Source organism: Microbacterium meiriae (assembly GCF_025143875.1).
Lineage (GTDB): Bacteria > Actinomycetota > Actinomycetes > Actinomycetales > Microbacteriaceae > Microbacterium > Microbacterium meiriae.
The window spans coordinates 1-56,797 of the sequence record NZ_JAMBDU010000017.1 but is presented as its reverse complement, the minus strand read 5'-3'; the positions used below and the strand labels follow the sequence as shown (position 1 = coordinate 56,797).

Here is a 56,797-nt window from a genome sequence, read left to right as displayed (position 1 = left end):
CGTAGAGCGCGAGCACGTTCACCACCGCGTTGGCCGCCAGCACGCCGTCCACGTCGAAGGGCAGCACGGCGTCGAGGGCCGTGAACACCGCGATCTCAGGAAGGAAGAGCACACTGGACATCGCCCAGTCGCCCCCGCCGCCGTCCAGGATCGATCGGGCGACCAGAGCCACGATCAGCGAGTCCCCGTCGTCGAACATCAGCGTCGACCGGGGTGACGACGCCAGGTATCCGACGACGATCAGCGCGAGTCCCAGCGCGGCCGCCCACCCCGCCAGCTCCCGCCCCCGGACCCGCCGCATACGACCACTCTGACACGCGATCTCGAAGCTCGCGGAGCCGACAGGCGCCTCGGCCCGGTAAACTGGACGGACACCGCCCGCCTGCGCCGTACGGCCGACGAGCCCCGAGGAGCCGCGTATATGCTGATGCTCCTCGCAGTGTTCCTTCTCGGGTCGCTCTTGATGCCCGTTCTGGTGCGCTGGTTGGGAGCTCAGGCTTTCGCCGTCGCCGCCCTCGTCCCGGCCGCCGCGTTCGTGCATGCCCTCGTGCTCACGCCGCAGGTGCTCGACGGCCCGGTCCCGTTCGTCTCGGTGCCGTGGATCCCGCAGCTCGGGCTGAACCTGTCCATGAACATGGACGTCCTCGGGTGGGTGCTCACGCTCATCGTCACCGGCGTCGGCGCGCTCGTGCTGCTCTACTGCCGCTGGTACTTCCACGACGAGGCGGCCGGGATCGGGCAGTTCGCGGGCGTGCTCCTCGCCTTCGCCGGCGCGATGTACGGTCTCGTCCTCACCGACGACCTCGTGATGCTCGTGATGTTCTGGGAGGCCACGAGCATCCTCTCCTACCTCCTCATCGGCCACTACCGACGCCGCGCCGCCAGCCGACGTGCCGCGCTCCAGGCGCTCCTGGTGACCACGCTCGGCGGACTCGTCATGTTCGTCGGCGTCGTGCTCCTCGTCGTCGACGCGGGGACATCGAGCATCCGGGAGATCCTCGCGATCGCGCCGACCGGTCCGATCGTCGATGCGGCGATCGTCATGCTCCTGATCGGCGCCATCAGCAAATCGGCGCTCTTCCCCTTCCACTTCTGGCTCCCGGGCGCCATGGCGGCCCCGACGCCGGTCAGCGCCTACCTGCACGCCGCGGCCATGGTGAAGGCCGGCATCTACCTCATCGCCCGCTTCGCACCCATCTTCGCGTTCAGCCCGACGTGGCGGCCGATCGTGCTCACCCTCGGCATCCTCACGATGCTCCTCGGGGGCATCCAGGCGCTGCGGGAGACCGACCTCAAGCGTGTGCTCGCGTTCGGCACGGTGAGCCAGCTCGGTTTCTTCGCGGTCGTCGTCGGCTACGGCACGCAGGCGGCCGCCCTCGCCGGCATCGCGCTGGTGATCGGGCACGCGCTGTTCAAGTCGGCGCTGTTCCTCATCGTCGGCGTCATCGACCGCCAGCTCTCCACCCGTGACGTGACCGAACTCTCCGGCGTCGGCCGGCAGGCGCCGGTCATGGCCACGGCCGCGTTCATCGCCGTGGCCTCGATGGCCGGGGTGGCTCCGACCATCGGATTCGTGGCGAAGGAGTCGACGCTCACGGCGCTGCTGGATGATGCGCTGGGCGGCTCCGTGTGGGGTCTGGTCGCCCTGATCGGCGTCGCGCTCGGATCCATGCTCACCGCGGCATATGGTGTCCGCTTCCTCTGGGGCGCGTTCTGGACCAAGCGCGACGCCGACGGACAGCGGCAGCCCGACACGGTCTGGCCCGATCCGCCGGTCGGCTTCCTCTCGGCACCGATCATCCTCGCCGGGGTGACGCTCGCCGCGGGCATCGGCGCCCCGGCCCTCGACGTCGCCCTGCAGCCCTATGCGCTGACCGCCACCCCCGGACTCGACCACGAGGGCGCGGCCGTCGAGGGCCCGGGACACCTCGCGCTCTGGCACGGCCTCGAACCCGCTCTCGGCATCTCGATCCTGTCGATCCTGCTCGGCATCGGCCTCTTCCTCCTCACCCGCCGGACCGGGTGGGACCGTCGTCCGCGACTGCTGCCGTTCACGGCCGCCGACGCCTACTACGTGGTGATGCGCGGCATCGACCGGCTCTCGGTGCTGAGCACCACGCTCACCCAGCGGGGTTCGCTGCCCGTCTACGTGGGGACGATCTTCGTCGTCTTCGTCGCCGCCGAGGTCACCGCGCTGGTGGCGAGCGACATCGACCGCTATCAGCTCTCGCTCTGGCACACGCCGGCTCAGCTCGCCGTGGCCCCGATCATGGCCGTCGCCGGCGTCGTGGCCGTGCGGGCCCGCAAGCGCTACACCGGCGTCGTGCTCGCCTCCGTCACGGGCCTGGGCATGGTCGTCCTCTTCGCGACCAGCGGAGCACCGGACCTCGCGCTCACCCAGATCCTCGTCGAGACGGTGACCATGGTGACCTTCGCCCTGGTGCTGCGCCGCCTTCCTGCGCGGATGGGCGAGCACAACGCCTCCGTCAGCCGCCTCCCGCGCGCCCTGCTCGGGATCGGCGTCGGCCTGACCATGGCCTTCGTCGCCGTCGTCGCGACCCAGTCCCGCGTGGCCGACCCCATCTCGGCGATCTTCCCGGAGATCGCGTACGAGATCGGCCACGGCAAGAACGTCGTGAACGTGGCGCTGGTCGACCTCCGCGGTTGGGACACGATGGGCGAGCTGTCCGTGCTCGTGCTCGCCGCGACCGGTGTCGCCTCTCTCGTTTTCGTGACCCACCGCGCCGACCTGCTCGCCGCCACGAAGACCCTGCCCCGCTCGGTGCGGAAGTCGGCTCGGAGCCGGCCGCTGGTGGAGACCACGGACGGCGTGCGCTTCCAGACCGCGGAGAACCGCTCGGCACCGCGCGCCTGGCTCGTGGGCGGCCAGAAGATGAAGCCGGAGAACCGGTCGATCCTGCTCGAGGTGATCGTCCGGATCCTGTTCCACACGATCATCGTCGTGTCGATCTTCCTGCTCTTCGCCGGGCACAACCTCCCCGGCGGCGGCTTCGCGGGCGGGCTCGTCGCGGGCATGGCCCTCGTGATGCGCTACATCGCGGGAGGCCGCTGGGAGCTGGGCGCCGCCGCGCCGACCGATGCCGGAAGACTCCTCGGCGCGGGCCTCATCCTCGCCGTGGGCACCGCCGTCGTGCCGCTGTTCTTCGGCATGGCGCCGCTCACCAGCACCTTCTGGGAGTGGGAGATCTCCGGTATCGGACACATGGAGTTCGTCACCTCGACCATCTTCGACATCGGCGTCTACCTCGTCGTGATCGGACTCGTCCTCGACGTGCTCCGCAGCCTCGGCGCCGAGGTCGACCGGCAGGCGGCGCTCCGCCCCGGTGAGAGCACCGCCGTCGACTTCTCCTCGAGGACCGGGGGGAACGGCTGATGGACGTCTCGCTCGCCCTCATCGCGATCATGGCCGTGCTCTTCGCCTGCGGCGTCTACGCGATGCTGGAGCGCAGCCTCACCCGCGTCCTCATCGGCTTCCTCCTGCTCGGGAACGCCACGAACCTGCTCCTGCTCATCGTCATGGGCGTACCGGGGAACGCGCCGTTCTTCGGCACGGAGGGCGACCTGAGCGACCCGCTGCCCCAGGCGCTGACGCTCACCGCGATCGTCATCACGTTCGCCGTCTCGGCCTTCCTGCTGGCGCTCATCTACCGCTCCTGGCAGCTCGGTCAGGCGGACACGGTCGAGGACGACGAGGCCGACATCGCGCTGCGGGAGCGCACCGACGAAGACGAAGACCTCATGGACGACGAGTCCGAGACGGACGACGACGACGCCACGACCGACTTCGTGGGCGTGCAGACCGCGCCCATCACCGTCCTGCACATGCGCGACAACCCGGCGATCCACGATGACGCGCCGTACGACGCGCCGTACGTGCCCGAGCCGGAGCCGGAACCCGACGGCGCGGACGAGGCCGACGCGGACCGGGACGACGACACGACAGACGGGGAGGGCAGGCCATGACCACGCTCGTCCCCCTCCTCGTCGCCCTGCCGCTCCTCGGCGCCGCGATCACCCTCGTCTTCGGTCGCAACGCGCGCCTGCAGGTGTTCGTCACCGTCGCCACGCTCGCGGTCGTGTCCGTCATCGCGGCCGTGCTGCTCGTCGTCGTCGACGCAGGCTCCCCGCTCGCGGTCTCCGTGGGCGGGTGGCCGGTGCCCTTCGGCATCGTCCTCTACGTCGACCGCCTCGCCGCCCTGCTGGTGCTCGTCTCCAGCATCGTGCTGCTCGCGGTCCTCCTCTTCTCCATCGGCCAGGGTGTGGCCGACGGGGCGGACGAGACCCCGATCTCGATCTTCAACCCCTCGTACCTGATCCTCGCCGCCGGCATCTTCAACGCCTTCATCGCCGGCGACCTGTTCAACCTGTACGTCGGGTTCGAGATCCTCCTGGTCGCCTCGTACGTGCTCATCACCCTGGGCGGCACCGAGTCCCGTATCCGCACCGGGGCGGTCTACATCGTCGTCTCGCTCGTGTCGTCGATCCTGTTCCTCGCGTCGATCGCGATGATCTACGGTGCCCTCGGCACGGTGAACATGGCCCAGATCGCCGAGCGCATGTCGGAGCTCCCACAGGACACGCAGCTCGTCCTGCACCTCATGCTCGTGGTCGCCTTCGGGATCAAGGCCGCGATCTTCCCCGTGTCGTTCTGGCTGCCCGACTCCTACCCGACGGCCCCCGCGCCGGTCACCGCCGTGTTCGCCGGCCTGCTGACCAAGGTCGGCGTGTACGCGCTGATCCGGACCGAGACGCAGTTGTTCGCCTCGAACAGCATCGACACCCTGCTGCTCATCATCGCGCTGGCGACCATGGTCGTCGGTGTCCTCGGCGCCGTCGCGCAGGCCGAGCTCAAGCGGATCCTGTCGTTCACGCTCGTCAGCCACGTCGGCTACATGATCTTCGGTCTGGCGATCGCGACCCCGGCAGCCATCGGCGCGACCGTGTACTACATCGTCCACCACATCGTCGTGCAGACCACCCTGTTCCTCGCGGTGGGACTCATCGAACGTCGGGCGGGCAGCACGTCGATCCTGCGGGTCAAGGGCCTGCTGAAGATCGCCCCCGTCATCGCGCTGCTGTACTTCATCCCCGCCATCAACCTGGGCGGTCTGCCGCCGTTCTCCGGGTTCATCGGCAAGTTCGCCCTGTTCGAGGCCGCGGCCTCCGTGGGCACGCCGCTGATGATCGTGCTCATCTTCGGCGGCATCATCACCTCGCTGCTCACCCTGTATGCGCTCATGCGCGCCTGGAACCTCGCCTTCTGGCGCGAGGAGGAGGACTCGACCGAGACCGAGGGCCGCATCTCCTACCTCACCGGAGCCCCCGCCGCGGATGAGCAGCAGGAGCGCCGGCACATTCCGAGGATCATGACCATGGCCACCGCCGGCATGGTCACCGTCACACTGGCCCTGACGATCTTCGCCGGACCGCTGTACGCTCTGTGCGACCGTATCGGGGCGGGCCTGTTGCAGCCGGTCAACCTCGTACAGCTGGAAGACGAGGTGGAGGGATGAGGCCCGAGACCAAGCGCGTCTGGCGGGACATCGGCATGCAGCTGCCGTTCCTCGCCTGGCTGATCGTGCTGTGGATGCTGCTGTGGGCCCAGTTCACGGTGCTGTCCTTCCTCACGGGACTCGTGGTGGCGATCTTCGTGACGCGGGTGTTCCGCCTCCCCACGGTCGAGCTCTCGGGGCGCGTCAACCTCTGGTACGGGGCCCTGTTCGTCGTGCAGTTCCTGTTCGCGATCCTCCGCGGCGCGCTCTCCGTGACGGCGCAGGTGTTCGACTTCCGCCGCCAGCCGGGTACCGCCATCGTCGCGGTGCCCCTCCGCTACGCCGACGACCTCGTCATGACCCACGTCGCCGTCGTGTCGTCGCTCATCCCGGGCTCCCTCGTCGTCGAGGCCGACCGCGACCGCGGGATCCTCTATCTGCACGTGATCGGCGTGCGCAGCAAGGAGGACGTCGAGAAGCAGCGGCAGGGCGTCCTCGGCTGGGAGAAGCGGATCGTCCGGGCGCTCGGCAACCCGACCCAGTACCGTGCGCTCAAGGCCGACGAGCGCGCCGGCCGCATCGACCCCGCGACGATCGGCGGTGCCCGATGAACACCCTGCTCCTCATCATCCTCGCCGTGTTCGCCGTGGCTGCGATCCTCGCCGTGATTCGCATCGTCCGCGGCCCCTCGATCCTCGACCGCGCCGTCGCTGCCGACGTGCTGCTGACCGAGGTCATGTGCGTGCTCGGCGCCGAGATGGCCATCAACGGCCACACCCGCAATATCCCCGTGCTCCTCATCATCGCGGCGGTCGGCGTGTTCGGGTCGATCGCGGTCGCCCGGTTCGTCGCGAGAAGGGACAACACGACACCATGAACGTGTTCGGTCTGATGATCCCGGATGCCGTCGTCGATGTGGCGGTGCTCGTCCTCATCCTGCTCGGGGCGATCCTCTGCCTCTCCGCCTCCGTGGGGCTCCTGCACTTCCGCGATGTGCCGACGCGACTGCACGCCGCGACGAAGCCCCAGGTGCTCGGGCTGCTGCTGATCTGCGTCGCGATCGCTCTGTCGCAGCGGTCGATCGGCGGCGTGCTGTTCGGTCTCGTGCTCGTGGCGCCCGTGGTACTCATGCAGTTCGCGACCGCCCCCCTGTCCGCGCACATGGTCGGTCGCCAGGCCTACCGCAACGGCACGATCGAGCAGCGGGGGCTCGTCGTCGACGAGCTCGCCGAGTCGAAGCAGACCCCTCCCGCCGCTGGCTGACCGCCTCGCCGCCGACGTAGCCGGTTCCGCCCGCCGTCGGTTCACAACTCAGGAGATCCGCGGCGTCATCGGGCCGCGCGTGCGCTCAGGTCGGATGGGGGACGGATTCTCCTGAATTGTGAACGCCGTGCGCGGCCCCCACTTCTCCTCCACCGCCTCGCGATCCGGAGCGGCCACTCCACATCCGGTCTCATTCCCCGTCCCGCCGTGTCGCGCCGGGCATCCTCCGGGATGTGATCGCCCACTCCGGACCCCAGCGCGCAGCAGAGGTCTTCGACTCCACGGTGTTCAGTCGAGCGGATCTTCGCTCCGCGGGGCTGAGGGGGCGCGAGCTAACCGCCCTGGTGCGGAGCGGGCGGCTTCTGCGACTGCGCCGGGACCGATACGCCCGCCCGGATGTGGATCCTGTCGTCGCGGAGGCCGTGCGGATCGGAGGTCGCGTCACCTGCGTCTCCCTTCTCCAGATGCTCGGGGTGTTCGTGCTCGCGGCCCACGGTGTGCACGTGCAGGTCGAGCCCCATCGCTCGCGGTTGGGGCGTCGAGACGCGGAGGCTCACAGGGTGCACTGGGCAGAGGACGGTGCAGCGAGTACGCTGCACGTCACGTCCCTGGATGCGGCCGTACGGCATGCCGTCCGATGCCAGTCGCCTCGGGCGTCGGTGGCCACCCTGGACAGCCTCCTTCATCAGCGCCTCATCACGATGGACGAACTGCGCGCGATCTTCGCTCGGCTGCCGCCGCGGTTCGGCGCGGTGCTCGCCCTGGCCGACGCGTCATCCGAGTCGGGGCCGGAGACCTTCGTGCGGCTCCTCCTCCGGTCGCTCGGTGCCTCATTCGAGACACAGGTCCACATCCCCGGCGTGGGTCGAGTCGACTTCGTCGTCGATGGATGGCTGATCGTCGAGTGCGACAGCCGCGCTTTTCACGAGGGTTGGGCGAAGCAGCAACGGGATCGTGCGCGGGACATGGCGGCCGCTCGTCTCGGCTATGTCACGATCCGGCCGCTCGCCGCTGACATCTTCTCCGACCCCGCAGGCACGCGAGAGGCGCTGCGGGAGGTTATCGAGGCGCTCGGGCCCCGGCTCGTCGGCGCGCGCCGTTCACAACTCAGGAGAAAGGGCAGCCGCAGCCTGCCTCGGCCGCCGAACCGCCCCAACGCGCCGCGATCTCCTGAGTTATGAACGGTCGACCCGAGGGGCGCGGGCAGCGATTCGAAGGGTCAGGTGCGGGCGGCGAAGGCCTCGATCAGGCGGGCGGCGGGCTCCGAGTCGCTGATGAGGGTGCCGTGGCCGTGGTCGGGGATGACGGCGAGCTCCGCGCCGGGGATCGCGTCGAGGATGACCTGGCACCAGCTCATCGGCGCCAGCGGGTCGTCCTCCCCGCGCAGCACCAGCACCGGGCGCTGGATGCGCACGAAGGCCTTCTCGGGCTTGTGCACGATGGTCGCGCGCATCTTGCGGATCAGATGCGGGCCGCCGCGAAGGTACTCCCGGGCACCGCGCCAGATGACGAGCGGTCGTTCGCCCACGAGGTCCTGCAGCAGGTATCGCGCCTGGGCGCCCACGTTCCGGGCGGCCTTGTCGACGGTCGGACCCGCCAGCACGACTCCGGCGACGAGGGTGGGATGCCGGGCGGCGAGCTCCGCGGCGATCTGACTCCCCATCGAGTGCCCGATCACCACCACCGGATCCGCGTCGACGTGCCGGAGGTAGGCGGCCACCAGGTCGGCGTGCCGCTGCATGGTCAGGGTGCGTGTGGGCTCGGGCGCCTCACCGAAGCCGGGGAGGTCGAGCGCGATCACCCGCCCCTGCAGCCGCTGGGTGAGGTCGAGGTAGACGCTGCGCCCCATGCCGATGCCGTGCAGCAGGAGGTAGGTGGGCGGTCCGTCGCCGAAGGTCTCGGCGATCAGGGTCGCGCCTCCGTGCTCGAACTCCAGGAGGGTGGCCGGCGTCCCCTTCGGGGCGAGGTAGCTGGTGGGCACCTGTCCACGCTAGCCGAGCACCCTCCACGCTCCTCTCAGCCGGCGGGCGTGAGCGTCAGGGTGTCGACCGCTGCCGCCTTGACGGCCTTCGGTGTGAACGCCCACGACCGCTGCACCCCCGTCGACCAGTCCGTGGTCTGATCGACGTAGTGCTCGTGGAAGGCGTGCCCTGAGGCTCCGGTGAGGTGGATCCACGTCGAGTCGTCGAAGTCGGCGAGATCGACGACCATCCGCATGGAGGGCACGGTGGTTGTGGCGTACGAGACGCCGAGCTGCCACCCGGTCGCATCGACCACGGAGGCGCCGCCGCCGACCGGATACGGACCACGGTTGAAGAGGGCCTCGATCGGGGCGATGCCTGACGAGCCGAACGTGTCGCTCGTGAGGGTGAGGGCATGCAGATCGCCCCAGTTCCACCGCGCGACGTCCGTGCCCTGAAGCGCGGACAGCTCGTCGTACGCCTCTTCGGCCGACAGTGCGAGCATCTCGTCCCGGCCCTCGACATCGAGCTGGGGGTTGCTCCACAGCGGGTCCGCCGGGTTCTCCAGCATCGCTCCGACGACGGTGAACAGCCGGCCCTGACCGTCGATCGGCAGCGGCTGCTCGCGCTCGGCGAAGATGTTCTGCACGAGGTTCGACCAGAGCACGTTCGCGTACGCGGCGCCCGCCGACGAGGCGCTGTTCTGCGCGTCCCAGCCGCGGAGCAGCTCGACGGCCTGTTGCGGACCGGCTCCCTCGACCTCGATGTCCTTCATCGCGGCGACGAGCTGCGTGCCGATCCACATCTCGCCGTCCATCTGGATGTCCCGCATGTCGTCGGCCGTCAGGGGCCCGGCCGCGGCCCGGCGCTCGATGAGGTGGGCGATGCGGGCGGCGCGGTATCCCTGGTCCCAGTCTCGGGAGAGGAAGTGCTCGTAGTCGTCGGTCACGATGGCGTTGTTGGCCGTGACGATGTATCCGGAGCTGGGGTTGTACGACACCGGCAGCTCCTCGAACGGGATGTACCCGGTCCAGTCGTAGCTGCTGTCCCACCCGGGCTGCGGCATCCAGCCGTCGCCGGCACCGCGGATCGGGAGCCGGCCGGGGGTCTGGTAGCCGATGTTGCCGTCGACGTCGGCGTAGATGAGGTTCTGCGCCGGGACGTCGAACAGGGAGGCCGCGCGGCGGAAGTCCTCGAAGTCCTGGGCGGTCGACAGCGCGAAGATCGCCGTCGCGGTGGTGCCGGGGTCGAGCGCCGTCCACCGCAGGCTCACCGCGTACTCGGCGGCATCCGAGCCGGGAGCGGCCGGAACGGCGCCCTCCGCGGTGAGCCCTGGCGTCGGGTCGTCCGCGATGCCGGTGAAGTCATCCGTGAGGCCGGAGATGATCGGTCCGTGCACGGTGGAGCGGATGGTGAGCTCGATGTCGTCCCCGCCGGCGACCTCGATGGTCTCCGTGCTCTCCTCCAGCGGCACGAGCTCGCCGTCGCGCCAGTAGGAGTCGCCCTCGATGCGCTCGACGTACAGGTCGGTGACGTCGGTGGTGAGGTTCGTGAAGCCCCACGCCACGCGCTGGTTGTGTCCGATGACGATGCCCGGAAGCCCCGAGAAGGAGAACCCGCCGACGTCGAACGGGCAGTCCTCGTCCACCGTCGAGCACTTCAGCTGCACCTGGTACCAGACCGACGGGAGCGAGGCGCCGAGGTGCGGGTCGTTGGCCAGCAGCGGCATCCCGGATGCGGTGAGGTCGCCGGAGACGACCCAGGAGTTGGAGCCGATCCCCTCGCCGACGTCGCCGACGAGCACGCTCGCCGCCTCGATGACGGACGAGGTCTCCTCCCACTCCACTGTCGTGAGCGCCTGCTGTGCCTCGCCGTCGCCCTCGGGCACGGTGAAGGCGGCGGGCTCGGCGCCGGTCTCCAGCGGCGGGACCGTGGAGATGGTGGGCACGATCACGGGGTTCCGGTCGAACGGGTAGTCCGGATAGAGCGTGCCGAGCAGAGCCTCCACATCGACCTGCGGGTCCTCGGCGAGCTGCCCCGCGAGGAGTGCCCGCTCGGTCTCGTCCTCGACGTTGGTGCGGAGGTCCCAGGCCATCGCCTTCAGCCACGCCACCGAGTCCGCGGGTTCCCACGGCTCCGGCTCGTAGTCGGGGTTCTGCAGTCCGAGGACCGCGTACTCGAGGGAGAGCTCTGCGCCCGAGCGGGAGGACAGGTAGGCGTTGACGCCGTCCGCGTAGGCCTCGTAGTAGCCGCGGGTGACGTCGTCCATCGCCTCGACCTCGGCCTCGGCGGTCGTGCGCCAGCCCAGCGTGCGCAGGAACGCGTCGGTGCCGGCCTGGGAGGCGCCGAACAGCTCGGCGACTCGGCCGGAGGTGACGTGCCGGCGGAAGTCCATCTCGAAGAACCGGTCCTGCGCGTGCACGAAGCCTTCGGCGAAGAAGAGGTCGTCCGAGGAGTCGGCGGTGATCGTGGGCACCCCGCTGGCGTCGCGCTGCACGGTGACCTCCGCTTTCAGCCCCTCGAGCGTCGTCGAGCCGGAGGTCTGCGGGAAGGAGCGCTGGATCGTCCAGGTCACGAAGAACGCGCCCGCGACGGCCACCACCACGAGGGCGGCGACCACGAGGAACGCGATGCGTCCGATGCGAGCGCCGAGAGAGGGGCGCGGGGAAACGGCGGACGCCGTCGAATCGGTCATCATCGTCGAGAACTCTTTCGGGTAGCCAGGTGAGACTCAGTCCCACCGAGCCCCAGTGCGCGTTTCACGGGTACGCGCTCTCGCATCATAGCCGCCCCGCGCTCGCCGCGGGATGGTCCGCGGCGAGCGGGAGGGTCAGCCGATGAGGCTGGGCTGCAGATCGCGCAGCGTGCGGCGGTGCGTCATGCGGGTGACACCGATCATCGCCAGCAGCAGGGCCCCGACGAGCCAGGCGCCCAGCACAGCCAGGTCCCAGCCGGCTCTCGCGTAGTCCCCGCCGTACATGAGCTGGCGCATGGCATCGACGACGTAGCCGAGGGGCAGCACGTGGTGCAGCGCGGCGAGGGGAGCGGGCAGTGTCTGCCAGGGGAACGTCCCGCCCGCTGTGACGAGCTGGAGCACCATGAGCACGAGGCCGAGGAACTGCCCCACGGACCCGAGCCAGACGTTGAGGGCGAGGATGATCGCGGCGAACGTGGCCGAGGCGAACATCATCACCCCGAGCGTGCCGAGCGGATGATCGAACGTGAAGCCGAGCGTGAGTGCCAGGATCCCCATGAGGCCGAGCATCTGCACCGCACCGAGCATCGCCGGCGTCAGCCAGCCCGCGAGCGTGATCCGGATCGGGGAGTGCAGCGCCGTGACGGCCCGGCGGGAGATCGGCTTCACGATGAGGAACAGCGCGTAGATGCCGATCCACGCGGAGAGGGCGGCGAAGAACGGGGCGAGGCCGGCGCCGTAGTCCTCCGCGGAGGCGACCTTGTCGCTGGAGACCTTCACCGGGTCCGCGATCGTGTCGGCCTGCAGGGAGCGCAGGTCGGGGGTGGAGGCGGGGATCGCCTGCACACCGTCGGCGAGCCCGTCCCGCAGCTCCGCGGTCCCGGAGGACAGTGTCTTCAGGCCATCGCGGAGCTGGGCCGCGCCCGAGTTCGCCGCGGCCGCGCCCGTCGCGAGGGTGCCGGCGCCGCCGGCGAGCTCGCTCGCCCCCGATGCCAGCGAGGCGGAACCGGCGGCGAGCTGGTCGACCTTGCCGACGGCGTCCTGCACCTGCGCGTTGCCCTCCTCGATCCGGGTTCCGAGCGGATCCAGGCGGGCGAGCACCTCGTCGATCTCCTCGGGCGCGAGTCCCTGCTCCGTCAGGAGGTCGGCGATGTCCGAGCGCACCTGCGGCAGCGCGTCCGTCGCCTCCTGCACCGCGGCTCCGGCCCGGTCGGCGACGTCGGCGAGCTGGCGGTTGCCCGCGCTCACCTGCTGCGCGCCGTCGGCGAGCGTCCGGGCCCCGGAGGCGAGCTGCGCGGAGCCGTCGGCGAGCTTCGCCGTCACGTCGGCGAGCGTCGTACTCCCGGAGGCGGCGCTGCGCGCGCCGTCGACGAGCTGCGTGGCGCCGTCGGTCGCGGAGACCAGGTTGTCGCGCACGTCGCTGAGGCCGGTCAGCAGTCGCTCCGCGGCCTCGCTGCCGACCATCTCGGCGACGGAGCTGCGGATCTTCTCGACGGCCTGCGATCCCATCGACGACGCGAGGTAGTTGTTCGCGTCGTTGGTCTCCAGCTCGATCCTGGCCTGGTGCGGGTCGTCGCCCGCCGCGGAGGTGAGGGCGGTGGAGAAGTCGGCCGGGATCGTCACGGTGAAGTCGACCGCGCCGTGGCGCAGGGCGTCGGCGGCTTCGTCCTCGGTCATGCGCTGCCAGTCGAACGCGTTCCCCTCGATCAGGTTCTCCGCCACGTCCTCCCCGTAGTTGACCGTCTCGTCGCTCGCCGGTTCGGTGCCGGTCGTGGGGGCGGGAGCGCCCTCGTCGTCGACCACCAGGGCCACGGGGACCTCGGAGAACTTCGCGTACGGATCCTGGTTCGCCCAGAGGTAGAGGCCGCCGTAGAGGATCGGCACGCAGATGAGGGCCACGAGGGCGAGGATGCCCATCCGGCTCGCGGTCAGGCGGCGGAGTTCGGCGGCGATCATGGCGGGGACCTTCATCGCGCTTCTCCTTCCTCGTCGGACGGGGCGTCGTCCTCGGACGGTACTTCGTCCTCGGTCAGCGGGTCGTCGTCGGTCACGGCCCCGTCGTCGGGACGCTCGAGGACCAGCGGCTCGACGGGACCGGACGCGTTGATCGCGTCGAACTCGTGCATGCGCTCGAGGGCGACGGCGGCGGAACCGCCGACGATCACGAGCATCGCGTACCCGCGGTCCGCGAACTCGGCCGCGATGCGCCACCATCCGTCCGGGCTGCCGCCGTGGCGATCCGGGGCGACGAGGACGATGCCCTCGACGCCCTCGCGGAGCACGGCGAGCTCGCACAGGATGCGCACGCGGGCGGCCGGGTCGACCGAGCCGATGGGGACGGAGGCGAGCTCCTGGTATCCCACCCGGCCGAGCCAGCGTCGGGCGTGGAGCGGGGTCGCACCGCGCCCGGCGAACATCAACTCCTCACCGACCACCCCGGCGAGGGTGATGTCCGGATGCGGGTCGCTGACGTCCGGGGCGTCGACGAGGGCGACCCGGCGACGCAGTTCCTTCGGGCTCGCCGCCGCATCGATGGTGACGCGGCCCGTGTCCGGGCGCATCCGCCCGCTCGCGATGAGGCCGAGCACGGTCGGCCGCTGCTCGGTCTCCGCGAGCGCGTAGCGGACCGCGCCCGAGTGGAACTCGAGGCTCATGGAGGGAAGGGCCTGTCCGGCGCGACCCTTGCTGACATCGTGCAGTGTGATCCTCATGCGCGGACCTCCTGGTCGTCGGCGGTGATGTCCGGGTGAGAGGAGAGCAGCTCGTCCGCCTCGCGCCAGGAGAGTCCCGCGATGCTGAGCACGGCCCGGACGGCGACGTCTCCGGCGCCACTGCTCTGCGCGTCGGTGCGGGAGACGACCGTGCGCGCCATTTCCTCGATCAGTCGGGCGAGCGTGGGGGCGGCGAGATCCGTGCGGAAGCTGCCGTCCTCCTGTCCCCTCCGCACGAGGGCGGCGACGCTCCGGCGCAACGGCGCGAGGGCAGCGGCGGTGTGCTCGACGTGCGCCTCGTCGAGGGCGAGCGCGGCGGCGACCTGGATGTGCGCCGCCTCCTCCCAGAGCCGGGCGGCCAGTCGGGCGAGGGCGAGGCGGGCGTCGGGGTCGTCGATGGAGGCGGCGATGGCATTGAAGCGCTGGGCGCCGGTGGAGACGAGTTCGCGGATCAGGGTGTCCCGGTCCTCGAAGTGTCCGTAGAGGGTGCGGCGCGACAGGCCGGCGGTCCGGGCGATCGCGTCGAGGGAGGCGTGCGGGTCGGAGGCAAGGGCGCTGCGAGCCGCGGACAGGATGCCGGCGCGGTTCTCTGCAGCGTCGCGACGGAGGGCGCGAGTGGTCATCCCTCCATGGTAATAACATGCACAGCACTGTGCAAGATAACTCAGCAACCTCGCAGCGTACCGACCGCGAGGCAGGGCGCCGAGGCTCCTCCGGGGAAGGTCGTGTTATGTTACGCGTCGCGCTTCGGCGCATTCTCAGTGGAGAGACCGGTCCGGACCGGGGCTCCGGCGGGATCGGTCCATGCAACGGCGGGGGACGCCATGATCGAGAAGAAGGATGATGCACGCGCGGTGAGCGGGACATCGGCGGGAGGGGATCGGCACGGCGGCCTGCAGGGCAGGCTGACGGATGCGATCGTCTCGGGGGCGCTCGCGCCGGGCACGCGGGTGGACGAGCGGGGGCTCGCAGCCGCCCTCGGTGCCGCGCCGGCGGATGTCCTCCGTGCCCTGGACGGCCTCGCCGCTGTCGGACTCATCGCGGTGCGCCGCGACGGCACCCGGTGGGTGACCGCCTTCGACGGCGACCGCGCGCGCGACGTGGTGGCCCTGTTCGGCGACGTCTGGATCGGCTCCGTCCGACGCACGATGGCAGTGCTCCACGCGGACGACCTCGACTACCTGGACGAGCTCGTCGAGGACGTGGCACTGGCGGTGCGGTGGCGGGACGGCTCCGCGTTCGGCGACGGCCTGCGCGCTCTCGCGGTCGCCTTCGCGCGGATCGAGGGCAACGCGGAGCGGGCCGAGCTCGTCGGGAGCCTGGGGACGCTTCTCGCGTGCGTCGCCCGTCGCGCGGGGAGTGTCTTCGACTGGTCGGACGTGCGCGCCGCGGTCGTACGGATCGCCGTCGTGCTGCCGGGACTCGACGCCGCGGCGATGCGCACCGCCCTCATCGCGCTGTTCGACGACGTGCTGCCGGGGATCGTCGACCGCGCCGTGGCGCCGGCGCATCCGCTCGCCGCGGCGTCCTGATCACGGGGGCGGGTGCACGGTCGCCCGCGGCGCCCCGTGCTCTCAGTCGGTGCCGGAGTCGAAGGCCGCGCGCTCGGAGGCCGTGTCGACCGCGTCGGCGAGGTTCTCGTCAGCCTCCGAGATCGAACCGTGCACGGACTCGGTGATCTCGGCGGACTCGCCGGCGGTCACACGGCCGACGAGCTCGCCGGTCGCGCCGCCGACGAGGCCGAGGCCCGCGTACTGCTCCAGGCGCGCGCGGGAGTCGGCGATGTCGAGGTTGCGCATCGTGAGCTGGCCGATCCGGTCCACCGGGCCGAACGCGGCGTCGCCGACGCGCTCCATCGACAGCTTCTCCGGCCCGTATGACAGGTTCGGGGAGACCGTGTCGAGGATCGTCCAGTCGTCGCCGCGGCGCAGGCGGATCGTCACGGTGCCCGAGATCGTCGAGCCGACCCAGCGCTGGATGGACTCGCGGAGCATGAGCGACTGCGGCTCGAGCCAGCGTCCCTCGTACATGAGGCGACCGAGGCGCCGGCCCTGCTCGTGGTAGGTCGCGAGGGTGTCCTCGTTGAGGATGCCGTTGACGAGGCGCTCGTACGCGATGAAGAGCAGCGCCATGGCCGGGGCCTCGTAGATGCCGCGGGACTTCGCCTCGATGATGCGGTTCTCGATCTGGTCGCTCATGCCGAGGCCGTGGCGACCGCCGATCGCGTTCGCCTCCTGCACCAGGGCCACCGGGTCGCTGAACTCGACGCCGTTGATCGCGACCGGACGGCCGCCCTCGAACGTCACCGAGACGTCCTCCGCCTCGATGGCGACGGACGGGTCCCAGAACTTCACGCCCATGATCGGGTCGACGGTCTCCAGCGAGACGTCGAGGTGCTCGAGCGTCTTCGCCTCGTGGGTCGCGCCCCAGATGTTGGCGTCCGTCGAGTACGCCTTCTCGGCCGAGTCGCGGTACGGGAAGCCGTGCGCGACGAGCCACTCGCTCATCTCCTGGCGACCGCCGAGCTCGGTGACGAAGTCCGCGTCGAGCCAGGGCTTGTAGATGCGCAGGCGGGGGTTGGCGAGCAGGCCGTAGCGGTAGAAGCGCTCGATGTCGTTGCCCTTGTAGGTCGAGCCGTCGCCCCAGATGTCGACGCCGTCCTCGCGCATCGCACGCACGAGCAGCGTGCCGGTGACCGCGCGGCCGAGGGGAGTGGTGTTGAAGTAGGTCTTGCCGCCGGATCGGATGTGGAAGGCGCCGCAGGAGAGCGCGACGAAGCCCTCTTCGACGAGCGCCGTCTTGCAGTCGATGAGACGAGAGGCCTCGGCGCCGTACTCCAGCGCGCGGCCGGGGATGGAGGCGATGTCGTCCTCGTCGTACTGGCCGAGGTCGCCCGTGTAGGTGAAGGGGACAGCGCCCTTGTCGCGCATCCAGGCGACGGCGACGGAGGTGTCGAGTCCTCCGGAGAAGGCGATGCCGACGCGCTCGCCGACGGGCAGGGACTGGAGGACCTTGGACATGGCTCCCAGTCTATCGGCGCGCGACCCACCCCCTTTCGTGTGTTCCGGCCCCTTTCGGACGCACGCAGAGGGGTGGCTCGCGCAGAAAGGGGTGGGTCGGCGGGAAGATGGGCGCATGGGTGGAGCGATTCTGTGGGGAGCCGTCGCGGCGGCTCCGCTGTTCGTCGGCGCGGTGCTCGCGATGCTGCGCACGTGGCCGCCGCGGTGGCTGGGCATCGTGCTGGGCTTCGGCGCCGGAGCCCTGATGGCCTCCATCGCCTTCGAGCTCTGGGAGGAGGGGCTCGACCGCGGTGGTCCGATCCCCCTCGTCACCGGCGTCGCGCTCGGAGCCCTCAGCTATTACATCGCCGCCCGCATCCTCGACGCCAGAGCCGCCAGGAAGAAGGGCGAGGCCGGGGGAGGCCAGCTCGCAGTGGGGGCGCTCCTCGACGGGATCCCGGAGCAGCTCGTGCTCGGCATCGGTCTCGCCTCGGGGGAGCCGGTGAGCATCGCGCTCGTCGTCGCCATCCTCGTCTCGAACCTCCCGGAGTCCATCGGCTCCGCCGCCGACCTGCTCGACGGCGGCATGCGACGGAGCAGGGTGCTGCTGCTGTGGGCCGGGGTCGCCGTGCTGTGCGCGGCGGCCACCGTCGCCGGATTCGCCCTGGCGAGCGTGACCGGCGAGGTCTTCCGCTCCGGGGCGAGCGGTTTCGCCGCGGGCGCCCTGCTCGTCATGCTGGTGGATTCGATGGTCCCGGAGGCGCAGTCGAAGGCGAAGGAGTCCACGGGGTTGGCGACCGTCCTCGGATTCGCGCTCGCCGCGGGTCTCGCCTTCGCCTCCTGAACGGGACGGCGGGCGCGTTCAGACCCCGCTGGTGCGGGGGTCGCGGCGGACGCTGCGTCCGGTGATGCGCTCGATGCGGAACGACAGCGGGAGATCACGGTCGTCTCCGGCCCACGGGTGCACCCGCGCCGCCGCCCCGGCCGCCTGATCCTCCGGAACCGGCGACAGGACCCCGTGCATCAGCACACTCCACCCCAGGCCGCCGATCGGATCGTGGTAGTCGACCTCGAAGGAGACCGTGGCCGCCTCGCGGGACAGCGCCGCCAGGTGGCCGTCCGGTGAGGTGCGCAGGAGCAGCTCGTGCCCCGAGACGACGAAGTTCACCGGATGGATCTGCACCAGGCCGTCGTCGACGAATCCGATCCGGCCCACCGTGGTGGTCGCCAGCAACTCGTAGGACTGCTGCTCATCGAGTTCGTTGATCATGCGGACACTCCCTCCCCCTGTGCGGCCAGTGTAGCCACGCCGCTGCCGATCATCGAGGGGATGGACCGGGAATCACCGGGTGAGGTGTCAGGCCGACCACCTCTCCAGGTCCGCGGTGAGCGCGGCGAGGTACTCCGGAGGGCCGGCTTCCGCGAACCACAGCCACAACTCGGCGGCGTGCACGGGGTACCACGCACGGACGCGGGCGGGATCCGCACCGTACCCGTCGATGAGCGCCCGCTCCGAGCGCGGATCCTTCCGCGCGGCTCCCCACGCGGCTCGCGCCAGCTCCCGCAGCGGATCGCCGCGGTGTGCGGCCTCCCAGTCCACGATCCCGGAGATGCGTCCGTGCTGCGCGAGCAGGTTGCCGTCCGTCCAGTCGCCGTGACAGAAGACGCTTCCGGACGAGGGTGGGATGAGCAGGGGGAGGCGTGGCGCCTCGGCGGCGCGATACCGCTCGATGATGGCCGCGTCGTCCGGCGCGGGAAGCAGATCGTCCGGCGGGTCGAGCCGGTGCAGGGCGCGGAGCAGGGGTGCCGACGCCCGGAGATCCGCGATCCGGACGTCGGCGTCGGCGTCGTCGAGACGGCCACCGGGGAGTGCGGTCATGAGGATCACGCCCTGCCGCTCCTCGACCACCTCGGGCACCGGGAGCCCGGAGCCGACGAGCCCGCGAAGGGCCCGCACTTCGTTGAGGTGCCGCGCCGGATCGGAGAGGCGCTTCTCGACCAGCCGCCGCCCGCCGTGCTCGACGAGCCGCACCGTGCCGACCGCTCCCTGCCTCATCCCGTCATCCTCGCACCGGGCCGGTCACTCGAAGCCGGGGTAGTCCTGCAGCCGCTCCTCGAACTCCGCGCGGTCGTCCTCGCTCAGCACCTTGCCGGCGATCACGACGAGCTGGAGCCCCTCGATCGGTTCGCCGGTGCGCGCGCTCTGCGCCTCCCGCGAGCTGCGGAAGCCGCCGTCGGCATCGTTCGACAAATCGTAGATGTTCGCGTAGAAGCGCAGCGGGTCGGGGTAGTTCTCCGTGTAGTACTCCCACGTCGTCTGCGTGCGAGGGTCATCGCTGCCGTAGAGCTTGGCGATCATGGACGGGTCGATGCCGGAGTTCGTCGGATCGTTGAACGAGTACAGGTTCCACAGTCCGTGGGACGCCACGACCTCATCGATCGCCGCCATCACGTCGAGCTTGCGCGCGTAGCCCTGCACGGGCTGCTCGGTCGCCCAGGCCGCCGACGTGTACTCCGACAGCATCGACTCGCCGCCGTAGCCGTTCCGCTCCGGCCGGACATCCTCGTCGCCGACCTGGACCCACGTGAACCCGAAGTCCGCGGTGAGCCGTTCACGGATGTCGGTGAAGAGGGAATCAGCCTCCGCGCGCACCTCCTCCATGGACTGCTGGGTGAGCGCCTCCTGCGGGGAGGTGCCCTTGATCCCGGGGTAGGCCTCCGCGTGCCGCTGTTCCGCGGTCTTCACGCCTTCGTAGTTCCCGGATGCCGAGGTGCGCAGAGCGCTGAGTGCCCCCACGGTCGCGACGTTGAACAGGACGGTGAGGACGAGCGCGATGACACCGAGCCGTCGTCCGCCGGGGGTGAAGAGCGCGGCCACGATCACTCCGAGCACCACGAGCTGCAGCGTGATCATCGTCACTCCGTACAGCAGGTCGGTGCCGCCGACCACGAGCGTGCCGAACAGGATCAGGGTGAAGAGGATCGCGGCGACCAGAGCGATCCAGCCGAGCGCAGTCGTGGAGGTCTTCTTCTCCTCCGTGGGCAGCTGTGGATCGACCGGTGGCGTGAGGCCGATCGGCTGCTGCCGCCGGGCACCGCGGTAGCCCCCGGGCGGCGGGACGGGCGGGGCGCCCTCGGTACCGCCGACGTAGCGGGCGCGCTGCCGCTCGTGATCACTCACCATGGCCTGTCCGTCCCGGTGCCGCCGGGGTCGTCACCCTGTTGCTGGTCGCGCTCCTGCGTCCCCTGCTCGAGCTTGTCCTGGAGGTCCTGCAGCTTGTCCTCGGACGGCTGCGGTTCCTCCTGATCCTCTTGCGGCTCCTGCGGCTGCTGTTCCTGCTCCTGCTCCTGTTGCTTCTGCTTGAGGCGGTCCTCGGTGTTGTCCAGGGTGTCCGACATGTCGCGCTCGGGGTCGGGGGACTGCTGCTGCGCCTCGTCGCTGCGGCACTCCTCCGGGGTCTCGACCGTGACGGTCAGCGCCTCGCCGTAGAGGGCGGTCGCCCCGGCGCCATCGCCATCGGCCCTGGCGGCGTCGCCCATCCGCTCGATGACGAGAGCGAGGTTGATCCGGACCGGGCAGACCTCCAGGCCGGTCGCGAGGTCGAGGGAGCGCTCCAGCTCCGCACGGGAGGCGGGGAGCTCGTCGGCACCGGCCAGTGCGGTGCCGATGTTGTAGGGGGCTTTGTACGGCTCGAACCAGTTCAGGACGTCCTGTCCACGCGCCGAGGCTTCGGAACCCGCGAAGTCGTCGACGACGTAGGCGGTGATGGCCTGGTGGGCGAACGCGTACATGCTCAGCAGTTTGCCCACGAAGAGGAGGGCGGCGAGGGTGAGCGGGATCGTCCCGATCGCGACCCACCGGCGGATGAGCCGGCGACGGCGGTTCGAGCGGAGGAGGGCTGCGGCGGGGTCGTCCTGCGCAGGCATCACGACCCACCTCCTCCCCTGTCGTCGGCGTCTGAACATCCTATCCGCGACGATCAGGCGGGACCCGCGTTCGCGACGAACGCCGGCCTCGTTCGAGGCCGGCGTTCATACGGTGGACCGATCCGATTACTGCGCAGCCTTGACGCGGAACGTGTCGAAGGACACGCCGAGCGGCGCGGTCGCGCTCGCGGAGCGGCTGCCGCTCAGGCCCACACCACCCGCCGGCAGCGGGGTGGGGTCGCTCGCCCGCAGCTGCCAATCGGCGGGCTCCGCGGCGTCTGTGACCCAGAGCTTCGCGACGAGCGACGTCTTGTCCGTTCCGGTCACGGACGCCTTCAGCGTGTACGTGGTGCCAGGGGTGACCGTGACGCCGTTCAGTGCCCGGGTCGCGAGGGCGGTGCCGTCGCGGTGCGCCACGAGCCAGACCGTGCCGTCAGGGCGAAGCCAGGCGCGGACGAGATACCGACCAGCGGACGAGTCGCGGGCGATGACCCCGATGTAGGAGCCTCCTGTGCTTGACGGCTGATCGATGCGGAAGGTCGTCTCCAGCGCCGGGTCCGGAACCGACGGGGCGTTCAGCGTCGCGTGGCGGGTGTCTCCCGCGGCCAGCTTCAGCTGCCCGGAGCCGTCGGCGACGCTGGCCGCGGCCGCGGACCCGCCGGCGATCTTCCAGGCGCCGCCGGCGAGGGCTTCGCCCCAGCCGGGGCCGGCGGTCCGGTCGAACTCGTCGCTCGCGAGCGGCGCGGGCTCCGCCACAACGGCCTCCCGGGTGGTGGTCGCCGCGCCCCCGACGTCGTCCGTCACCGTGAGGGTGACCGTCCGCGTCCCGGCCGTCGGGTACGTGTGCGTCGCCGTCGCGCCTTCACCCGTCGTGCCGTCACCCCAGTCCCAGCGGTAGCTGCGGATGCTGCCGTCGGCATCGGTCGATGCCGACGCGTCCGCCGTCACCGTCAACCCCGAGGCGGAGAGGGTGAACGAGGCCGTGGGCGGCGTGTCGGCGCCCTGGACGACGACCGATTTCGTGACCGAGCCCACGAGATTCTGGCTGTCGGTGACCGTGAGCTTGACCGCGTACGTGCCGGGCTTCCCGTAGGCATGCGACGGCGTCTTGCCCGTACCGGTCGTACCGTCCCCGAAGTCCCAGCGATAGTCCGAGATCGTGGTCGTCCCCGGCGGCACGGAGGTGCTCGCGTCGAAGGCCGCGGTGAGGCCGCTTGCCGTGGCCGTATAAGCGGCGACGGGGGCTGTGGAGCCATTCCCCACGCTGTAGTGGGTCTTGATCTGTCCCGCGGTCAGGCCATACGGGTAGACCGCGAACTCATCGACAGTGCCGACGAGGTGGGCATCGCCGGCGAGGTTGGCAGGGGCGGCAAGAGTCTTGGTCGGCTCATTCGCCCAACCCTTCAGCCTGCCACCGCCAATCTTCCAGAACCCGTTGAAGTCTTGCGCTGTGGTGACGTTAGGGAGCTGGCCGTCGAGCTTTCCGTCGATGAAGAGCTTCATTCCCTCGGGGCTCACCGACGCGACGACATGATGCCAGCGGTTGTCGTTGTATGCCGTCGCGGTCGTGAGCACTTTGGTGCCGTCGTTGTATACCCCGAAGTTCAGGCGGCCATTGTCTGACATGTAGACGGTTCGGTCGTAGTTCTTCGAGTAGAAGCCAGCGGCCGAACTCTCGAAGTCGAACAACACGCCGCCCGCGGTCGTCGAGGTCTGGAACCACATCTCGGCCGAGAACGATGACGGCGCCGCGGCCTTCGTGGTCGTGTCGACTCGTCCGGTCTCTGTCCCGTCGAGGGCTGTCGCCCCGGCCACGCCCTTCGGCACGCCTGATGACCGAGGCGTCGCTCCTGAGCGGATGAGCGGGCTGTTCGTACCTGCCACATCCTGCGCGACGGTTCCCAACGGGTAGTACAACTGGGGGCCGTCAGCGAGCACGGCGTTGGAGTACGCAGGTGTGGACGCGGCCGCCGTGGCGGTCGTCGTCTTGCTCGAAACCGTGTGGCCGTCGCTGTCCGTGGCCGTGAAGGTGTACTGCTGCTGTGCGCCGACCGGAGCCGTCGTGTCCTCGAAGCTGACTGCGGGCAGGTTCCACCACGTGGAGTCCACCTTCGTGGTGAACAAAGGGGTGGTCGAGTCGGCGCGGCGCAACTCGTATGTGAGCGTGAGATCGTCACGGTCCCAGTTGGCGGGAATGGTGACCTTCACGCGCCCGGGGGTGAGCGAAGTCGCGGTCGGCACCCACTTGTCGCCGGAGAGGCGGGGGCCGTCCTTCGGGCCCTCTGGAGGGGTGGTCGAGAAGCGGACGAGTCCTTCGAACCGTCCGTTGTTGACGGAGCGGAACTCGCCGCCGATGGAGATCATGGTGCCGGTGCCGGTGATCGACAACCCGGCCTGACCGAGTCCTGTGGTGGTCCCGACCGCCCAATCGGGTGACCACGCGTACGGCGACGGGGCGGGCGTGCCGCCCCAGTCCTTGCGACCGGGCGCGGTCGGCGCGGGTGCCAGCGTTCCGCGAGCATCCGCCGTGTATGCCTCGGAATAGCGGTGTACGCGCGGAGCCTGCTCCGGGTGGAGTCCCAGAGTTTCGCATGAATGCGTGTGACTGGTGGTGTAGACGACCTTGCCGGTCGAGTACACGCCGTAGTGGTCGCCGAGGCAATACGCGATCCAGCGCACCTTGCCTGTGCCGGCCTCGGCGGCGAAGGTACCTTCGAGGCTGCCGGTCGCGGCGTCGGCGAAGCCCCAGCCGGTGCCGTAGACACCCGTCGCGTCGGTGGCGAGACCGAACGTCCCGGCCTTGCCGGCGTAGATGCCGGATCCGGCGCCGTTCTTGACGGTCTTGGCCAGCCCCCAGTCCGTGTTCAGTGCTCCGGTGGTCTTGTCCACGGAGGCGCTGCCGCGCATCTCGGTGTTGCCGTTGACCTGGGAGAAGCGTCCGCCGACGATCGTGTCCGCGCCGGCCGGGTCCATGACCATGGCATCGACCTGGAGGTCGGTCTGCGGAGCCCACGGTCGGAGGGCACCGTTGGTGGTGTCGAAGGCGGCCAGGTTCTTCCGCGGCGTGCCGTTGGCCTGGGTGAAGAGGCCGCCGGCGTAGACGGTCGTCCCCGACGTCGCCAGCGCGTAGACGCCGGATCCGCCGATGGAAGGCACGAATCCGGGGACGAGCTCGCCGCTCTTGGCGTCGATCGCGGCGATGTTCCAGCGGTCCTTGCCGTTGACCTTGTTGAACGAGCCGCCGATGTAGATCCGGGTGCCGTCGGGCGAGGCGGCGACGGCCTTGATCACGCCGTTGACCTTCGGCGCGAACGGCAGGAGCGCGCCCGTGTCGATGTTGTAGGCGAGCACGTTGGAGCGCGCCGTCAGCGCCGTCCCCGGAGCGGCCTTCGGCTCGCGCGCGTTGTCGAACTTGCCGACCGCGTACACGATCGAGCCGATCGTCGTCTGCGCCCAGACATACCCGTCGTCGATCTGCACGGTCGGGATCGGATCGGACGTGACCACGTTCTGATCCCGCTGCAACAGCGGAGGCAGGCCGCCCGGGGCTTCGGCGGCCACGGCAGCACCCCCACCGAGGGCGACCAGCCCCGCGGCGACCATCACCCCCGCGATCGCTCCGGCCACGCCGGTGCGCGCGCGCTTCCAGACAGCACTGTTCCCCATGTGTGTTCCCCAGTCTTCTGATGGCCGACCCCACGTCGGCACGACATCGCCGGACGACCGGCCGCGAGAGCTTCCCCCAGAGATGCTCGTATCGCAGTCGTCCGCCTCGGCGAACCCCCGTCGAAGGCATAAGAGCCTGCGACGGGTAACACAATACCATCGAAAGGCGCGGCACACACGCCGTATCTGCAGGGAAGCCCGGGGCCTCGGGCGCCGTCAGGGGGTGGGGGGTGGAACCGACCGTCCGGCGCGAGGGACGCGGAGACCGCGGAGCCGGGCGACCAGGATCGTCGCGCGGGTGAGCTCCACCGCGAGCGCGGCGAGGATGACCAGTGCGGCGACCCAGTACAGCTCGATCACGTTCCCCACCTCGCCGGCGTCGGAATAGGCGGTGGTACTCGACGGTGCGGCGGGGAGCGACGGGGCGACGCCCGCCTCCCGGTGCTCGTACTCGACGCCGAGCTGTCCGGCGATCGTCTCGAGGTTCCCCTCGTCGATGACGGAGAGTGCATCGGCACCCTGGTACTGGATGTACTCGGAGCCGATCTGATCGAGGCCGCCCGTCGTCACGCGCATCGGACCGCCCTCGGCCGTCCCGTACCCGAAGACGGCTCCGGCGTCGGTGTAGCGCGCGCTGTCGGCGAAGGACTCCGGCGCGGAACCCGTCGTCTGCTCGCCGTCGCCGAAGTAGAAGACCATGCGCGAACGGTCCGGCGACGACTCCGCCGCGGCGGCGAGGGTCTCGCTCAACAGCGGTGCGGCCACGCCGATCGAGCTGCCGCGCGACTGGCTCGTGACCTCGGGGCGCAGCACGTCCAGCGATCCGAGGAGGGCGGTGGTGTCGGTGGTCAGCGGAATCCGCAGCTCGGCCGCCGCATCCGAGGTGACCAGGGCGAAACGGGCTCCGGGGTACTCCTCCACGAGGGCCCGCACGTCCGCGCGGACGCCATCGAGCCGGGGAGAGCCGTCGTCCCAGTCCTCGGCGACGATGCTCGCGGTGGTGTCGACGACCAGCACGATGTCGGTGTCGGTCGCCAGCGTCTGCGTGGATCCTCCGGGGAGCCCCGGCCGCAGCAGCATCACGGCGCAGGCGAGGACCATCACGAGCCGCAGGGCCCACAGCGACCGGTGCACGGCGAGAGCGCGTCGATCGGTCACGACCTCGCCGCCGACCCGCGGGGCGCGGACGAGCATCCAGACGCCCACCGCGGCGACGCCGGCGCACAGCAGCAGGATGAGGAACACGGGGAGGACGGGCTGGAAGATCACAGGCGCACCCTCCACACCAGGACGACGAAGCCGAGCGCGAGGACCGAGAGAACGGCGATCCACAGGTTCGGGGTGTCCGTCCAGACCACCTGCGCCTCGCCGCGCAGCGCCGTGGCCTCCTGCTTCTGCACCTCGTCGATGATGTCGCCGACCGTGGTCGTGTCACGGAGTCCGTACGCGGCGCCTCCCGTGGCCTCGGCGGCGGCCGCGAGCTCGGCGCTGACGTCGGCGTCCTTGCCCTCGACCGGGTTGATCGCGAACACCCGCACATCCTTCGAGGCCGCATACGCCGCGGCCTCGTCGAGCGTCACGATCGAGGCGCCGTTGATCTCGTTGTCCGTCGCGAAGATCACCGACCGCGACCGGTCGTCGTCCGGGTGGTCGAAGCCCATGGTGCACGCCGCGAGCCCGTCGCCGATGAGGGAGGCGCCGTCGCCGTTGAGGGTGCCGAGCCAGTGCTCCGGGATCTCGTCCACGTAGTCGAAGCTCGACATCATGCTCGCGAGGTGCTCGCGGATGAAGTCGTAGTCGTCGGTGAGGGGGAAGATCTGCACGGGCGAGCTGTTGAAGATCGTCAGGCCGATGCGCTCCCCCTCGAAGCCGTCGAGCAGCTCGTCGAACACGGAGAGCACCTCGACGTCGACCTCGGACATCGAGCCCGACACGTCCAGACACAGCATGATGTCTCGGCTGGTGTCGACGGGCTGCACCGTCTGGGCGGACATCGGCCGTGCGGCCACGACGCCGGCGGCCAGTGCCGCTCCCGCGCCGAGAGCGAGCAGGCCGGTCAGGGCGACGGCGCGACGGGACAGCGCCTGACGGAAGGACGGGAGCGCCCGCAGCCGCTCCGCCCTGGCCACGCGGGCCGTGTCCGCCGCACGCCGGTCCCGATGGCGGCGCAGCCCCACCACGAGACCGATCACCACCGCGGCGACGACGACAGCGGCGGCGAGGACCAGCATCCAGACGTTCGCTAGTGCCATGCGCGCACCACCGTCCTGGCGGCTTCGGCTCCGGCGACCGGGTCGATCGCGGGCCCCTGCCGGAAGATGCTCGGATAGTAGTGACGACCCATCGCGTCGATGAGCGCCGGGTGGACGCCGCGGGACACGAGGTCGTCGAGGGCGAGCACCGGTGCCTCCAGACCGCTGTACTCGTTGACGAACGTGCGTACGACGCGGCTCAGCTCCAGGTTCGCCTGCCGTGCGGAGAGCCGGCGGTCCCGGTAGTCGTGCTCGACGCGGTCGATGCGGTCGAGGTACTCCGAGCGCAGAGCGGACAGCACATCGAGCGTGGACGGCTGCCCGGCATCCGCGGCCCCTCCGGAGGCGGCGGTGCGGGGGCGGGTGAGCCGGAACAGCAGCCAGGCGCCCACGATCAGCAGCGCCAGGACGCCGAGAGCGAGCAGCATCCATCCCCACCCATACTGCGCCGGGGGGTAGAGCTCGTCAGAACCGGGCATCGGACCTCCGGTTCAACAGGTGCAGCAGCTGCGGAACGGCGTGGTCCTGACCGTCGAGCGCGGCGTGGGTGATCTCCATCCGTGTGAGCAGGTCGGCGAGCCGGGCGGCATCCGCCGCCCGCTGCGCGCTGAGCTCGTTCACGATCGTGCGGTCGCCCTGGATGAAATCGGGAACCTGCCAGAGGCTGTCGACGTCGGCGCGCAGCCGCGCGGACCGGTGATCGAGCACCGGTTCGGCGTCGCGCAGGGTGATCCAGAGCACGTCGTGCTGCACGCGCAGTCGGCGCAGCAGCCGCTCGGTCTCCGTCGTCACCGGGGCCTCGTCGGTGACGACGACGACGATCATGCGCCGCGCGATCGTCCGCGTGACGAAGGAGAGCAGGGCGTCGCGATCGCTGGGGGCGGCCGCGTCGTCGACCGCGCGGTCGATCGTCCGCAGCGCGTGTTCCAGGGCACCTTCGCTGCGCCCCGGTGCCAGGCGACGGACGCGGGAGGCGTCGCCGTAGACGACCGTGAAGTCGTCGCCGTGCCGGAGCGTCAGCACGCCGAGGGCTCCGGTCGCCAGGATCGCCAGGTCCTTCTTCGAGCGCTCGTCCGCGGCGAGAGCGGTCATCGAGCGTCCCGTGTCGACGACGAACATCACCGTGTGCATGCGCGTGGCCCGTGACCGCTTGACCAACGGGGTGCCGAGGCGGGCGGTCGCGCGCCAGTCGATGTCGCGCACCTGGTCGCCGTACTCGTACTTGCGCAGGTCCTCGAAGTCGAGGCTCCGCCCGTGCAGCAACGACGCGTAGGCGCCGTCGAGCGCGTGCAGCGACTTGCGGTTCGAGTGGATGAAGAGCTTGCTCTTCACCTGCGTGATGAGGCTGGGCATCTGGCGCGGGATCCGTGAACGTGTCGACGGGTCAGGGGGTGGGCACGGCGGCGAAGATCTGGTCGATGATCTCCTCGCTGCGGATGCCCTCGGCGTCAGCCTCGAACGTCAGCAGCACGCGGTGCCGCAGCACGAGGTGTCGCAGGGCGCGGATGTCCTCGGGAAGGACGTGGGTCCGGCCGCTGAGGAGGGCGAGGGCGCGCGAGGCCTGGAGGAAGGCGATGCTGGCCCGCGGGCTCGCGCCGTACTTGATGAAGCGGGCGCGCTCGTCCCCGATGTACGGCGCGGGATTCCGGGTCACGTACGCGATCGACACGATGTAGTTGCGGATCGCGGGGTCGACGTAGATGCGGCTCGCGACGTCCTGCAGCAGGTGCACGTCGTCCAGCGTGACGGCGCTGTGCACGTGCCGGTCGGGGTCGAGCACGCCCGAGTCGATGCGGCTGAGGATCTCGAACTCCTCCGCCGGGCTCGGGTACTCCACGATCTCCTTGAGGAGGAACCGGTCCATCTGCGCTTCGGGCAGCTCGTACGTGCCCTCCTGCTCGATGGGGTTCTGCGTCGCGATCACGAGGAACGGCTTCGGCAGCGGGTGGATCTCGCCGCCGACGGTGGTCTGGTGCTCCTGCATCGCCTCGAGCATGGCGCTCTGGGTCTTGGCGCTGGAGCGGTTGATCTCGTCGAGCAGCACGAAGTTCGCGTGCACGGGGCCGAGCACCGTCCGGAAGCTGCCCGTCGCGGCGTCGTAGATCTGGTTGCCCGTGATGTCGCTCGGCAGGAGGTCGGGCGTGCACTGGATGCGCTTGAACTTCGCCTTCACGGTGTCCGCGAGCGTGCTGGCGGCAGTGGTCTTGGCGAGGCCGGGCACGCTCTCGAGGAGGATGTGACCGCCGGCGATGAGCGCCACGAGCAGGCTGGTGCGCAGGCGCTCCTGGCCCACCATCTTCGCGGAGTACGCGTCGGAGATCGTCTGCAGCACGGAACCGGCGCGCGCCATCTCGGCGTCGGTCGGAGCGGCGGAAGCAGCGGCGGGTGCCGGGGCGGCGGTTGGCGCGGCGGACGCGGGGGGCGGCGGGGGTGCGGAGATCGTCGGCGGGGTCGGCGCGTCGGCGTCGGTCATCGGTCTTCGTCTCCCTCGGTCACACGCGGGCCCGCACGGCGCGCCCCTCCGCCGACCAGCGTAATCGCAACCTGCGCGGAGGTCGCCGCTAAGCGGCCGGATGAGTCTGCTCCAACGCCTCCATTGACATGCAACGTTTTACCCGCTGATACTTGGCTCGTTCGATACCGACCCGACTATGCGAGAGGAGGAGCTATGTCGTTCACAGTTCGGGCAACCAAGGAACGTGACATCAGCTGGGGTGTTCTCTGAGAACGCGCACGCCACCCCGTATCGCTCGGCCTCCTCGGTCGAGCGATACGGGGCCGGAAGGAACTTCATGCGACCGCAGATCAAAAGAGCGCTACCCATCTATTGGCTCGCTGACGATGTCGTCCGCATCGGCGCGCAGCAGGGGATCACGAAGGAGCTCACCGACCCGCAGGGCCAATTGCGCGTCCTGTTACCGCTGCTCGACGGCAGGCGTGAGTACCGCGACGTCCTTCGAGAGGCGTGCCAAGCCCTCGGCGACCTGTCTGAAGACGACGTGCGCGAGGGGATCCAGTATCTCGACGCAAGCGGCCTCATCGAGGACGCGTGCTCTTACGACAGCCTGCCCGTTCGGCTGGAGGCCAATCAGACGTTCTTTGCGGCCGCCGCCGAGAATACGCAGGCAGCGGCGAATCGTGCCCAGCACGTTCTCCGCGAGTCTCATGTCGTTCTGCTCGGGCTCGGAGGGGGCGGAAGCGCAAGCCTCCCGCAGCTTCTGGCGTGCGGCCTCCGTAAGCTCACCATCCTGGGGTACGACGTCGTAGATGAGAGCAACCTCAACCGGCAGACTCTGTTCCGGACGAGTGATATCGGGCGGAAGAAGACCGACGTAAGCGCAGAGTATTGTCGAGCGTTCGCTCCGGACGTCGATGTCGAGGTGTTCGATCTGAAGGTCGCCTCGGTGGACGACATCGTTCGGGTCGCGCGGGGAGCCGACGTCATCATCTGCGCCATCGATGAGCCTCGGTTCATTGCCCAACGCCGTGCGAACGCCGCGGCGGTGCGACTCGGAATCCCCGTCGTCATCATGCTCACTCAGCACACCAGCGGCCGCTTCTTCTCGGTGGTTCCGCGAGAGTCCGGCTGCCTCGATTGCTTGCACATCTTCGACGAACTCAACACGGATGGCTTCCTGCGGCAGTTCCATGCACTGATGTCGCCGGCGAGAGACGCGGCGACCGCGGCGATTGCGCCGCACATTCAGAGGCTCACGTCCTTCGGCGTGGACGAGGCGATGCGCCTGATCACCGGATACGCGGCCCCTTTGGGTCTCGGCCGACAGGTCGAGGTGAACTACATCTCAGGAGCGCTCCGCATCATCATGAACTGGGATCGACACCCGGGCTGCCCGACGTGCGGATCGGGCGACTCCCAGTTCGACTACATCTTCGATGCCGACCCGCTGTGAATCCGCCTCGGCTGGGTCTCTGGCGCGTCCGCGACTATCGGGCGTGGTTCGCCGGTGACACGCTCACCCAAGTCGGCCTGAGCATCGGGGCCTTCGCCTTCACTCTTCTCGGCTACTACGTCACATCCGACGCCTTTCTCGCAGGGCTGATCGGCACTGTCTCGGCCGTCGCGCGGGCGGTGTCGACCCTTCCTGGTGGCGTTCTCGCCGACAGGTTCGACGCCCGAAGGCTGATGATCTGGTCGGGCGCGTCCGCGTTCGCAATCTACGGAGGGCTGTCGGCGATGTACGTCACGGGCACGCTGACGACAGCTGCGCTCATCGTGATCGCGGCAGGAGAGGGGCTCGTCGTGGGGCTCTTCTTCACGGTCACGGACGTCGCGCTCCCGCGCATCGTCGGGAAGCGATTCCTGGCCGAGGCATCCGCAGCCAACCAGTCTCGCGACGCAGCCATCCGGCTTGCGGCGGCACCGGTATCGGGGCTGCTCTTCGGTGTGCACCCTTCGTTGCCGCTGATCGTCTCGGCGGTCGCTCGGCTCGGAGAAGTCGGATCCGCCCTCGCGATACGCAAGGACCTCAGCCCCGAGGGCCTCGGTGACGAAGCGGGGGTGCGATCGCTCGCCGCAGGTCGTCGTTGGCTGGCGGTGTGGCGTCAACCGCGAACCCTCATCGGTCTGATCGTGCTGGTCAACTTCTGCCTTGGTGCCTGTGGAATGACCATCGTGCTCAGCCAGCAACAGACAGGCACCCCCGCGTGGCAGATCGGAACCATCCAGACCATGCAGGGCGCAGGCGTGCTCGCAGGTGGAGCCGTCGCGGGATGGATACTCCGCCGATACAGCGGGCGCGCGATCGTGCGCCTATCGATCTGCATGATCACTCTGGCGTTCACCGCTCTTCTCGTTACTCAGAGCGTTCCCGCTGTGGCGGTCATCGGCTTCGTCGCCTCGATGCCGTTGATACCTCTCAACGCCGTGCAGGGGTCGTACCTCGCGTTGATCATCCCCGACCAGATCCGCGGTCGCGTGCTGTCGCTTTCGTCCTTGCTCGGAGCGCTCGCCGGCGGTGCGGCGCCTCTGCTGGCCGGAGCGCTTCTGGAGTACGCCGGTTACTACCTTGCGGTCGGGGTGCCTCTCGCCATCCTCGCGGGGACGGCGGTGGCCGCTGCGCTCTCCAGGGCGGTCGGAGCTATTCCCCGGAGGAGCGAGTTCGACCAGGTCGAACCGCTTCCCCTGTCCGCGGGTGCCATCGCAGACGCGTGATGAGCACGCCGAGCAGGCACAGCGCGCCGCCCACGAACATGAGCGGGGTGGGCACCTCCCCGAGGATCAGCCAGGACAGCAGGATCGCGAGGGCCGGGACCACGTACGTCGTCGCGGAGGTCTTCCCCGCGGTGCTGCGCTGCAGCACGTACGCCCAGGTGGTGAAGGCGATCGCGGTGGGGAAGATACCGAGGTAGACCACCCATAGCGTTGCGTCGAGGGGCGCCGTCTGCACGTCGGCGATCAGGGCGCCGAGCCAGGGAAGCAGGGCGATCGTGCCGGCGGCCGCCCCGAGCCAGGTCAGCGTGGTGGCGTCGACCCCTGAGGTGAGCAGGTTTTTCTGCAGCAGGGTGCACCCCGCGTACATGACCGCGGCGAGAAGGGCCAGCAGGAGGCCCGTGAGGTCGGGGCCGGTGCTGCTGGTGGAGTTCATGCCGATGAGGACCACCCCGAGGAAGGCGATGGGAGCGCCGATCACGAGGGGTCGGGGGAATCCCTCCCGGAGGAAGAGACCGCTGAAGACGACGACCATGAGCGGCGCCAGGTTCACGACCATCGCGGCGGTCCCGGCGTCGAGGGTGCGTTCGGCGCTGTTGAGGGCCAGGTTGTAGATGCAGAACCATCCGACGCCCCACACGGCGATCAGCAGCCAGTGGCGGCGCTCCGGGAGCCTGATGCCGTGCCGCAGCGCGATGATCGTCAGCACGAGGGTGCCCACCGCCATGCGCAGCAGCGCCAAGGCCCCGGGGTCGTAGTGCGGCCCCGCGCCACGGATCCCGATGAAGGCCGAGGCCCAGAGCACCACCGTCACCGCGGCCGCGAGCAGGACCAGGACGCCGCGCGATCGCGCCGGCGAGCCCTGCGGGTCGAGCCGCTCCGATGCCCTGATGTCCTGTCGCACCGTCCGATCCTGGCACCGGCCGCCGACATCGGCGATGCGCGGAAGCGACAGCCGTCGTCGCATTCCCGCCAGCGTCGCCGCGGGGCACTGCTAACGTCGAAGAGCAGCCACTGTCCGGGCGGGTCGAGCGTTCCGCTCCCACCGGGGAAGAACTGTCCTCCTCTCCCGGATACGGCTGCGCCCGATACATGACGGAAGAGTTTGAGGACGATACGTGACGAACAGTGAACGAGTAGCGATCATCGGCGCCGGCCCTTCGGGGATGGCGCAGCTGCGGGCCTTCGAGTCCGCGGCCCGTGCGGGGGCGGAGATCCCCGAACTGGTCTGCTTCGAGAAGCAGGCCGACTGGGGCGGCCAGTGGAACTACACCTGGCGCACCGGGCTGGACGAGTACGGCGAGCCCGTGCACTCCAGCATGTACCGCAACCTGTGGTCGAACGGCCCGAAGGAGGCCCTGGAGTTCGCCGACTACACCTTCGACGAGCACTTCGGACGGCCGATCTCGTCGTACCCGCCGCGTCCGGTGCTGTGGGACTACATCGCCGGGCGTCTCGCGAAGACGCAGGTGCGCGACCTCATCCGTTTCGAGACCGCGGTGCGCTGGGTGGAGTTCGACGAGGAGCGTGAGGTGTTCCGCCTCACCAGCGAGCACCTGCCCACCGGGCGCACGACCACGGAGGAGTTCGACCGGGTCGTCGTGGCCAGCGGTCACTTCTCCTTCCCGAACGTGCCGCACTTCGACGGCATCGAGACCTTCCCCGGATCCGTCGCCCACGCGCACGACTTCCGGGGCGCGGAGGCCCTCGCCGGGCGGGACGTGCTCGTGATCGGGTCGAGCTACTCGGCGGAGGACATCGGCAGCCAGGCGTTCAAGATGGGCGCTCGCTCGGTCACCGCGAGCTACCGGACCGCGCCGATGGGCTATGACTGGCCGGAGGGCTTCGAGGAGCGTCCGTGCGTCGAGCGCTTCGAGGGCCGTACCGTGCACTTCGCCGACGGCACCTCGAAGGAGGTGGACGCGGTCATCCTCTGCACCGGCTACCTGCACAAGTACCCGTTCCTGCCCGCGGAGCTCGCCCTGTCCTCGCCGAACAACGTCTACCCCGACGGGCTGTACCGGGGGGTGCTCTGGCAGGGCAACCCGCGCCTCGCCTACCTCGGCGCGCAGGACCAGTGGTTCACGTTCAACATGTTCGACGCGCAGGCCTGGTTCGTGCGCGACGTCATCCTCGGCCGGATCGCCCTCCCCGACGAGGCCGAGCGTGCCGCGTCCATCGCCGCGTGGCGGAAGCGGTTCGCCGAGATCGACTCGGCGGCGACGGAGATCCGCTTCCAGGCCGACTACATCCGCGACCTGCTGGAGTGCACCGACTACCCGGCATTCGACCTCGATCGCGTCGTGGAGATCTTCCTCGCCTGGAAGCACGACAAGAAGGCCGACATCATGGGCTACCGCGACCGCGTGTACCCCTCGGTCATGACCGGGACGCTCGCCGCCGCACACCACACGCCATGGCTGGACGAGCTCGACGACTCCCTCGAGCGCTACCTCGAGGCCGACGCGCTCCTCGTCTGATCGCCGACCCACCCCCTTCCGGCCGTCCCACCCCTTTTCGCACGTTCGCAAGGGGGTGGGGCGCGCGGGAAGGGGTGGGTCACCGCCTGGCCCGACGCCGCCCGATCCCCACGACGACCGTGGCAGTGGCGAGGATGATCGCGGCGATGAGGAGCACCCAGAGTGCGACACCGCCGTAGCCGCCGTTCAGCGCGGGATCGAGGAAGGGGTACGGGTACCACCACGGGTTCCCGGTCGCGGGTGCGGTCACGAGGTTCGCGCGGAGCAGTGTGTAGATCACCCACACGATCGGGAAGATCGCGGCGATCCCCACGGTGCCCCAGCCGAGTGCACGACGACGCGGCGCGAACAGCACGTCGGCGAGCAGGACGAGCGGGACGACGACGTGCAGCACCTCGTTGGACCAGGCGACCGTGGCCCCCTGCGGCAGCGCGATCCCGCGGAGCAGCGTGTTGTAGACGACGCCCGTGACGATCATGTAGGTGCTCGCGCACACGAGCAGCGTCGCCAGCCACGTCGGCTCGACCCGGGCATCTCGGTGGATCAGCCCCCAGATCCCGCCGACGGCCAGCACGACCGCGGCCAGCACGTTGGAGAGGATCGTGAAGAAGCTGAAGAAGTTCACGACGACGGTGGGCAAATGCGCGCCCCACGCGGTGTCTGCGGTGAGGGCGATCTCCAGCGTGCGCACGAGCTGCGCGACGATCGCCGCCATCGCGAGCGCCGCCGCCGCGAGTCGGATGTAGGGCCACCACCGCCTCATCGCCCACCTCCGTCGCCACTGTAGCGGGATCGAAACCGTGCCTCCGCCCCGGGTGTGGGATCGAAACCGTGCCTCCGGCGACTCGGGGAGGAGCGTATCCCGTCCCGTATCGCGCTTCCCCGGCGGACAAGCTTCGGCAATGATGGTCGAGATGGCGTCACGAAGGCCACGGACCCGCCGGAGGTAGTCATGTCGTACGACATCGAAGTGTATGGAAAGCTCCGGCTCGCACCGTCCGAGGTGCAGACCGGGACGGGTTCAGTCACAGCGAGCGAGATCGCTGGCGAGGCGCTCGTTCAGGCCTTCACTCATGATTCAGGGGAGTACTGCTTCATCGTCGACGGGCCGCACGACGTCGGCGGCGAAGACATGGACAGTGTTCCCACCGGCCTCCCCGACAACGTGCGCTTCCGGTACGCAGTCGTCGTCGAAGGCTCTGCGCAGCCCCATATCGGACACGCGCTGCGTTTCGCGGATGATCTGGCCGGGGTGGTGGGAGGGGTCGTGCACGACCCACAGGTCGCCGTGGAGGAGACGTCCGACCCTCGATACGTGTCACGGAGGACCGGGCCCAGCCGCGAGAAGTTCCTGCACGTCGAGTGGTTCCGGCGCTTCGACGAGGAAAGCCCTTCGTTTGCCCAGATGTATCTCGAATCAGCGAAGGAGCATCTTCCGGCCGCACTGCCCACCGTGTTCGGGTTCAGCGAGCCACTACGAGGAAAGCTCGCAGAGGAGGGGGCGGAAGGGGTCGACCGCATCTACCGAGAAGATGGTGACCGCAGCAGACTGGTCCTCCGGGGGCGAAAGCCGCTCATCTCGGGATTTGTCAGTGGGTGGTCCGATCAGTCCATCGCTGAACAGCAGCGCGTCCGGCTCGTCTTCGACGCGTCGGCGCTCTCCAAGCCTCGATTCGTCAGCGCCTTCGAGAGCTTCTTCGTCGATTTCGCACAGCGTTCGAGCAGCTTCTTCTCGTACGCCGAGGTCACGCAGTCCCGCTTCTCACCGACGATGGCGCTGCCGCAATGGGGTGAGTGGCCGGGGCTGCCGCAGAGCCCTCCGTGGCTGAGCTGGTTCTCCACGGAGTACGCCGACCTCGTCCGCCCGCATCTGACCGCGGGTGCGCATCGCGAGCTGAGCGGCGGCATGCTCTATCGCTCGAACATGCCCGCGACGAGCGTCAGCGCTTCATGGACGGAGCCGGGGGCCTGGGTCCCCTCCGAGTTCGTTCCTGTTCAGGCGGATCCTGACATCACCGCAAATCGACGGCTCGCGCGAGCGAGATGCCCATCGCGCTCCTGTCATCGGACTACTTCGTCAAGGTCCGGTGACTGTGGACCCCGATCGGTGGCGACTATCAGACGATCTCGATCGATTTCGAGCTCGACCACTTGGTGGAGTCGGACGCGTTAGGCGCAGTCGCGGGGTTCCTCGTGGATGTGGCACGTCGCGTCGGCAGCTTCTTCGCCTTCGCCGAGCTCAACGACACTCGGTTCGCGACGGCGCGTCCGCGCGGTTTCGACGGAGCGTGGGGAGGGCTGCCGGTGGACCCTCAGTGGGCCACCTGGTACGACGCGAAGTACTCCACGCTGGTCCGGCCCCGTCTCCGAGGTGGCGAGATCCAGGAGTTCCCGGAGGGGCTCATGCACCGATGGTCCACCACACCGGCAAGGGCAGACGCGATACGCCGGGGGCTCAGCACCACATGGCCGCCACCCGATCTCGTGGGCTCGGTCCACACCACACCAGGCGGTCCCCGTGGGATCGCACAGGCGAAGGTCGTGCCGGAATCGCTACGAGTCCCTTCCTCGTGAGCGGAAGTGCTGGTCCTCGGTGAGCCTTCGTCGACGAACGCGCGCCACCGCCTGATACGGGATCGAAACCGCGCCTTCAGGGCCCCGGGTCGGTGTGTATTCCGTCCCGTATCGCGCTTCCGAGGGCTGTCGGAGGCCTGCCGATAGGATGGGAGAGCCCGATCGGGCCAGCTCATCCGCCGGTGGAATCCCGGCGAGAGGCATCATCCAGGGGGTTACCCATGCCAGGAATCGTGATCGTCGGCGTGCAGTGGGGCGACGAAGGAAAGGGCAAGGCCACCGATCTGCTCGGTGAGCGCACCGACTGGGTGGTGAAGTTCAACGGCGGCAACAACGCCGGGCACACCGTCGTCGTCGGCGACGAGAAGTACGCCCTGCACCTGCTGCCCTCCGGCATCCTGTCGCCCGGCGTGAACCCGGTCATCGGCAACGGCGTGGTCATCGACCTCGAAGTCCTCTTCTCCGAGCTGGAGGCCCTGTCCGCCCGCGGCATCGACGTCTCGCGGCTCAAGGTCAGTGCCAACGCGCACATCATCACCCAGTACCACCGCACGCTCGACAAGGTCACCGAGCGCTTCCTCGGCAAGCGCAACATCGGCACGACCGGCCGCGGCATCGGTCCGGCCTACGCCGACAAGATCAACCGCGTCGGCATCCGCGTTCAGGACCTCTTCGACGAGAACATCCTGCGCCAGAAGGTCGAGGGCGCTCTCGACCAGAAGAACCACCTCCTGGTGAAGGTCTTCAACCGCCGCGCCGTCACCTGCGACGAGATCGTCGACGACCTGCTCTCCTACGCCGAGCGTCTGCGTCCGATGGTCGCCGACACCGGCTACCTCATCGACCAGGCCCTGAGCCGCGGCGAGGTCGTCGTGTTCGAGGGTGGCCAGGCCACGATGCTCGACATCGACCACGGCACCTACCCGTTCGTCACGTCGTCCTCGGCCACGGCCGGCGGCGCCTCGACCGGGTCCGGCGTCGGCCCCGGCGCACTCGACCGCATCGTCGGCATCGTCAAGGCCTACACGACCCGCGTCGGCTCCGGCCCGTTCCCGACCGAGCTGTTCGACGAGCAGGGCGACTGGCTGCGCAAGCAGGGCTTCGAGTTCGGCACCACGACCGGGCGCCCGCGCCGCGTCGGCTGGTACGACGCCCCCATCACCCGCTACGCCACGCGCATCAACGGCATCACCGACCTCGTGCTGACCAAGCTCGACATCCTCACCGGGCTCGAGAAGATCCCGGTGTGCGTGGCCTACGACGTCGACGGGGAGCGCTTCGACGAGGTGCCGGTGAACCAGACCGACTTCCACCACGCGAAGCCGATCCTGGAGTACTTCCCCGGGTGGAGCGAGGACATCTCGACCGCGCGCACCTTCGAGGATCTTCCGCAGACGGCGCAGGACTACGTGCTCGCGCTGGAGGAGATGAGCAACACCCGCATCTCGGTGATCGGCGTCGGCCCGGAGCGCGATCAGGTGATCGTGCGCCACGACCTGCTCGACTGATCGGCATGACACGGTTCTGGCTCGGGGGCTACGGCCCGGCGATGGAAGGCTCCGCCGAGGGGATCGGCGTGCTGGCCGGTGACGAGGGCCGTGAGGCCACGACGCTCGCCTACCGCGGACCCGTGACGCAGACGCCGTCGCCGTCGTGGTTGGCGGCGCATCCGTCCCTCGACGTCGTGTACGCGGCGCTGGAGGGCGTTGCCGCGGTGCAGGCGTTCGTGCGCACGGGCGAGATGGCGCTGTCCCCGCTGGGCGATCCGGTGCCGACGGGGGACGGCGTCTGCCATCTCGCGGTGTCGCCGAACGGCCAGACGCTCGTCGCCAGCTGTTACGGCGACGGGCGGGTCGTCCGCTTCGGGCTCGCCGCCGATGGCCAGCTTGTCCCGGCGAAGGAGGATGCAGCCGCGGCCCTGCGTGCCGCCCTGTTCGGGGACGGCGATCCGGACGCGGCTCCCGTCACTCCCGCCGGTGATGGTATCGCTGCGGTCGATCCGCACGGCGCCGCGGACCGCGCATCCCACGCGCACGCCGCCGCCTTCCTCCCGGACGGCCGCGTGGTGACGACCGATCTCGGGTTCGATCTCGTCCGGTTCTGGCGCCTGCAGGGTGGTGGGCTCGCCCTCGATCAGGAGGTCGTGCTCCCGCGCGGCACCGGCCCGCGGCACATGGTCGTGCATCCGAGTGGCCACCTGCACATCGTGACGGAGTACTCGTGCGAGGTCTTCACGCTCGCAGCGGCCGCCGACGGTACCTGGAGCGTCGTCTCCTCGGCTCCGGCGAGCCCCATCGCACAGGTCGGCGTGGACTTCCCCGCCGAGCTCGCCCGCACCAAGGACGGTCAGTTCCTCTACACCGCTCTGCGCGGCAGCAACACCATCGCGGCGCTGCGGGTGCGTGGCAGCGGCGAGGCTCTGGAGCCGGTCGCGCTCGCCGATTCCGGTGTCGACTGGCCGCGGCATCACCTCGTCTACCAGGGCAAGCTCCTCGTCGCCGGGCAACGTTCCGACACCGTGACGCTGCTCGACCTCGATGACCGCACGGGAGCCCCGCTCGGAGTTCGGCACGAGGCGCAGGCTCCCGCACCGACGAGCATCCTCCCGCTCCGCTGAGCCTGTGCGGGGCTGCGCGTCCCCGGGCTTGACCTCAACCATTCTTGAGGTTCTAGCGTCGTCCTCATGACGACCGAGACCGGGCGCGCTGCGCCGTCCACGCCCGCCCCGCCCCGCATCCTCGGTGGCGAGTACGTCTGGATCACGATCGGCGCGTGCGCCCTCGTGTTCCTCGGCGCCTTCGAATCACTGGCGGTCACCACGGTGATGCCCGCGGTCAGCGCCGACCTCGACGGAGAGCGGCTGTACGCGCTCGCCTTCGCCGGGCCGCTCGTGACGAGCGTGATCGGCATGGTCGTGGCCGGAAACTGGTCGGACCGGCGGGGTCCCGTGGTGCCGTTGTATGCGTCCGTCGTCCTGTTCACGGTAGGGCTGCTCGTCGCGGGGCTTGCGTCGAGCATGGAGGTGCTCGTCGCCGGGCGCTTCGCCCAAGGGCTCGGCAACGGCGGGCTCATGGTGGCGCTCTACGTCGTTGTCGCCCGGGTGTATCCGACGTCACTGCACCCGGCGATCTTCGCGGGGTTCGCCGCCGCGTGGGTCATCCCCTCCCTCATCGGTCCGACGATCGCAGGAGCGGTCACGGAGGTGTGGAGCTGGCACTGGGTCTTCCTCGGCGTCGTGGTCCTCGTCGTGCTCGCACTGCTGATGGTCGTCCCGGCTCTCCGGGGACTCGCCCGCAGCGGGGACGCGAACACGCCCTGGGCGCTCGGACGGCTGGGATGGTCGGTGCTCGCCGCCGTCGCGGTGCTCGCCCTCGACCTCGTGGGAGAGGTCCCGGTCGCCGGTCCGTTCCTTTCGGCGGTGGCGGTGGTGGTCGCGGTCGCGGCGGTGCGCCCACTCGTTCCTCGGGGCACCCTCGTCGCCCGTCGGGGGCTGCCGTCGGTGATCCTGGTCCGCGGTCTGGGGGCGGCGGCGTTCTTCGGGGCGCAGATCTACCTGCCGTACCTGCTCACGGATCGATACCTGCTGTCGCCGACCCTCGCCGGGCTCGCGCTGACCGGGGGTGCGCTCGCCTGGTCGGCGGCGGCGACCGTCCAAGGGCGGATGGGCGAGCGCCTGTCGAGCGTGACGGCCGTGCGGGTGGGGACGATCCTCGTGGTCGTCGGGATCGCGCTCGTCCTGGTGATCACCGTGATGCACGCGCCCGCGCTGCTCGCCGCGTTCGCCTGGATCGTCGCCGGCGCCGGGATGGGGTTGATGAGCCCGCGCACGAGCGCTCTCGTCCTGGCGATGTCGTCCCCTGCGGAACAGGGGTTCAACAGTGGTGCCATGACCGTGGCCGACTCGTTCGGCAGTGCGCTCGCCCTCGCCGTCACGGGCTCGCTCTTCGTCGCCCTCGGGGCTGCGGCAGGGGTGGATCCCTTCGTCGGGGTGTTCGCCCTCGCCGCCGTGGTCGGGGCGGGAGCGGCCGCCCTCGCTCCGCGGACGAGGGGTGTCGACCCGGCCGCCGCGGGGTGATTTGCGCCCCGCGTGGCCCGCCCTCTAGCCTGATGAACGGTGTTCAGGTGAACACCGTTCAGGAAGGATGGACCGATGACCCCCACGACCCGCGACACCTCGGCGACCCTCGGCCGCGTCGCCGTCTTCGCCGCGCTCATCATCGTGCTCGGCACGGTCGTCGTCCCGCTGCCCGGCGGGGTGCCCATCACCGGACAGACGCTCGCCGTCATGCTGGCGGGTCTCGTCCTCGGACCGCGTGTCGCGCCGTGGTCGGTCGCACTCGTCCTCGTGCTCGCGGCGATCGGTCTCCCGGTGCTCGCGGGCGGGCGTGGCGGACTCGGGGTCTTCGTCGGCCCCACGGCGGGATATCTGCTCGGGTGGGTCGCCGGTGTCGTCGTCATCGGACTCCTGATGCGCACCGGCCGCCCGACCTGGTGGCGCGCCGCGATCGCGGCGTTCGTCGGCGGCGTCCTCGTCGTCTACGCCTTCGGCATCCCCGTGCAGGCCCTCGTCACCGGCGTCCCGCTCGACCTCACGGCCCTCTCGACCCTGGCCTTCCTTCCCGGCGACCTCATCAAGGTGACCGCGGCCACCCTCATCGTCGTGGCCCTCCGTCGCGCCTATCCCCGGGCCTTCGCCGACCCCCGCCCCGTCCCCTCCGTCGTCGCCTGATTCTCGGGCCGTCCTTTCCGGTCCCGTCGACTCCGTCCGTTCCGTCGACTCCGTCCGGTTCCGTCGACTCCGTCCGTTCCGCCGACTCCGTCCGTCCTGTTCCAGATGCACGACCGTGACACGTCTGCCGGCGGATCGCCCCGTCCGGATCGTGCGACCGTCCCCACGTCGTGCATCCGGAACCTCGGACCCGGCTCGCCGACCCGGATCCGGACCCGTAACCCGCCGTGACGAGTCCCTGGTTCCTGGTCCGGATGCACGACCAGGTCACGTCTGCCGGCGGATCGGTCCCGTCCGAGTCGCGCAGCCGCACTCGGGTCGTGCACCCGGAACGTCGTCGGAAGGAACGTCGTGCATCCGGGACGGGGACCCCCGGGGAAGACGGGCATATCGGCCGACGGGAACAACTCACCCGTGACTCGACGTTCCTCATGAGCGAGACTGGGCCACGGACCGATGCGGCCACGAGAGGGGCGAGCATGACTGCTGCCGAGAAGACCGACGAATACGACCTCATCGTGCTGGGCGGTGGTCCGGTCGGGGAGAACGTGGCGGACCGTGCCGTGCAGGGCGGTCTCAGTGCGATCATCGTGGAGAGCGAGCTCGTCGGCGGGGAGTGCTCGTACTGGGCCTGCATGCCGTCGAAGGCCCTGCTCCGTTCGGCCCAGGCGCTCCGTGCCGCGCAGCACGTCGCCGGCGCCGCGCAGGCCGTCACCGGGACCCTCGACGTGCGGGCGGTGTTCGAGCGCCGCGACTCCTTCACGAGCAACTGGTCCGACGACGGACAGGTGAAGTGGCTCGAGTCCGCCCACATCGACCTCGCCCGAGGCCACGGCCGGCTGACCGGGGAGCGCGAGGTGACCGTGACCGACCAGGACGGCGGCACCCGCGTGCTGCGCGCCCGTCACGCGGTCGCCATCAGCACCGGCTCGGACGCGGTCATCCCGCCGATCGAGGGTCTGCGGGAGGCTTCGCCGTGGACGAGTCGCGAGGCGACCAGTGCCGAGGAGCTGCCCGAGAGCCTCGCGGTGATCGGCGGCGGCGTGGTCGCGGTCGAGATGGCCACCGCGTACGCCGCGCTCGGCTCGTCGGTGACGCTGCTCGCGCGCAGCGGGCTGCTGGGCGGGATGGAGCCCTTCGCCGGGGAGCGGGTGGCCGACGGCCTGCGTGAGCTCGGCGTCGACGTCCGCACCGACACCGGCACGACCGCAGTGCACCGCGACGGCGACCGGGTGACGATCACGCTCGACGGCGGGGAGACCGTGACCGCCGCCGAGGTGCTCGTGGCGACCGGACGCTCTCCGCGCAGCGCCGACATCGGCCTCGACGTTGTCGGACTCGAACCGGGCCGCTGGATCGAGACCGACGACACCCTCCGCGTCCCCGGACACGACTGGCTCTACGCCGTGGGCGACGTCAACGGCCGTGTGCTGCTGACCCACCAGGGCAAGTACCAGGCGCGCGCGGCGGGCGACGTCATCGCCGCCCGCGCGAAGGGCGACGCCGTCGACGACGCCCCCTGGGGGCGTCACGCCGCCACGGCCGATCACGCCGCGGTGCCCCAGGTCACCTTCTCGATCCCGGAGGTCGGATCGGTCGGACTCACCGAGGCGGCGGCCCGCGAGGCCGGCACCGCCGTCCGGGCCGTCGACTACGACCTCGGCTGGGTGGCGGGCGCGAGCCTGTACGAGGACGGCTTCGCCGGGCAGGCGCGCCTGGTCGTCGACACCGACCGCGACGTCGTGATCGGGGCGACCTTCGTCGGCCCGGAGGTCGCCGAGCTCGTCCACGCCGCGACCATCGCGATCGTCGGGGAGGTCCCGATCGCCCGACTCTGGCACGCGGTGCCCTCCTACCCCACGATCAGCGAGATCTGGCTGCGGCTGCTGGAGGGCTACGGCCGCGACTCGGCCTGATCCGGGCAATCCGATTCCGGACGCGTGACGAACAGAACGCGCAATATGTCCCAGATTGACGACCCCGCGCGCAACCCGGTGCCGGATGTCGCACCCGTCTTATACGCTCGAACCCACATCCGAGGAGGCAGGACCATGAAGGCTGTACTCGCAGGAAACGTCATCGCCGAGGCCGACCAGGACGACCTCATCCGCATCGAGGGGAACTGGTACTTCCCGCCGGCATCCGTGGCGCCGGACGCCCTCGTCGAGAGCCCCACTCCGTACACGTGTCCGTGGAAGGGCGAGTGCCAGTACTACTCCGTCCAGGTCGGCGGAGAGCTGCACAAGGATCTCGCGTGGTCATACCCGCATCCGTACCCGTCGGCGTTCGACCGGGTCGGCAAGGACTTCTCCGGCTACGTCGCCTTCGCCCCTGGCGTCGAGGTCTCGGCCTAGTCCCGCACGACGCACGACCGCACGTCCGAACGACCGTCGGAGAGACACCCTCATGATCGAGTTCCGCAACGTCACGAAGCGCTTCCCCGACGGGACGCTCGCCGTGGACGACTTCAGCCTCGTGCTGCCCTCCCGCAAGACCACCGTGTTCGTCGGATCCTCCGGCTGCGGGAAGACCACCCTGCTGCGGATGATCAACCGCATGGTCGAGCCGACGTCGGGGGAGGTCGAGATCGACGGGGAGAGCGTGCTCTCGGGCGACCCGGTCGCCCTGCGCCGGCGCATCGGCTATGTGATGCAGAACTCCGGGCTCATGCCGCACTTCACCGTCATCGACAACGTGGCCACCGTGCTGCGGCTGAACGGGGTGAAGCGCACACAGGCGCATGAGCGTGCTCGCGAGCTGCTCACGACCGTCGGCCTCGACCAGGCGCTCGCCGAGAGGTACCCGAGCCAGTTGTCAGGCGGTCAGCAGCAGCGCGTCGGGGTGGCCCGCGGGCTCGCCGCCGATCCGAACATCCTCCTCATGGACGAGCCGTTCGGAGCGGTCGACCCCATCGTGCGCGCCGACCTCCAGCAGGAGACCCTGCGGCTGCAGCACGAGCTCGACAAGACGGTCGTGTTCGTCACGCACGACATCGACGAGGCGTTCCTCCTCGGCGACCAGGTCGTCATCCTCGACAAGGGCGCCCGGATCGTGCAGGTCGGCAGCCCGAGCGAGATCATCGAGAACCCGGCCGACGACTTCGTCTCCTCGTTCATCGGAGCCGACCGCGGCCGTCGCGCGCTGCACCTCAAGCAGACCCCGCGCGGGACCGTGGTCGTCGACTCCGAGGGCCGCACGCAGGGAGCGATCGTCGATGCGCCGGAGGGCGTGGTCGACGGAGCAGATGCGATGAAGGCGGCCCCGTGAACTGGGTCGGCGACAACCTCGGGCTGATCCTCGAGCTCACTGGCGTTCATCTGCAGCAGAGCGCGATCGCCATCGTGCTCGGGTTCGTGCTGGCGCTCCCACTGGGGTGGGTGGCCTGGCGATATCAACTCGTGAAGGGTCCGGTCATCGTCCTGACCGGACTGCTGTACACGATCCCGTCCCTCGCCCTCCTGATCTTGCTGCCGTCTGTGGCGGGCTACCCGGCGCGCAGCCCGGCCAACCTCGTCATCGGTCTCACCATCTACGCGATCGCGATCCTCGTGCGCGCGGTGTCCGACGGCCTGGACTCGGTCGACCCCGCGATCCGGCAGTCCGCGGTCGCGATGGGCTACGGCGGGTTCCGCCGCTTCTGGACGGTCGACTTCCCGCTCGCCGGGCCGGTCATCCTCGCGGGCCTCCGCGTGGCGGCGGTGAGCACCATCTCGCTCGCGACGGTCGGCATCCTCGTCGGCGTCACGAACCTCGGCTACCTGTTCACGAACGGCCTCCAGCGCCGCATCCTCGCCGAGGTCTTCACCGGCATCGTCGCCGTCGTCGTCATCGCTCTGGTCATCGACCTCCTGCTCGTGCTCCTCGGGCGTGCCCTCATGCCGTGGACGCGGGCGGCGGCCACCCCCGCCGCCGCGCGTCGGACGATCACGTTGAGGACGGCCGCATGAACGTGTTCACCGAGGCCTTCGCCTGGCTGTTCTCCCCCGACCGCTGGGTCGGGACGTACTCCCTCCCCGTCCTGTTCGGCCAGCATGTCTTCTACACGGTGGTCTCCGTGCTGATCGCCGCGGTGATCGCCGTACCGCTCGGCTGGCTCATCGGGCACACCGGGAAGGGGCGGGAGACCGCGGTCGCCGTCTCCGGAGCGGCCCGCGCCATCCCGTCCTTCGGACTCATGGTCCTCCTGGTGCTTCTGCTGGGCGTGCTGCGCACGCCGCTGGCGGCGATCATCACCTTCGTCGTCCTGGCGATCCCGTCCCTGCTGGCCGGCGCCTACACGGGCCTGGAGGCAGTCGATCGCCGAACCATCGATGCGGCGCGGGCGATGGGGATGACCGGCTGGCAGGTGTTCTGGAAGGTCGAGGTGCCGCTCGGCATGCCGCTGCTCGTCGGCGGCCTCCGTTCGGCGCTGCTGCAGGTCATCGCCACGGTGACGATCGCGGCCTACGTGAACCTCGGCGGCCTCGGCTGGCCGATCATCCAGGGCATCCCGCTCCGCCGTTTCGACCAGGTGCTCGGCGGCGCGATCCTCGTCGCGGTGCTCGCGCTCCTCGTCGACCTCCTGCTCGCGCTCGCCCAGCACGCCGCGGTGCCCCGCGGTGTGCGCACCCGTCCGCAACGCCGCCGCGCTCGGGCGACCGCCCCCGCGGCCGCACCCGCCTGACCCACAGCATCGTCCCCCAGAGAAGAGGAAGTCCATGTTCACCGCACGAAAGTCCCGCCTCGCCCTTGCCGGCGGCGTCGCGCTCGCCGCCGCCCTCGCCCTCTCCGGCTGCGCCAACAGCAACCCCCTGGACGCGCCCACCGACGACTCCGGCGACGGTGGGGGCAGCGACACCATCGTCATCGGCTCGCAGGCCTACTACTCGAACGAGATCATCGCCGAGATCTACGCGCAGGCGCTCGAGGCCGCCGACTTCGACGTCGACCGTCAGTTCAGCATCGGCCAGCGCGACGCCTATATGCCGGACGTCGAGTCCGGGGCGATCGACCTGTTCCCGGAGTACACGGGCAACCTGCTCGAGTACCTGGACAAGGATGCGACCGCCACGAGCCCGGACGACGTCTACGCCGCGCTGAAGGACGCGCTCCCGGACGGCCTCACCGCGCTCGACTACGCCGAGGCGTCCGACCAGGACACCTACACGGTGCTCAAGAGCTTCGCCGAGGAGAACGACCTCACCTCGATCGCCGACCTCGCGGACGTGACCACCCCGGTCACGATCGGTGCGGCGCCCGAGTTCGAGCAGCGCCCGTACGGTCCGGCTGCGGCCAAGGAGGTCTACGGCGTCGACCTGGCGTTCTCGGCCACCGGTCCCACGACGCTGGAGTCGCTGCTCGCCGGCGAGATCCAGGTGGCGGACATCTACTCGGCCGACCCCGCATTCCAGACCGAGGACATCGTGGCGCTGGAGGACCCGGAGAACATCATCCTGGCCTCCAACGTCGTGCCGATCGCGTCCAGCGACGTGGCCGACGAGATCGCCGACGTCATCAACGGCATCAGCGCCAAGCTGACCGCCGAGGAGCTCGTCGCCCTCAACGTGCAGAGCACGGTCGACCAGAAGTCGACGGAGGACATCGCGAAGCAGTGGCTCACGGACAACGACCTCATCTGAGTCGTCTTCCCGCGAAGCGCCCGGCCCTCAGGGCCCGGGCGCTTCGTCGTTCTCGCCCGCCCGCGTGCACAACTCCGGAGATCTCGCCCGACACGCCGCGGAGGACCCCCGGCCGACGGCGTGTCGCCCCGAATCTCCGGAGTTGTGCACGGGGCGGGGTCAGGTCCGAGCGTCCTGCTTCGGCACGACCACCTGCTTGACGATGATGAGGATCGAGGCGGTGACGGGCACGGCCACCAGAGCGCCGAGCAGGCCGAGGAGCGTGCCGCCGGCGAGAGCGCCGATGACGACGAGCGAGCCCGGCACCGCGACGGCCTTGTTCATGACCCGCGGCGTGAGCACATACGCCTCGATCTGCATGTAGACGAGGTAGATCGCGGCGAAGATCAGGGCGGCGATCGGGTTCGTGAACAGCGCGAGGATGGTGCCGATCATCCAGAACAGCACCGAGCCGACCAGCGGGATGAGCGTGACGCAGAAGGCGATGGCGGCCATGAGCGGCGGGAACGGCAGACCGAGGACGGTGTAGAGGATGAGGGCGAGGGTCGCGTTGCAGAAGGCGAGGACCACCATCCCCATCACGTAACCACCCACGGAGTCGGTGATCTGCTGGGAGATGTCGTCCGCGCGGCCGCGGTCGCGGGCCGGGACGAGGCGCAGCAGCCCCTGGCGCATGGCCGGGAGCGTCGCGACGAAGTACAGGGTCAGTACGAGCACGACGATCGCGCCCGAGATGCCGCTCGCGATGGACGCACCGACCTGCAGCGCGCCTCCGCCGATCGTCGCGAGGTTGCCGAAGTCCGACAGGAACTTCTCCACCTCCGATACGAGGTCCTGGAACTGGTCGCCGAACTGGTCGTTGAGGGTGGCGTAGATGTCGGACTTCGTGAAGTCCCGGATCATGCCGGGGACCGACTTCACGAAGCCCGCGATCTGCTCGACGACGATGGGAACGATCATCCAGAGGACGAGGCCGACGACGACGATGAGGGCGAGGATCGTCACCACGACGGAGAGCGCGCGGGACAGCCCGCGGCGTTCCAGGAAGCGGACGGCCGGGTCGAGGCCGAGCGCGGCGAACAGCGCGAGCGCGATGTAGATGAGCACGGTGGAGAGGTTGTAGAGCGCGCTGCCGATCACGAGCGCCCCGAGGCCGCCGAGCGTCACGAGGAACCCGAAGACGAACGGCCGATCGATCCGCGTCCAGAACGAGCGGCTCGGCGTGGTCGGCTCGATCACCACGGGCCGGGGCGGCCCGGTCACTGGCGAGTTTCCCGGCGCCTCCACCGCGGCGCCGACGAGCGCGGCATCGACGGGGGCGGGTTCCGGGGCGCGGCTGCCCTGGTCGTCCTGCGGAGCGGAGGCCGGCGACTGGTCGTTGCTCATGAGCACACGATAGCGGTGCCCCTCGTCGGGGGCAGGGTGATCTGCGGCTCTAGAGTAGGGGCATGACTGCCGCTGAGGATCCGAAGGCCGAACTGCTCCGGCTGCGTGCGAGCATCGACAACATCGACGCGGCCCTGATCTTCCTGCTCGCGGAGCGGTTCCGCGCCACACAGCAGGTGGGACACCTGAAGGCCGAGCACGCGATGCCGCCGTCCGACCCGAACCGCGAGGAGCAGCAGGTCGCCCGGCTCCGGGCGCTCGCCGAAGACGCCCACCTCGACCCGGAGTTCGCGGAGAAGTGGTTCAACTTCGTCGTCGCCGAGGTCATCCGGCACCACACCGAGGCCGCCGAGGGACGCTGACTCCGCTCGTCAGGCCCCGCGCGCCGCGAGCAGCCGATCGCGCACCTCGCGCCGCAGCACCTTGCCGATGAGCGACCGCGGGAGGTCGTCGACGGCGGTGATGCGCCGCGGCACCTTGTAGGCGGTCAGCCGCGTACGGCAGAAGTCGCGGAGCCCCTCCATGTCCTCGGCGGCACCCTCACGGAGCACCACGGCCGCCGCGACCTCTTCGCCGCCGCTCGACCGGGGCAGCCCGACGACGGCCGCCGCCACGACGTCCGGGTGGGCTTCGAGCGCGTTCTCCACCTCGCTGGGCGCGACGTTGAAGCCGCCGGTGATGATGAGCTCCTTCCGGCGGTCGACGATGGTGACGAATCCGTCCGGTGAGACCTCCGCGATGTCGCCGGTACGGAGCCAGCCGTCCGGCAACAGGGCCTCGGCCGTCTCCCCCGGCCGACCCCAGTAGCCCTGGAAAACCTGCGGTCCGCGCAGCAGCAGCTCGCCGGGCTCGCCCGTGGGCACGTCGACGTCGGGGTCGTCGGGATCGACGACGCGGATCTCGGTGCTCGGGAACGGCACTCCCACCGTGCCGGGCCGCCGGGTCGGACCCATCGGGTTGCCGAGCGCGACGGGGGAGGCCTCGGTCATCCCATAGCCTTCGACGAGCAGCCCTCCGGTCGCCTCCTCCCAGCGCCGCACGGTCTCGACGGGGAGGCTCATGGCCCCGGAGATCGCGAACCGGACGCTCGAGAGGTCGACGGTGCCGCGTCCCGCCGCCCGCGCCAGCTGATCGTAGATCGGCGGGACGGCGGGGAGGAAGGTCGGAGGGCTCGTGCGGGCGGCGTCGGTCACGAGGCCCAGGTCGAACGTCGGGAACAGCACGACCTTGGCCCCGATGCTCAGGGCGAACGTGAGGCACAGGGTGAGGCCGTACGCGTGGAAGAGCGGAAGCACGGCGTAGAAGGTCTCCTCGCCGTCGCGGAGCCCGGGCACCCAGGCCCGCCCCTGCATCGCGTTGGCCCGCAGGTTCGCATGGGTGAGGATGGCCCCCTTGGGAATCCCTGTCGTGCCGCTCGTGTACTGCAGGACGGCGGTGTCGCCGAGCGACGGCGCGGGCGTCCGTCGGGGAAGCCGCCGGTGGGACACGAGCTTCTTCCACGGCGTCAGGTGCCGCGCGCGCGGCGTGCCGGTCAGCTTCGCCCGGGACGCCCGGGCCTTCGGGACCGGGAGTCGCAGCAGGAGGCGCTTCGACAGGGGCATCGCCGCCGTGAGGTCGACGCTCACGATGTGGTCGACCCGGAGATCGTCCGGGAATCCCGCCACGGTGTCGGCGACCTTGTCCCACACGATCGCGACCCGGGCCCCGTGGTCCTCGAACTGGTGGCGCAGCTCTCGCGCCGTGTAGAGCGGGTTGTGCTCGACGACGATCGCGCCGAGACGCAGGACCGCGTAGAAGGCGACGACATGCTGCGGGCAGTTCGGCAGCACCAGCGCCACCCGGTCGCCCTTCGTGACCCCGAGGTGGCGGAGTCCTTCCGCAGCGCGGTCGATCTGCTCACCGAGGTCCCGGTAGCTCGTGACGGCGCCGAAGAACTCGAGGGCGGGCCGCCGCGCGTACTGCCGGATGCCGGCGGCCAGCATCTCCGGCAGCGTCTGCGTCGGCTCCTCGATGTCGGCCGGCACGCCCTCGGCATAGGAGCGGAGCCAGGGACGGGAGGACAGCGGCGCGTCGGTCATACCCTCATCCTCCGACACGGACCTGTGCTCCGCCTCCCCCTTGCGCTCACCGCCGTTCGGCGGCAGTCACCCGTCCGCGAGCATGCCCATGACGATCGCGTCGACCCATTCGCCGTCCCAGCGCAGCGCCTCCCGGCGCCGGCCTTCGACGACGAACCCGGCCTTCTCGTAGGCGCGCTGTGCCCGCGGGTTGAACGCGTACACCTCGAGCTCCACACGATGCAGCCCCACCGCGTCGAAGGCGTGACGGAGCACCGCGCGCGTGGCCTCCGTCCCGTATCCGGCGCCGAACCACCGCGGACCCGCGAGCGCGATGCGGAACCCTGCGGAGAGGTTCTCCTCGTCCAGGTCGCTGAGGACCACCTCGCCGATGTGCGCGCCGTCGTCGCGACGGAGGATCGCCCAATCCGCCCGGTCCTCCCGGTCGGCGAGCGACCGGAGCCAGGTCTCCACGCCCTCGCGCGTGAAGCGCGCGTGGGTGCCGGTCAACCGCAGCACCTCGGGCTCCTGCAGCGCCGCCCAGGTGCCGTCGAGATGCTCGGGTCCGAGCGGCACGAGGTCCAGTCGCTCGGTGGACAGCGCGGGGACGGGAGTGAGAGAGAGCGCCATCAGACGGTGAGCACCCGCCCCGTGACGATGCCCTCGACCGCGCGCACGTACGCCTGGCCGACCTCGTCGTCGGTGACCGGGCGGTGGCCGGGGAAGGTCGAGAAGTACCCGGGGGAGTTCGCCAGCACGTCGGGGGAGACCGCGTTGATGCGGATCCCCCGCGGGGCCTCGGCTGCCGCCGTGATCACGAACGACTCCAGGGCGCCGTTGGCCATCGCCGCCGCCGCTCCCGTCGCGATCGGCTCCCGCGCGAGCACGCCGCTGGTGAGGGTGAGGGAGCCGCCGTCGGTCACGTGGTCGAGGGCGACCCGCACGACGTCGAGCTGCGCGAGGGTCTTCCCGGTGAAGGCGGCGAGATAGTCGTCGCGGTCGAGATCGGTGAGCGGCTTGAAGGGCACGGAGCCCACGGCGACCACGACGGCGTCGACCGGGCCGACCCGCTCGAAGAGGCTGCGGATGGAGGCGGGGTCGGTCACGTCCACGTTCTGCTCGCCGGAGCGGGACGCCCGCACGACCTCGTGTCCCCGCACGTCGAGGGTGGCGGCGACCACCCCGCCGATGCTGCCGGTCGCGCCGATCACGAGTACCTTCATGCGGATTCCCTCCCAGGACGGATCGAGACGACGGACGGCCGCCTCGCGGGATCGAGTCTCCCATCCCTTCCGGGCGGGAGGGGACGGATGACGGGCGCGTCCGTCAGCGCGGGCTGAACTCGGCGGCCACCACGCGGGTCGCCGCGCCGAGCAGGACGGCATCGTCGACCGCGCTCGGCACCACGGTGGGCCCGAGAGAGGGGTGCGAGGCGGCTCGGACCGCGGTGGCCGTCGCGTCGACCAGTGCGGCTCCGACGATCTCGTCGGGACCGCTCAGCACGATCGTCGGCAGGTCGACGGCGGCGGCGATGACCGAGAGCGACGTGCCGAGCCGCGCACCCGCGGCGGCGAGCACCTGCGTGCGGTCCGCTCCCGAGGCGTCCAGGCGCCGGGCGATGGCGGGAGCCGCGGCCCACGCGTGGACGCAGCCGTCGCGTCCGCACAGGCAGACCTCGCCGGGGTCGCCGCCCGCACCGACGTGCGCGAGCTCACGGGCCCCGATGGATCGTTCGACCGGGGCGCCGTCGTCGCCGACGACGCGGATCGCGGTGCCGATGCGGGTGCCGAGGCGGACGAGGAGGAAGTCGGTGCCGACGGAGCCGAACCGCTGCTCGGCGTCGGCCACGAGATCGGCGTCGTCGAAGAGGTGCACGGGGGCGTCGAGGATCTCCGCGAGTCGTGGCCCGAGACCGAGCAGCGCGGAGGAGCCGGTGGGCACACCGATGCCGATGCCGAGCGCGGGACCGTCGGCGAGGCTCCGCAGCTCCGCGACGAGACCGGCGACGGCTTCCGCGGCGTCCGGGGTGCGCGGCCGGTGGAGGCGGTGCGAGAGGCGACCGTCGGGCGAGGCCAGCGCCCCGATGACCTCACCGGGCACGGAGAGGTCGAGCGCGATGACCTGCACGGCGCGCTGGTCGAACTCGAGCATCACGGCGGGCTTTCCCGGCCGGGACTCCTGACTGGGTCCGCTCTCCCGGATCACGCCGTCGGCGAGCAGATCGCGCACGACGTCGGACACGGTGGGGCGGGCGAGGCCGGTGAGCCGGGAGAGATCCGCGCGGCTGAGAGCCGACTGCTCCATGAGCGTGCGCAGGACGAGCGCGCGGTTGCGTTCCCGGATGCCGCGAGCGTGGCCGTTGGACGACGTCTGCGCGTCTCGTGTCCGATCGGCGGCGCGCTCTAGGATCTGGGGGTAGCGCATGATGCTCCTCCCGATCGACGCTCGGGCTGACTAAGTTCAATGAATAAACTAACGGACCGAGCGTACGGAGCGGTACGCGCGCTGTCAATCGACGGACCTCGGCCCCGAGAAGGAACTCGCAGATGTTCACCCACGACGACGCGCTGGACACCCAGGCGGCGGTTCGGCGAGCGAACCTGCGGCGGGCGCTCCAACTCGTCTTCCAGGCGTCCGGTTCGCAGACGCGCGCGGGGATCGCGCGGGCGACCGGCCTCACAGCGGCGACCGCGTCGTCCCTCGTCGCGGAACTCATCGATCACCGGCTCATCGCGGAGGGCGAGCAGGCGGTGAGCACGGGGGGCAAACGCGCGACCACGCTCAGCATCGACGCGGAGCATCATCTGATCCTCGTGCTCGTCGTGCAGCCGACCAGTGCGTACCTGGCGCTCGTCGCCCTCGACGGCTCCGAGGTCGCCCGCCGCAGCGTCTCCTACACGACGCAGACCCGCGACCGGGTGCTGGACGAGACCGTCGCCGAGGTGGTGGCCGCCTACGGCGCGCGGCTGCTCGCGATCGGCGTGCAGGTCCCGGGAACGACCGACGGGCGCACGGTGCTGGAGAGCGTGCAGCTGGAGTGGCACGAGGTGCCGCTGGCCGAGCGCTTCGAGACCATTGCGGGCGTCCCGGTCCTCCTCGTCAACGACGTCGACGCCGAGGCCATCGCGGAGGCCGGTCTCGATGCCGCCCCGTCGGGATACCGGCTGTTCATCCACAGCGGCGGAGGCATCGGCGCCGCGGTCACCCTCGACGGGGAGCTCGCGCCGGGGCCCCGCGACCGTGCGGGGGAGATCGGGCATGTGCAGGTGGTGTTCGGCGAGGCCGCGCGTCCGTGCCGCTGCGGACGCCGCGGCTGTCTGGAGTCGGCGGCCGCGATGGGACCGATGCTGGGGGAGGAGTTCTCGGACGCGCTGGACGTGCCGGCCGTCCGCACCCTCGTCTCCCGTGCGGATCAGACGCTGATCGACGACGGCGCGCGGGCCCTGGCCCGTGCCGTCAAGCTCATCGGGGCGCTGCTCGATCCCATCGAGGTCGTCATCGGCGGTCCCGCGACGGAGCTCGGTCCCCGGTTCCTGGAGCGTGTCCGCGCCGAGAGCGGATATCCCGCCCGCGGCACCGCCGACGTGCCGATCCGCTACGCCGATCCCCGCGTCGCTCCTTCCGCCGGGGCCGCGCAGGCCGCCCTCACCGCGGTCCTCGGCGTGCGATGGAGCCCCGAGCAGCTCCGCGCCGGCGGCCCCCGCCCCTGACCCCGCCCCTGACCTCTGCCGGCGGATGTTCCGGCTGCACGACCCGGGTACGTTCGCACGACCGGATCCGTCCGGAACCCCTGCACGCGCGCCGCGGTCGTGCAGGTGTGCCGGACGGGAACCCGGGGGGTGGACCGGAAGCCGGGTGGTCTACTTCACGCTGCCGGCGGTGAGGCCGCCGACGAGACGCTTCTCGATGAGCATGAACAGGATGATGACGGGCAGGATCGCGACGATCGAGACGCCGAACACGTACTGCCAGCTGGTCTCGTACTGACCGACGAACTTCGTGAGCGCGACCGACAGCGGCTGGTTCTTGTCGGTGGACAGGATCACCAGCGAGGCGGCGAACTCGTTCCAGCAGGCCACGAACGTGAACACGATCGCGGTGACGATGCCCGGCCAGACGAGCGGGAGGTTGATCCGGAACAGGACCGTGAGGCGCCCGGCGCCGTCGATCTGCGCGGCCTCGTCGACCTCCTTCGGGATGCCGGCGAAGAACGAGTGCATGATCCACACCGCGAACGAGAGGTTGAAGGCCGCGTTGATGAAGATCATCGCGGTCCAGGTGTCGCCGAGGCCGAGGACGGTGAACTGCCGGAACAGGCCCGAGGTGAGCACGGCCGGCTGCAGCATCTGCGTCACGATCACGAGGAACAGGAACACCATGCGTCCGGGGAACCGGAAGCGGGCCGTGTAGTAGGCCGCGGGGAGCGACACGAGCAGCACCAGGAGCGTCGCGAACACGGAGATGACGATGGTCGAGACGAGGTTGTACGGCAGCGGCGTCTCGGGCGTCGACCACATCGTGAGGTAGTTCTCCCAGTGCCACTCCACCGGGAGGTAGGTCGGGTCGACCGAGCGGATCTGCGCCTTCGTCTTCACCGAACCGAAGAACATGATGAGGTACGGCAGCACGAAGATCGCGAGCACGAGGAATCCGGCGGCGGTGCGCAGGATCACCCGGGGCAGCGTCACCTGGTCGGCGGTGTAGCGGCGCCGGCGGCCGGGGATCGGCGGGGTGCGTCGTCCGCGGGAGTCGGCGGTGGTCACGAGGGCGGTCTCGGTCACGGTCATGATCAGACCTCCTTCATGGGCTTGACGATCTTGACGTAGGCCGCGACGATCGCGATCACGATGAGGAAGGCCACGACCGACAGCGCGCTCGCGACGTCGACCTTCTTCTGCAGCTCGATGTACTTGAAGATCAGGGTCATGATCGTGTCGGCGCCGTAGCCCGGGATGGACCCGGTCATCACCTTGAGGATCGGCAGCGAGTTGAAGACGTTGATGATGTTGATGAGGATCGCCACGGCGAGCGCGCTGCGCAGCTGCGGCAGGACGATCGACCAGTAGGTCCTGGCGGCGCCGGCGCCGTCCATCTTCGCGGCCTCGATCGCGTCGGCGGGGACCGCCTGAAGCCCCGCGAGGATCGTGTAGGTGGTGAAGGGCAGCGACACGAACACCGCGATGACGATGGACCAGGCGAACGCCGTCGTCGGGTTCTTCGTCCAGCCGTAGCCCACCGCGTCGTCGGAGAGCCCGATGTCGTAGAGGAACTTGTTGAAGGCCCCGAAGTACGGCTCGAGGCTGTAGTAGAAGACCATCGTGGTCATCACCACGGACGCGGCCCACGGCACGATGACCGCCATCCGCACGAGCTGGCGACCCGGGAACGCCTTGTTGAGGATCTGTGCGAGGCCGAGCGAGATGACGACCGTGAAGAGCACCACCGACACGACCCAGACGATCGTGCGGACGAAGATCGGCCAGAACTCCGGGAACGTGAAGACGGTCACGAAGTTGTCGAAGCCGACCGAGCCCTTGTCCAGACCCGAGAGCGAGATGTCCCGCGTGGAGTTGAAGAACATGACGCCGGCGGGGAACAGCACCACGCCGATGATGAGCACCAGTGCGGGGGCGATCCAGGGCAGCGCCTGGAGGAGGTCCCGGCCGCCGGGGCGACCGCGCACGGCCGTCCTGGCGTCCGGGGTGGGGGGGGGGGGGGGGGGGGGGGGGCGCGCCCCCCCCGGGGCGGGGGGGGGGGGGGCGCCCCCCCCCCGGGGGGGGGGGGGGGCGCCCCCCC

At 70.1% G+C, this 56,797-nt stretch carries 51 protein-coding genes (1 of these 51 cut by a window edge); 25 read left to right on the top strand and 26 right to left on the bottom strand.

Going from position 1 to position 56,797, the window contains the following annotated elements; translation table 11 throughout:
* Positions 1-301, bottom strand: the beginning of a protein-coding gene (locus M4D53_RS11570) for a hypothetical protein (protein ID WP_259954140.1). Its footprint begins 1,202 nt before the window's first position; only the first 301 of its 1,503 coding nucleotides appear in the window; its start codon is at positions 299-301; its stop codon lies off the left edge, out of view.
* Between the two features lie 120 nt (positions 302-421).
* Between M4D53_RS11570 and M4D53_RS11565 the strand changes: the two genes are divergently transcribed.
* From M4D53_RS11565 to M4D53_RS11535, 7 genes are all read left to right on the top strand, one after another.
* Complete coding sequence (locus M4D53_RS11565) at positions 422-3,394, top strand: Na+/H+ antiporter subunit A (RefSeq protein WP_259954139.1); 2,973 nt, start codon at positions 422-424, stop codon at positions 3,392-3,394.
* The gene (locus M4D53_RS11560; RefSeq protein ID WP_232089137.1) at positions 3,394-3,984 is read left to right on the top strand and encodes a Na(+)/H(+) antiporter subunit C; all 591 of its coding nucleotides are present in this window, start codon (positions 3,394-3,396) and stop codon (positions 3,982-3,984) included. Before M4D53_RS11565 ends, M4D53_RS11560 begins: the two co-directional genes overlap by 1 nt.
* A complete protein-coding gene (locus tag M4D53_RS11555; protein ID WP_259954137.1) occupies positions 3,981-5,534 on the top strand; it encodes a Na+/H+ antiporter subunit D in 1,554 nt (517 codons plus the stop codon). The genes M4D53_RS11560 and M4D53_RS11555 overlap by 4 nt, the downstream gene beginning before the upstream one ends.
* Positions 5,531-6,124 carry a Na+/H+ antiporter subunit E gene (locus M4D53_RS11550; protein ID WP_259954135.1) on the top strand — a complete coding sequence of 198 codons (594 nt, stop codon included), beginning with the start codon at positions 5,531-5,533 and terminating at the stop codon, positions 6,122-6,124. Before M4D53_RS11555 ends, M4D53_RS11550 begins: the two co-directional genes overlap by 4 nt.
* On the top strand, positions 6,121-6,390 hold the full coding sequence (locus tag M4D53_RS11545) for an MrpF/PhaF family protein (protein WP_187662839.1): 270 nt from the start codon (positions 6,121-6,123) through the stop codon (positions 6,388-6,390). The genes M4D53_RS11550 and M4D53_RS11545 overlap by 4 nt, the downstream gene beginning before the upstream one ends.
* A complete protein-coding gene (gene mnhG / locus M4D53_RS11540; RefSeq protein ID WP_071328007.1) occupies positions 6,387-6,776 on the top strand; it encodes a monovalent cation/H(+) antiporter subunit G in 390 nt (129 codons plus the stop codon). The genes M4D53_RS11545 and mnhG overlap by 4 nt, the downstream gene beginning before the upstream one ends.
* 659 nt (positions 6,777-7,435) lie before the next feature.
* Positions 7,436-7,957: an endonuclease domain-containing protein gene (locus M4D53_RS11535; RefSeq protein ID WP_259954132.1), complete on the top strand. Its 522-nt coding sequence runs from the start codon at positions 7,436-7,438 to the stop codon at positions 7,955-7,957.
* 38 nt (positions 7,958-7,995) lie between these two features.
* On the opposite strand, the gene M4D53_RS11530 is transcribed toward M4D53_RS11535, so the two are convergent.
* The 5 genes from M4D53_RS11530 to M4D53_RS11510 form a co-directional block, all read right to left on the bottom strand.
* Positions 7,996-8,757, bottom strand: coding sequence for an alpha/beta fold hydrolase (locus M4D53_RS11530; RefSeq protein WP_259954130.1), 762 nt, complete (start codon positions 8,755-8,757; stop codon positions 7,996-7,998).
* A gap of 35 nt (positions 8,758-8,792) precedes the next feature.
* The gene (locus tag M4D53_RS11525; protein WP_396817469.1) at positions 8,793-11,432 is read right to left on the bottom strand and encodes a penicillin acylase family protein; all 2,640 of its coding nucleotides are present in this window, start codon (positions 11,430-11,432) and stop codon (positions 8,793-8,795) included.
* Positions 11,433-11,567: 135 nt separating this feature from the next.
* On the bottom strand, positions 11,568-13,403 hold the full coding sequence (locus M4D53_RS11520) for a YhgE/Pip family protein (protein ID WP_259954128.1): 1,836 nt from the start codon (positions 13,401-13,403) through the stop codon (positions 11,568-11,570).
* Positions 13,400-14,143, bottom strand: a complete 744-nt coding sequence (locus tag M4D53_RS11515; protein WP_259954127.1) for a hypothetical protein — start codon at positions 14,141-14,143, stop codon at positions 13,400-13,402. Before M4D53_RS11515 ends, M4D53_RS11520 begins: the two co-directional genes overlap by 4 nt.
* Complete coding sequence (locus M4D53_RS11510; protein WP_187662845.1) at positions 14,140-14,766, bottom strand: TetR/AcrR family transcriptional regulator; 627 nt, start codon at positions 14,764-14,766, stop codon at positions 14,140-14,142. The genes M4D53_RS11515 and M4D53_RS11510 overlap by 4 nt, the downstream gene beginning before the upstream one ends.
* Positions 14,767-14,967: 201 nt before the next feature.
* Here M4D53_RS11510 and M4D53_RS11505 point away from each other — a divergent pair, with 201 nt between their 5' ends.
* Positions 14,968-15,675, top strand: a complete 708-nt coding sequence (locus M4D53_RS11505) for a GntR family transcriptional regulator (protein ID WP_259954125.1) — start codon at positions 14,968-14,970, stop codon at positions 15,673-15,675.
* A 42-nt stretch (positions 15,676-15,717) separates the two neighbouring features.
* On the opposite strand, the gene argG is transcribed toward M4D53_RS11505, so the two are convergent.
* On the bottom strand, positions 15,718-17,163 hold the full coding sequence (gene argG, locus M4D53_RS11500) for an argininosuccinate synthase (protein WP_259954124.1): 1,446 nt from the start codon (positions 17,161-17,163) through the stop codon (positions 15,718-15,720).
* A gap of 115 nt (positions 17,164-17,278) precedes the next feature.
* Between argG and M4D53_RS11495 the strand changes: the two genes are divergently transcribed.
* Complete coding sequence (locus M4D53_RS11495; RefSeq protein WP_259954122.1) at positions 17,279-17,986, top strand: ZIP family metal transporter; 708 nt, start codon at positions 17,279-17,281, stop codon at positions 17,984-17,986.
* 18 nt (positions 17,987-18,004) lie between these two features.
* On the opposite strand, the gene M4D53_RS11490 is transcribed toward M4D53_RS11495, so the two are convergent.
* The 10 genes from M4D53_RS11490 to M4D53_RS11445 form a co-directional block, all read right to left on the bottom strand.
* Positions 18,005-18,412, bottom strand: coding sequence for a pyridoxamine 5'-phosphate oxidase family protein (locus M4D53_RS11490; RefSeq protein WP_187662849.1), 408 nt, complete (start codon positions 18,410-18,412; stop codon positions 18,005-18,007).
* Positions 18,413-18,499: 87 nt separating this feature from the next.
* Positions 18,500-19,198 (bottom strand): phosphotransferase family protein, encoded by a 699-nt coding sequence (locus tag M4D53_RS11485; protein WP_259954120.1) that lies wholly within the window; start codon positions 19,196-19,198, stop codon positions 18,500-18,502.
* 24 nt (positions 19,199-19,222) lie between these two features.
* A complete protein-coding gene (locus M4D53_RS11480) occupies positions 19,223-20,326 on the bottom strand; it encodes a DUF4064 domain-containing protein (RefSeq protein WP_259954119.1) in 1,104 nt (367 codons plus the stop codon).
* Positions 20,320-21,069 (bottom strand): hypothetical protein, encoded by a 750-nt coding sequence (locus M4D53_RS11475; RefSeq protein ID WP_187664061.1) that lies wholly within the window; start codon positions 21,067-21,069, stop codon positions 20,320-20,322. The genes M4D53_RS11480 and M4D53_RS11475 overlap by 7 nt, the downstream gene beginning before the upstream one ends.
* 126 nt (positions 21,070-21,195) lie before the next feature.
* Entirely contained in the window at positions 21,196-24,735 is a 3,540-nt protein-coding gene (locus tag M4D53_RS11470; RefSeq protein ID WP_259954118.1) for a PKD domain-containing protein, read from the bottom strand.
* 216 nt (positions 24,736-24,951) lie between these two features.
* The gene (locus M4D53_RS11465) at positions 24,952-26,004 is read right to left on the bottom strand and encodes a vWA domain-containing protein (RefSeq protein ID WP_259954117.1); all 1,053 of its coding nucleotides are present in this window, start codon (positions 26,002-26,004) and stop codon (positions 24,952-24,954) included.
* Positions 26,001-26,987: a VWA domain-containing protein gene (locus M4D53_RS11460; protein ID WP_232089139.1), complete on the bottom strand. Its 987-nt coding sequence runs from the start codon at positions 26,985-26,987 to the stop codon at positions 26,001-26,003. The genes M4D53_RS11465 and M4D53_RS11460 overlap by 4 nt, the downstream gene beginning before the upstream one ends.
* Positions 26,978-27,466, bottom strand: a complete 489-nt coding sequence (locus tag M4D53_RS11455; protein WP_259954116.1) for a hypothetical protein — start codon at positions 27,464-27,466, stop codon at positions 26,978-26,980. The genes M4D53_RS11460 and M4D53_RS11455 overlap by 10 nt, the downstream gene beginning before the upstream one ends.
* Positions 27,453-28,340 (bottom strand): DUF58 domain-containing protein, encoded by an 888-nt coding sequence (locus M4D53_RS11450; RefSeq protein ID WP_259954115.1) that lies wholly within the window; start codon positions 28,338-28,340, stop codon positions 27,453-27,455. Before M4D53_RS11450 ends, M4D53_RS11455 begins: the two co-directional genes overlap by 14 nt.
* A 31-nt stretch (positions 28,341-28,371) precedes the next feature.
* On the bottom strand, positions 28,372-29,460 hold the full coding sequence (locus M4D53_RS11445) for an AAA family ATPase (protein ID WP_259954114.1): 1,089 nt from the start codon (positions 29,458-29,460) through the stop codon (positions 28,372-28,374).
* Between the two features lie 319 nt (positions 29,461-29,779).
* Between M4D53_RS11445 and M4D53_RS11440 the strand changes: the two genes are divergently transcribed.
* Complete coding sequence (locus M4D53_RS11440; RefSeq protein ID WP_259954113.1) at positions 29,780-30,898, top strand: HesA/MoeB/ThiF family protein; 1,119 nt, start codon at positions 29,780-29,782, stop codon at positions 30,896-30,898.
* Positions 30,895-32,160 (top strand): MFS transporter, encoded by a 1,266-nt coding sequence (locus M4D53_RS11435; protein ID WP_259954111.1) that lies wholly within the window; start codon positions 30,895-30,897, stop codon positions 32,158-32,160. The genes M4D53_RS11440 and M4D53_RS11435 overlap by 4 nt, the downstream gene beginning before the upstream one ends.
* Here M4D53_RS11435 and M4D53_RS11430 read toward each other — a convergent pair.
* Positions 32,087-33,061, bottom strand: a complete 975-nt coding sequence (locus M4D53_RS11430) for a DMT family transporter (protein WP_259954109.1) — start codon at positions 33,059-33,061, stop codon at positions 32,087-32,089. The two genes, M4D53_RS11435 and M4D53_RS11430, sit on opposite strands and share 74 nt — an antisense overlap.
* A 214-nt stretch (positions 33,062-33,275) precedes the next feature.
* On the opposite strand from M4D53_RS11430, the gene M4D53_RS11425 reads away from it, so the two are divergent.
* On the top strand, positions 33,276-34,637 hold the full coding sequence (locus M4D53_RS11425; RefSeq protein WP_259954108.1) for a trimethylamine monooxygenase: 1,362 nt from the start codon (positions 33,276-33,278) through the stop codon (positions 34,635-34,637).
* Between the two features lie 79 nt (positions 34,638-34,716).
* Here M4D53_RS11425 and M4D53_RS11420 read toward each other — a convergent pair whose 3' ends face one another.
* Positions 34,717-35,400, bottom strand: coding sequence for a Pr6Pr family membrane protein (locus M4D53_RS11420; protein ID WP_259954106.1), 684 nt, complete (start codon positions 35,398-35,400; stop codon positions 34,717-34,719).
* A 189-nt stretch (positions 35,401-35,589) separates the two neighbouring features.
* Here M4D53_RS11420 and M4D53_RS11415 point away from each other — a divergent pair, with 189 nt between their 5' ends.
* From M4D53_RS11415 to M4D53_RS11365, 11 genes are all read left to right on the top strand, one after another.
* Positions 35,590-36,810 (top strand): hypothetical protein, encoded by a 1,221-nt coding sequence (locus M4D53_RS11415; protein WP_259954105.1) that lies wholly within the window; start codon positions 35,590-35,592, stop codon positions 36,808-36,810.
* 622 nt (positions 36,811-37,432) lie between these two features.
* Positions 37,433-38,719 (top strand): adenylosuccinate synthase, encoded by a 1,287-nt coding sequence (locus M4D53_RS11410; RefSeq protein WP_060922320.1) that lies wholly within the window; start codon positions 37,433-37,435, stop codon positions 38,717-38,719.
* A gap of 5 nt (positions 38,720-38,724) precedes the next feature.
* Complete coding sequence (locus M4D53_RS11405; RefSeq protein ID WP_259954103.1) at positions 38,725-39,828, top strand: lactonase family protein; 1,104 nt, start codon at positions 38,725-38,727, stop codon at positions 39,826-39,828.
* Between the two features lie 66 nt (positions 39,829-39,894).
* Positions 39,895-41,286, top strand: a complete 1,392-nt coding sequence (locus M4D53_RS11400) for an MFS transporter (RefSeq protein ID WP_259954101.1) — start codon at positions 39,895-39,897, stop codon at positions 41,284-41,286.
* Between the two features lie 75 nt (positions 41,287-41,361).
* Complete coding sequence (locus M4D53_RS11395; protein WP_259954099.1) at positions 41,362-41,940, top strand: biotin transporter BioY; 579 nt, start codon at positions 41,362-41,364, stop codon at positions 41,938-41,940.
* Positions 41,941-42,419: 479 nt separating this feature from the next.
* The gene (locus M4D53_RS11390) at positions 42,420-43,856 is read left to right on the top strand and encodes a dihydrolipoyl dehydrogenase family protein (RefSeq protein WP_259954097.1); all 1,437 of its coding nucleotides are present in this window, start codon (positions 42,420-42,422) and stop codon (positions 43,854-43,856) included.
* Between the two features lie 135 nt (positions 43,857-43,991).
* Positions 43,992-44,294, top strand: coding sequence for a DUF427 domain-containing protein (locus tag M4D53_RS11385; protein WP_187662864.1), 303 nt, complete (start codon positions 43,992-43,994; stop codon positions 44,292-44,294).
* Between the two features lie 52 nt (positions 44,295-44,346).
* Positions 44,347-45,207 (top strand): ABC transporter ATP-binding protein, encoded by an 861-nt coding sequence (locus M4D53_RS11380; RefSeq protein ID WP_259954095.1) that lies wholly within the window; start codon positions 44,347-44,349, stop codon positions 45,205-45,207.
* Complete coding sequence (locus M4D53_RS11375) at positions 45,204-45,887, top strand: ABC transporter permease (protein ID WP_259954094.1); 684 nt, start codon at positions 45,204-45,206, stop codon at positions 45,885-45,887. Before M4D53_RS11380 ends, M4D53_RS11375 begins: the two co-directional genes overlap by 4 nt.
* Complete coding sequence (locus tag M4D53_RS11370) at positions 45,884-46,603, top strand: ABC transporter permease (RefSeq protein ID WP_259954092.1); 720 nt, start codon at positions 45,884-45,886, stop codon at positions 46,601-46,603. Before M4D53_RS11375 ends, M4D53_RS11370 begins: the two co-directional genes overlap by 4 nt.
* A 34-nt stretch (positions 46,604-46,637) precedes the next feature.
* On the top strand, positions 46,638-47,558 hold the full coding sequence (locus M4D53_RS11365) for an ABC transporter substrate-binding protein (RefSeq protein ID WP_259954091.1): 921 nt from the start codon (positions 46,638-46,640) through the stop codon (positions 47,556-47,558).
* A 159-nt stretch (positions 47,559-47,717) separates the two neighbouring features.
* Here the strand turns inward: M4D53_RS11365 and M4D53_RS11360 are convergent, their stop codons facing one another.
* Positions 47,718-48,944 (bottom strand): AI-2E family transporter, encoded by a 1,227-nt coding sequence (locus M4D53_RS11360; RefSeq protein WP_259954090.1) that lies wholly within the window; start codon positions 48,942-48,944, stop codon positions 47,718-47,720.
* Between the two features lie 62 nt (positions 48,945-49,006).
* On the opposite strand from M4D53_RS11360, the gene M4D53_RS11355 reads away from it, so the two are divergent.
* Entirely contained in the window at positions 49,007-49,306 is a 300-nt protein-coding gene (locus tag M4D53_RS11355; protein ID WP_025104206.1) for a chorismate mutase, read from the top strand.
* Between the two features lie 9 nt (positions 49,307-49,315).
* Here the strand turns inward: M4D53_RS11355 and M4D53_RS11350 are convergent, their stop codons facing one another.
* The 4 genes from M4D53_RS11350 to M4D53_RS11335 all read right to left on the bottom strand — a co-directional run bounded on the left by M4D53_RS11350 (position 49,316) and on the right by M4D53_RS11335 (position 53,425).
* Positions 49,316-51,022, bottom strand: coding sequence for a long-chain-fatty-acid--CoA ligase (locus tag M4D53_RS11350; RefSeq protein ID WP_259954088.1), 1,707 nt, complete (start codon positions 51,020-51,022; stop codon positions 49,316-49,318).
* Positions 51,023-51,088: 66 nt separating this feature from the next.
* Positions 51,089-51,631 (bottom strand): GNAT family N-acetyltransferase, encoded by a 543-nt coding sequence (locus M4D53_RS11345; protein WP_187662869.1) that lies wholly within the window; start codon positions 51,629-51,631, stop codon positions 51,089-51,091.
* On the bottom strand, positions 51,631-52,224 hold the full coding sequence (locus M4D53_RS11340) for a short chain dehydrogenase (RefSeq protein WP_259954086.1): 594 nt from the start codon (positions 52,222-52,224) through the stop codon (positions 51,631-51,633). Before M4D53_RS11340 ends, M4D53_RS11345 begins: the two co-directional genes overlap by 1 nt.
* 103 nt (positions 52,225-52,327) lie before the next feature.
* The gene (locus tag M4D53_RS11335) at positions 52,328-53,425 is read right to left on the bottom strand and encodes an ROK family transcriptional regulator (protein ID WP_259954085.1); all 1,098 of its coding nucleotides are present in this window, start codon (positions 53,423-53,425) and stop codon (positions 52,328-52,330) included.
* Positions 53,426-53,547: 122 nt separating this feature from the next.
* Here M4D53_RS11335 and M4D53_RS11330 point away from each other — a divergent pair, with 122 nt between their 5' ends.
* Positions 53,548-54,711: an ROK family protein gene (locus M4D53_RS11330; RefSeq protein WP_259954084.1), complete on the top strand. Its 1,164-nt coding sequence runs from the start codon at positions 53,548-53,550 to the stop codon at positions 54,709-54,711.
* 150 nt (positions 54,712-54,861) lie between these two features.
* On the opposite strand, the gene M4D53_RS11325 is transcribed toward M4D53_RS11330, so the two are convergent.
* Both M4D53_RS11325 and M4D53_RS11320 read right to left on the bottom strand, forming a co-directional pair.
* A complete protein-coding gene (locus M4D53_RS11325) occupies positions 54,862-55,788 on the bottom strand; it encodes a carbohydrate ABC transporter permease (protein ID WP_025104200.1) in 927 nt (308 codons plus the stop codon).
* 2 nt (positions 55,789-55,790) lie between these two features.
* Positions 55,791-56,684 (bottom strand): carbohydrate ABC transporter permease, encoded by an 894-nt coding sequence (locus tag M4D53_RS11320; protein ID WP_259954082.1) that lies wholly within the window; start codon positions 56,682-56,684, stop codon positions 55,791-55,793.
* Between the last annotated feature and the right edge of the window lie 113 nt (positions 56,685-56,797).

Excerpts from the sequence above, each read along its gene's own strand:
- M4D53_RS11360 (WP_259954090.1), bottom strand. The coding sequence starts at position 48,944 with ATGAGCAACGACCAGTCGCCGGCCTCCGCTCCGCAGGACGACCAGGGC.
- M4D53_RS11365 (WP_259954091.1), top strand. The coding sequence starts at position 46,638 with ATGTTCACCGCACGAAAGTCCCGCCTCGCCCTTGCCGGCGGCGTCGCG.
- M4D53_RS11555 (WP_259954137.1), top strand. The coding sequence starts at position 3,981 with ATGACCACGCTCGTCCCCCTCCTCGTCGCCCTGCCGCTCCTCGGCGCC.
- M4D53_RS11370 (WP_259954092.1), top strand. The coding sequence starts at position 45,884 with ATGAACGTGTTCACCGAGGCCTTCGCCTGGCTGTTCTCCCCCGACCGC.
- M4D53_RS11450 (WP_259954115.1), bottom strand. The coding sequence starts at position 28,340 with ATGCCCAGCCTCATCACGCAGGTGAAGAGCAAGCTCTTCATCCACTCG.
- M4D53_RS11475 (WP_187664061.1), bottom strand. The coding sequence starts at position 21,069 with ATGCCTGCGCAGGACGACCCCGCCGCAGCCCTCCTCCGCTCGAACCGC.
- M4D53_RS11545 (WP_187662839.1), top strand. The coding sequence starts at position 6,121 with ATGAACACCCTGCTCCTCATCATCCTCGCCGTGTTCGCCGTGGCTGCG.
- M4D53_RS11415 (WP_259954105.1), top strand. The coding sequence starts at position 35,590 with ATGTCGTACGACATCGAAGTGTATGGAAAGCTCCGGCTCGCACCGTCC.
- M4D53_RS11400 (WP_259954101.1), top strand. The coding sequence starts at position 39,895 with ATGACGACCGAGACCGGGCGCGCTGCGCCGTCCACGCCCGCCCCGCCC.
- mnhG (WP_071328007.1), top strand. The coding sequence starts at position 6,387 with ATGAACGTGTTCGGTCTGATGATCCCGGATGCCGTCGTCGATGTGGCG.
- M4D53_RS11410 (WP_060922320.1), top strand. The coding sequence starts at position 37,433 with ATGCCAGGAATCGTGATCGTCGGCGTGCAGTGGGGCGACGAAGGAAAG.
- M4D53_RS11445 (WP_259954114.1), bottom strand. The coding sequence starts at position 29,460 with ATGACCGACGCCGACGCGCCGACCCCGCCGACGATCTCCGCACCCCCG.
- M4D53_RS11335 (WP_259954085.1), bottom strand. The coding sequence starts at position 53,425 with ATGCGCTACCCCCAGATCCTAGAGCGCGCCGCCGATCGGACACGAGAC.
- M4D53_RS11515 (WP_259954127.1), bottom strand. The coding sequence starts at position 14,143 with ATGAGGATCACACTGCACGATGTCAGCAAGGGTCGCGCCGGACAGGCC.
- M4D53_RS11380 (WP_259954095.1), top strand. The coding sequence starts at position 44,347 with ATGATCGAGTTCCGCAACGTCACGAAGCGCTTCCCCGACGGGACGCTC.
- M4D53_RS11390 (WP_259954097.1), top strand. The coding sequence starts at position 42,420 with ATGACTGCTGCCGAGAAGACCGACGAATACGACCTCATCGTGCTGGGC.
- M4D53_RS11395 (WP_259954099.1), top strand. The coding sequence starts at position 41,362 with ATGACCCCCACGACCCGCGACACCTCGGCGACCCTCGGCCGCGTCGCC.
- M4D53_RS11565 (WP_259954139.1), top strand. The coding sequence starts at position 422 with ATGCTGATGCTCCTCGCAGTGTTCCTTCTCGGGTCGCTCTTGATGCCC.
- M4D53_RS11460 (WP_232089139.1), bottom strand. The coding sequence starts at position 26,987 with ATGGCACTAGCGAACGTCTGGATGCTGGTCCTCGCCGCCGCTGTCGTC.
- M4D53_RS11495 (WP_259954122.1), top strand. The coding sequence starts at position 17,279 with ATGGGTGGAGCGATTCTGTGGGGAGCCGTCGCGGCGGCTCCGCTGTTC.
- M4D53_RS11340 (WP_259954086.1), bottom strand. The coding sequence starts at position 52,224 with ATGAAGGTACTCGTGATCGGCGCGACCGGCAGCATCGGCGGGGTGGTC.
- M4D53_RS11490 (WP_187662849.1), bottom strand. The coding sequence starts at position 18,412 with ATGATCAACGAACTCGATGAGCAGCAGTCCTACGAGTTGCTGGCGACC.
- M4D53_RS11345 (WP_187662869.1), bottom strand. The coding sequence starts at position 51,631 with ATGGCGCTCTCTCTCACTCCCGTCCCCGCGCTGTCCACCGAGCGACTG.
- M4D53_RS11355 (WP_025104206.1), top strand. The coding sequence starts at position 49,007 with ATGACTGCCGCTGAGGATCCGAAGGCCGAACTGCTCCGGCTGCGTGCG.
- M4D53_RS11550 (WP_259954135.1), top strand. The coding sequence starts at position 5,531 with ATGAGGCCCGAGACCAAGCGCGTCTGGCGGGACATCGGCATGCAGCTG.
- M4D53_RS11455 (WP_259954116.1), bottom strand. The coding sequence starts at position 27,466 with ATGCCCGGTTCTGACGAGCTCTACCCCCCGGCGCAGTATGGGTGGGGA.
- M4D53_RS11325 (WP_025104200.1), bottom strand. The coding sequence starts at position 55,788 with ATGACCGTGACCGAGACCGCCCTCGTGACCACCGCCGACTCCCGCGGA.
- M4D53_RS11485 (WP_259954120.1), bottom strand. The coding sequence starts at position 19,198 with ATGAGGCAGGGAGCGGTCGGCACGGTGCGGCTCGTCGAGCACGGCGGG.
- M4D53_RS11560 (WP_232089137.1), top strand. The coding sequence starts at position 3,394 with ATGGACGTCTCGCTCGCCCTCATCGCGATCATGGCCGTGCTCTTCGCC.
- M4D53_RS11480 (WP_259954119.1), bottom strand. The coding sequence starts at position 20,326 with ATGGTGAGTGATCACGAGCGGCAGCGCGCCCGCTACGTCGGCGGTACC.
- argG (WP_259954124.1), bottom strand. The coding sequence starts at position 17,163 with ATGTCCAAGGTCCTCCAGTCCCTGCCCGTCGGCGAGCGCGTCGGCATC.
- M4D53_RS11525 (WP_396817469.1), bottom strand. The coding sequence starts at position 11,432 with ATGACCGATTCGACGGCGTCCGCCGTTTCCCCGCGCCCCTCTCTCGGC.
- M4D53_RS11420 (WP_259954106.1), bottom strand. The coding sequence starts at position 35,400 with ATGAGGCGGTGGTGGCCCTACATCCGACTCGCGGCGGCGGCGCTCGCG.
- M4D53_RS11440 (WP_259954113.1), top strand. The coding sequence starts at position 29,780 with ATGCGACCGCAGATCAAAAGAGCGCTACCCATCTATTGGCTCGCTGAC.
- M4D53_RS11510 (WP_187662845.1), bottom strand. The coding sequence starts at position 14,766 with ATGACCACTCGCGCCCTCCGTCGCGACGCTGCAGAGAACCGCGCCGGC.
- M4D53_RS11470 (WP_259954118.1), bottom strand. The coding sequence starts at position 24,735 with ATGGGGAACAGTGCTGTCTGGAAGCGCGCGCGCACCGGCGTGGCCGGA.
- M4D53_RS11405 (WP_259954103.1), top strand. The coding sequence starts at position 38,725 with ATGACACGGTTCTGGCTCGGGGGCTACGGCCCGGCGATGGAAGGCTCC.
- M4D53_RS11505 (WP_259954125.1), top strand. The coding sequence starts at position 14,968 with ATGATCGAGAAGAAGGATGATGCACGCGCGGTGAGCGGGACATCGGCG.
- M4D53_RS11350 (WP_259954088.1), bottom strand. The coding sequence starts at position 51,022 with ATGACCGACGCGCCGCTGTCCTCCCGTCCCTGGCTCCGCTCCTATGCC.
- M4D53_RS11385 (WP_187662864.1), top strand. The coding sequence starts at position 43,992 with ATGAAGGCTGTACTCGCAGGAAACGTCATCGCCGAGGCCGACCAGGAC.
- M4D53_RS11520 (WP_259954128.1), bottom strand. The coding sequence starts at position 13,403 with ATGAAGGTCCCCGCCATGATCGCCGCCGAACTCCGCCGCCTGACCGCG.
- M4D53_RS11330 (WP_259954084.1), top strand. The coding sequence starts at position 53,548 with ATGTTCACCCACGACGACGCGCTGGACACCCAGGCGGCGGTTCGGCGA.